The sequence below is a fragment of the Shewanella sp. cp20 genome (genome assembly GCF_000832025.1).
Lineage (GTDB): Bacteria > Pseudomonadota > Gammaproteobacteria > Enterobacterales > Shewanellaceae > Shewanella.
Map to the genome: position 1 here is coordinate 230,391 of NZ_JPII01000009.1, position 57,071 is coordinate 287,461.

At 55.5% G+C, this 57,071-nt stretch carries 53 protein-coding genes and 1 pseudogene (1 of these 54 only partly in view); 9 read left to right on the forward strand and 45 right to left on the reverse strand.

Annotated features, from left to right (window positions below; genetic code table 11):
- A protein-coding gene (locus DB48_RS03365; protein ID WP_041508910.1) for an efflux RND transporter permease subunit crosses the window boundary here: on the forward strand, positions 1-2,174 show its 3' portion. 970 nt of this gene lie to the left of the window's left edge; 2,174 of the gene's 3,144 nt are visible here — the last part of the coding sequence; its start codon lies off the left edge, out of view; its stop codon occupies positions 2,172-2,174.
- Between the two features lie 62 nt (positions 2,175-2,236).
- Here the strand turns inward: DB48_RS03365 and DB48_RS20190 are convergent, their stop codons facing one another.
- Together DB48_RS20190 and DB48_RS03370 are read right to left on the reverse strand one after the other, a co-directional pair.
- Positions 2,237-2,413: a hypothetical protein gene (locus DB48_RS20190; protein WP_160290138.1), complete on the reverse strand. Its 177-nt coding sequence runs from the start codon at positions 2,411-2,413 to the stop codon at positions 2,237-2,239.
- A 135-nt stretch (positions 2,414-2,548) separates the two neighbouring features.
- A complete protein-coding gene (locus DB48_RS03370) occupies positions 2,549-3,328 on the reverse strand; it encodes a VOC family protein (RefSeq protein WP_041508911.1) in 780 nt (259 codons plus the stop codon).
- A 160-nt stretch (positions 3,329-3,488) separates the two neighbouring features.
- Between DB48_RS03370 and DB48_RS03375 the strand changes: the two genes are divergently transcribed.
- Positions 3,489-3,902 (forward strand): globin family protein, encoded by a 414-nt coding sequence (locus tag DB48_RS03375; protein ID WP_041508912.1) that lies wholly within the window; start codon positions 3,489-3,491, stop codon positions 3,900-3,902.
- Positions 3,903-3,987: 85 nt separating this feature from the next.
- Here the strand turns inward: DB48_RS03375 and mtr are convergent, their stop codons facing one another.
- The 3 genes from mtr to DB48_RS03390 form a co-directional block, all read right to left on the reverse strand.
- Entirely contained in the window at positions 3,988-5,244 is a 1,257-nt protein-coding gene (gene mtr, locus DB48_RS03380; RefSeq protein ID WP_041508913.1) for a tryptophan permease, read from the reverse strand.
- A complete protein-coding gene (gene plsB / locus DB48_RS03385; RefSeq protein WP_041508914.1) occupies positions 5,244-7,667 on the reverse strand; it encodes a glycerol-3-phosphate 1-O-acyltransferase PlsB in 2,424 nt (807 codons plus the stop codon). Before plsB ends, mtr begins: the two co-directional genes overlap by 1 nt.
- Before the next feature lie 261 nt (positions 7,668-7,928).
- Positions 7,929-9,302 carry a DUF4397 domain-containing protein gene (locus DB48_RS03390; RefSeq protein ID WP_041508915.1) on the reverse strand — a complete coding sequence of 458 codons (1,374 nt, stop codon included), beginning with the start codon at positions 9,300-9,302 and terminating at the stop codon, positions 7,929-7,931.
- 304 nt (positions 9,303-9,606) lie between these two features.
- Between DB48_RS03390 and DB48_RS03395 the strand changes: the two genes are divergently transcribed.
- Entirely contained in the window at positions 9,607-10,200 is a 594-nt protein-coding gene (locus DB48_RS03395) for an FMN-dependent NADH-azoreductase (RefSeq protein WP_041508916.1), read from the forward strand.
- 375 nt (positions 10,201-10,575) lie between these two features.
- Here the strand turns inward: DB48_RS03395 and DB48_RS20040 are convergent, their stop codons facing one another.
- The 30 genes and pseudogenes from DB48_RS20040 to gmk all read right to left on the reverse strand — a co-directional run bounded on the left by DB48_RS20040 (position 10,576) and on the right by gmk (position 39,767).
- The gene (locus DB48_RS20040; RefSeq protein ID WP_152619084.1) at positions 10,576-10,839 is read right to left on the reverse strand and encodes a hypothetical protein; all 264 of its coding nucleotides are present in this window, start codon (positions 10,837-10,839) and stop codon (positions 10,576-10,578) included.
- Positions 10,832-11,170 carry a rhodanese-like domain-containing protein gene (locus tag DB48_RS03400; RefSeq protein WP_041508917.1) on the reverse strand — a complete coding sequence of 113 codons (339 nt, stop codon included), beginning with the start codon at positions 11,168-11,170 and terminating at the stop codon, positions 10,832-10,834. The genes DB48_RS20040 and DB48_RS03400 overlap by 8 nt, the downstream gene beginning before the upstream one ends.
- An 87-nt stretch (positions 11,171-11,257) precedes the next feature.
- Entirely contained in the window at positions 11,258-11,713 is a 456-nt protein-coding gene (locus DB48_RS03405) for a GNAT family N-acetyltransferase (RefSeq protein WP_041508918.1), read from the reverse strand.
- 136 nt (positions 11,714-11,849) lie between these two features.
- Positions 11,850-13,091, reverse strand: coding sequence for a beta-ketoacyl-ACP synthase (locus tag DB48_RS03410; RefSeq protein WP_041508919.1), 1,242 nt, complete (start codon positions 13,089-13,091; stop codon positions 11,850-11,852).
- Entirely contained in the window at positions 13,091-13,816 is a 726-nt protein-coding gene (locus DB48_RS03415; protein ID WP_041508920.1) for a 3-ketoacyl-ACP reductase FabG2, read from the reverse strand. Before DB48_RS03415 ends, DB48_RS03410 begins: the two co-directional genes overlap by 1 nt.
- A complete protein-coding gene (locus DB48_RS03420) occupies positions 13,813-14,355 on the reverse strand; it encodes a hotdog family protein (protein ID WP_082035574.1) in 543 nt (180 codons plus the stop codon). The genes DB48_RS03415 and DB48_RS03420 overlap by 4 nt, the downstream gene beginning before the upstream one ends.
- Positions 14,355-15,545, reverse strand: a complete 1,191-nt coding sequence (locus DB48_RS03425; protein WP_041508921.1) for a beta-ketoacyl-[acyl-carrier-protein] synthase family protein — start codon at positions 15,543-15,545, stop codon at positions 14,355-14,357. The genes DB48_RS03420 and DB48_RS03425 overlap by 1 nt, the downstream gene beginning before the upstream one ends.
- Positions 15,546-15,577: 32 nt before the next feature.
- On the reverse strand, positions 15,578-16,150 hold the full coding sequence (locus tag DB48_RS03430; RefSeq protein WP_041508922.1) for a DUF3261 domain-containing protein: 573 nt from the start codon (positions 16,148-16,150) through the stop codon (positions 15,578-15,580).
- Positions 16,141-17,415: an NAD(P)/FAD-dependent oxidoreductase gene (locus tag DB48_RS03435; RefSeq protein WP_041508923.1), complete on the reverse strand. Its 1,275-nt coding sequence runs from the start codon at positions 17,413-17,415 to the stop codon at positions 16,141-16,143. Before DB48_RS03435 ends, DB48_RS03430 begins: the two co-directional genes overlap by 10 nt.
- Entirely contained in the window at positions 17,412-19,970 is a 2,559-nt protein-coding gene (locus DB48_RS03440) for an MMPL family transporter (protein ID WP_041508924.1), read from the reverse strand. Before DB48_RS03440 ends, DB48_RS03435 begins: the two co-directional genes overlap by 4 nt.
- Complete coding sequence (locus tag DB48_RS03445) at positions 19,967-20,746, reverse strand: outer membrane lipoprotein carrier protein LolA (RefSeq protein WP_082035575.1); 780 nt, start codon at positions 20,744-20,746, stop codon at positions 19,967-19,969. The genes DB48_RS03440 and DB48_RS03445 overlap by 4 nt, the downstream gene beginning before the upstream one ends.
- The gene (locus tag DB48_RS03450) at positions 20,743-21,180 is read right to left on the reverse strand and encodes an acyl-CoA thioesterase (protein WP_041508925.1); all 438 of its coding nucleotides are present in this window, start codon (positions 21,178-21,180) and stop codon (positions 20,743-20,745) included. Before DB48_RS03450 ends, DB48_RS03445 begins: the two co-directional genes overlap by 4 nt.
- A 10-nt stretch (positions 21,181-21,190) precedes the next feature.
- On the reverse strand, positions 21,191-22,753 hold the full coding sequence (locus DB48_RS03455) for an HAL/PAL/TAL family ammonia-lyase (protein ID WP_041508926.1): 1,563 nt from the start codon (positions 22,751-22,753) through the stop codon (positions 21,191-21,193).
- On the reverse strand, positions 22,754-24,472 hold the full coding sequence (locus DB48_RS03460; protein ID WP_041508927.1) for a glycosyltransferase family 2 protein: 1,719 nt from the start codon (positions 24,470-24,472) through the stop codon (positions 22,754-22,756).
- Complete coding sequence (locus tag DB48_RS03465) at positions 24,472-24,843, reverse strand: ApeI family dehydratase (RefSeq protein WP_041508928.1); 372 nt, start codon at positions 24,841-24,843, stop codon at positions 24,472-24,474. Before DB48_RS03465 ends, DB48_RS03460 begins: the two co-directional genes overlap by 1 nt.
- Positions 24,836-26,197 carry an AMP-binding protein gene (locus DB48_RS03470; RefSeq protein ID WP_041508929.1) on the reverse strand — a complete coding sequence of 454 codons (1,362 nt, stop codon included), beginning with the start codon at positions 26,195-26,197 and terminating at the stop codon, positions 24,836-24,838. The genes DB48_RS03465 and DB48_RS03470 overlap by 8 nt, the downstream gene beginning before the upstream one ends.
- Positions 26,194-26,742, reverse strand: a complete 549-nt coding sequence (locus DB48_RS03475; RefSeq protein ID WP_041508930.1) for a hypothetical protein — start codon at positions 26,740-26,742, stop codon at positions 26,194-26,196. The genes DB48_RS03470 and DB48_RS03475 overlap by 4 nt, the downstream gene beginning before the upstream one ends.
- Entirely contained in the window at positions 26,742-26,990 is a 249-nt protein-coding gene (locus DB48_RS03480) for an acyl carrier protein (protein WP_011867307.1), read from the reverse strand. Before DB48_RS03480 ends, DB48_RS03475 begins: the two co-directional genes overlap by 1 nt.
- Before the next feature lie 8 nt (positions 26,991-26,998).
- The gene (locus DB48_RS03485) at positions 26,999-27,253 is read right to left on the reverse strand and encodes a phosphopantetheine-binding protein (protein WP_041508931.1); all 255 of its coding nucleotides are present in this window, start codon (positions 27,251-27,253) and stop codon (positions 26,999-27,001) included.
- Positions 27,231-28,052, reverse strand: a complete 822-nt coding sequence (locus DB48_RS03490; protein WP_041508932.1) for a lysophospholipid acyltransferase family protein — start codon at positions 28,050-28,052, stop codon at positions 27,231-27,233. Before DB48_RS03490 ends, DB48_RS03485 begins: the two co-directional genes overlap by 23 nt.
- Positions 28,045-28,779, reverse strand: a complete 735-nt coding sequence (locus DB48_RS03495; RefSeq protein ID WP_041508933.1) for a beta-ketoacyl synthase chain length factor — start codon at positions 28,777-28,779, stop codon at positions 28,045-28,047. Before DB48_RS03495 ends, DB48_RS03490 begins: the two co-directional genes overlap by 8 nt.
- A gap of 186 nt (positions 28,780-28,965) precedes the next feature.
- Entirely contained in the window at positions 28,966-29,838 is an 873-nt protein-coding gene (locus DB48_RS03500; RefSeq protein WP_041508934.1) for a DUF3014 domain-containing protein, read from the reverse strand.
- A 134-nt stretch (positions 29,839-29,972) separates the two neighbouring features.
- Positions 29,973-32,047 (reverse strand): annotated as a pseudogene (gene recG, locus DB48_RS03505) (ATP-dependent DNA helicase RecG).
- 135 nt (positions 32,048-32,182) lie between these two features.
- Positions 32,183-33,112, reverse strand: coding sequence for a calcium/sodium antiporter (locus DB48_RS03510; protein ID WP_041508935.1), 930 nt, complete (start codon positions 33,110-33,112; stop codon positions 32,183-32,185).
- 429 nt (positions 33,113-33,541) lie between these two features.
- Positions 33,542-35,197, reverse strand: coding sequence for an AMP-binding protein (locus tag DB48_RS03515; protein ID WP_041508936.1), 1,656 nt, complete (start codon positions 35,195-35,197; stop codon positions 33,542-33,544).
- Between the two features lie 292 nt (positions 35,198-35,489).
- Positions 35,490-36,194 (reverse strand): tRNA (guanosine(18)-2'-O)-methyltransferase TrmH, encoded by a 705-nt coding sequence (gene trmH / locus DB48_RS03520; protein WP_041508937.1) that lies wholly within the window; start codon positions 36,192-36,194, stop codon positions 35,490-35,492.
- Between the two features lie 71 nt (positions 36,195-36,265).
- On the reverse strand, positions 36,266-36,649 hold the full coding sequence (locus tag DB48_RS03525; protein WP_011867295.1) for a RidA family protein: 384 nt from the start codon (positions 36,647-36,649) through the stop codon (positions 36,266-36,268).
- Between the two features lie 34 nt (positions 36,650-36,683).
- Complete coding sequence (gene spoT, locus DB48_RS03530) at positions 36,684-38,789, reverse strand: bifunctional GTP diphosphokinase/guanosine-3',5'-bis pyrophosphate 3'-pyrophosphohydrolase (protein ID WP_041508938.1); 2,106 nt, start codon at positions 38,787-38,789, stop codon at positions 36,684-36,686.
- Positions 38,790-38,802: 13 nt separating this feature from the next.
- Positions 38,803-39,084 carry a DNA-directed RNA polymerase subunit omega gene (gene rpoZ, locus DB48_RS03535; RefSeq protein WP_011867293.1) on the reverse strand — a complete coding sequence of 94 codons (282 nt, stop codon included), beginning with the start codon at positions 39,082-39,084 and terminating at the stop codon, positions 38,803-38,805.
- A 59-nt stretch (positions 39,085-39,143) separates the two neighbouring features.
- Positions 39,144-39,767, reverse strand: coding sequence for a guanylate kinase (gene gmk, locus DB48_RS03540; RefSeq protein WP_041508939.1), 624 nt, complete (start codon positions 39,765-39,767; stop codon positions 39,144-39,146).
- Positions 39,768-40,012: 245 nt separating this feature from the next.
- On the opposite strand from gmk, the gene DB48_RS19630 reads away from it, so the two are divergent.
- The 3 genes from DB48_RS19630 to DB48_RS03555 all read left to right on the forward strand — a co-directional run bounded on the left by DB48_RS19630 (position 40,013) and on the right by DB48_RS03555 (position 43,275).
- Positions 40,013-41,200, forward strand: coding sequence for a hypothetical protein (locus DB48_RS19630; RefSeq protein ID WP_052813640.1), 1,188 nt, complete (start codon positions 40,013-40,015; stop codon positions 41,198-41,200).
- An 85-nt stretch (positions 41,201-41,285) separates the two neighbouring features.
- A complete protein-coding gene (locus tag DB48_RS03550; RefSeq protein ID WP_052813641.1) occupies positions 41,286-42,221 on the forward strand; it encodes an NTP transferase domain-containing protein in 936 nt (311 codons plus the stop codon).
- On the forward strand, positions 42,214-43,275 hold the full coding sequence (locus DB48_RS03555; protein ID WP_041508940.1) for a phosphotransferase enzyme family protein: 1,062 nt from the start codon (positions 42,214-42,216) through the stop codon (positions 43,273-43,275). The genes DB48_RS03550 and DB48_RS03555 overlap by 8 nt, the downstream gene beginning before the upstream one ends.
- Before the next feature lie 40 nt (positions 43,276-43,315).
- Here the strand turns inward: DB48_RS03555 and DB48_RS03560 are convergent, their stop codons facing one another.
- The 6 genes from DB48_RS03560 to DB48_RS03585 form a co-directional block, all read right to left on the reverse strand.
- On the reverse strand, positions 43,316-43,762 hold the full coding sequence (locus DB48_RS03560; RefSeq protein ID WP_041508941.1) for a hypothetical protein: 447 nt from the start codon (positions 43,760-43,762) through the stop codon (positions 43,316-43,318).
- A 27-nt stretch (positions 43,763-43,789) separates the two neighbouring features.
- Positions 43,790-44,449: a TorD/DmsD family molecular chaperone gene (locus DB48_RS03565; RefSeq protein ID WP_041508942.1), complete on the reverse strand. Its 660-nt coding sequence runs from the start codon at positions 44,447-44,449 to the stop codon at positions 43,790-43,792.
- An 80-nt stretch (positions 44,450-44,529) separates the two neighbouring features.
- Positions 44,530-45,165, reverse strand: coding sequence for a DMSO/selenate family reductase complex B subunit (locus DB48_RS03570; protein ID WP_041508943.1), 636 nt, complete (start codon positions 45,163-45,165; stop codon positions 44,530-44,532).
- Between the two features lie 12 nt (positions 45,166-45,177).
- Positions 45,178-47,607 carry a DMSO/selenate family reductase complex A subunit gene (locus tag DB48_RS03575; RefSeq protein ID WP_041508944.1) on the reverse strand — a complete coding sequence of 810 codons (2,430 nt, stop codon included), beginning with the start codon at positions 47,605-47,607 and terminating at the stop codon, positions 45,178-45,180.
- A gap of 40 nt (positions 47,608-47,647) precedes the next feature.
- Positions 47,648-49,654: an MtrB/PioB family decaheme-associated outer membrane protein gene (locus tag DB48_RS03580; protein WP_041508945.1), complete on the reverse strand. Its 2,007-nt coding sequence runs from the start codon at positions 49,652-49,654 to the stop codon at positions 47,648-47,650.
- Between the two features lie 16 nt (positions 49,655-49,670).
- Positions 49,671-50,624, reverse strand: a complete 954-nt coding sequence (locus DB48_RS03585; RefSeq protein WP_041508946.1) for a DmsE family decaheme c-type cytochrome — start codon at positions 50,622-50,624, stop codon at positions 49,671-49,673.
- A gap of 686 nt (positions 50,625-51,310) precedes the next feature.
- Here DB48_RS03585 and DB48_RS03590 point away from each other — a divergent pair.
- On the forward strand, positions 51,311-52,597 hold the full coding sequence (locus DB48_RS03590; RefSeq protein WP_041508947.1) for an acetyl-CoA hydrolase/transferase family protein: 1,287 nt from the start codon (positions 51,311-51,313) through the stop codon (positions 52,595-52,597).
- Between the two features lie 210 nt (positions 52,598-52,807).
- Here DB48_RS03590 and DB48_RS03595 read toward each other — a convergent pair whose 3' ends face one another.
- The 3 genes from DB48_RS03595 to DB48_RS03600 form a co-directional block, all read right to left on the reverse strand.
- Positions 52,808-53,419, reverse strand: a complete 612-nt coding sequence (locus tag DB48_RS03595; RefSeq protein ID WP_041508948.1) for a paraquat-inducible protein A — start codon at positions 53,417-53,419, stop codon at positions 52,808-52,810.
- A 43-nt stretch (positions 53,420-53,462) separates the two neighbouring features.
- Positions 53,463-53,585, reverse strand: a complete 123-nt coding sequence (locus DB48_RS20485) for a hypothetical protein (protein ID WP_268747949.1) — start codon at positions 53,583-53,585, stop codon at positions 53,463-53,465.
- Between the two features lie 131 nt (positions 53,586-53,716).
- Positions 53,717-54,580 carry a YicC/YloC family endoribonuclease gene (locus tag DB48_RS03600; RefSeq protein WP_041508949.1) on the reverse strand — a complete coding sequence of 288 codons (864 nt, stop codon included), beginning with the start codon at positions 54,578-54,580 and terminating at the stop codon, positions 53,717-53,719.
- A 181-nt stretch (positions 54,581-54,761) separates the two neighbouring features.
- On the opposite strand from DB48_RS03600, the gene rph reads away from it, so the two are divergent.
- Entirely contained in the window at positions 54,762-55,475 is a 714-nt protein-coding gene (rph, locus tag DB48_RS03605; RefSeq protein WP_033539356.1) for a ribonuclease PH, read from the forward strand.
- Positions 55,476-55,559: 84 nt separating this feature from the next.
- Positions 55,560-56,201 (forward strand): orotate phosphoribosyltransferase, encoded by a 642-nt coding sequence (gene pyrE / locus DB48_RS03610; RefSeq protein ID WP_041508950.1) that lies wholly within the window; start codon positions 55,560-55,562, stop codon positions 56,199-56,201.
- A gap of 82 nt (positions 56,202-56,283) precedes the next feature.
- On the opposite strand, the gene folE is transcribed toward pyrE, so the two are convergent.
- Positions 56,284-56,928 carry a GTP cyclohydrolase I FolE gene (gene folE / locus DB48_RS03615; RefSeq protein WP_041508989.1) on the reverse strand — a complete coding sequence of 215 codons (645 nt, stop codon included), beginning with the start codon at positions 56,926-56,928 and terminating at the stop codon, positions 56,284-56,286.
- Between the last annotated feature and the right edge of the window lie 143 nt (positions 56,929-57,071).

Below are 57,071 nucleotides of genomic sequence, written 5' to 3' on the forward strand. Positions count from 1 at the left end.
CCACCTACGACAGATCTGAGCTGATCAACAAGTCGGTAGAAAACCTGTTCCACAAGGTGATCGAAGAGATGCTGGTAGTGGGCCTGGTGTGTCTGCTGTTCCTACTGCACGCTCGCTCGACCCTGGTGGCGGTGATCACCCTGCCGCTGTCGATTCTGATCGCCTTTATCGTGATGAATAAGATGGGGGTTAACGCCAACATCATGAGTCTCGGCGGTATCGCCATCGCCATCGGCGCCGTGGTGGATGGTGCCATCGTGATGATCGAGAACATGCATAAGCACCTGGAGCACTTCAAGGACGAGTATCGCCGCGACCCGGACAACAAGGAGCATTGGCATATCGTCGCCAAGGCCTCCATCGAGGTGGGGCCGGCGCTGTTTTTCTCGCTGCTGATCATTACCCTCAGCTTCGTGCCCGTGTTTGCCCTCGAGGCTCAGGAGGGACGCCTGTTTAGCCCGCTGGCCTACACCAAGACCTTTGCCATGGCCGCGGCGGCGATCCTGTCGATCACCTTAGTGCCCATCCTGATGGGTTACTTTATTCGCGGCAAGATCCCCAAGGAGACCAGCAACCCCATCAGCCGGGTGTTGATCGCTCTCTACAAACCGTCGCTCAAGCTGGTGCTGCGTTTCCCTAAGATCACTCTGCTTTTGGCGGTTGTCGCACTGGGCAGCGCCTGGTATCCGGTGACTAACATGGGCAGCGAGTTTATGCCTGAGCTGGAGGAGGGGGATCTTCTTTATATGCCGACGGCGCTGCCTGGCATCAGTGCCAGTAAGGCGGCCGAGGTGCTGCAACAGACCGACAGGTTGATCAAGACGGTACCCGAGGTGAAGCGGGTGTTTGGTAAGGTAGGACGCGCCGAGACGGCGACCGACCCCGCGCCGCTCACCATGCTGGAAACCACCATAATGCTGAAGCCCAGGGAGGAGTGGCGTGAGGGCGTCGAGCTGCAGGATGTGATCGACCAGCTGCAGAAGACGGTCAAGGTGCCAGGTCTCACCAACGCCTGGGTGCAGCCGATCAAGACCCGTATCGATATGCTTTCGACCGGTATCAAGACCCCTGTGGGGATCAAGATCACCGGCGCCGACGTCAATGAGCTGCAGAAGGTGGGGGCCGACATCGAGGCGATCCTCAGCCAGCTACCTAACACTAAATCGGCCTACGCCGAACGTGTGGGCGGCGGTCGTTATGTGGACATCACGCCTAAGCTGGATGTGGCCTCGCGCTATGGCATGACTCTTACGGATATTCAGGATGTGGTGCGTTACGCCATCGGCGGCATGGACATAGGCGAGTCGGTTCAGGGCGCCGAGCGTTACCCGATCAACCTGCGTTATCCGCGGGCGTTGAGAGACAACATAGAGAAGCTCAGGGAGCTGCCGGTGATCACTAAGTCGGGCCACTATTTGCCGCTGCGCAACCTGGCCGATATCGAGATCACCGACGGGGCACCTATGCTCAAGAGTGAGAACGGTCGCCTGATCTCCTGGGTGTTTGTGGACATTCAAGACACCTCAATAGGTGAGTACATCAAGGAGGCCAAATCGGCGCTGGATCAGGAGCTCAGGGTGCCACCGAGATACAGTTATAGCTTCGCCGGCCAGTATGAGTACATGCAGCGGGTTGATGCCAAGCTGAAGAAGGTGATCCCTATGGCCCTCGGGGTGATCTTCATCCTGCTGATGATGACCTTTGGCTCGCCACTGCAGGCCTCTATCATCATGCTGAGCCTGCCGTTTGCCCTGGTGGGCAGCACCTGGTTGCTGTTTGCGCTGGACTTCAACATGTCGGTGGCCGTGGCGGTGGGGATGATCGCGCTGGCCGGGGTGGCAGCCGAATTTGGGGTGGTGATGCTGGTCTATCTCAACAATGCCATCAAGCATAGGCAAGAGACCGGCGGCTACGAGTTTGTGGCGGACCTCAAGGAGGCCCTTATTGAGGGCGCCGTGATGCGCATTCGTCCCAAGGCGATGACGGTAGCCACCATCTTCTTCGGCTTATTGCCTATCATGTGGGGGGCAGGTTCGGGTAACGATGTGATGCAGAAGATCGCCGCGCCTATGGTGGGCGGCATGATCACCGCGCCGCTACTGTCGCTGTTTGTGCTGCCGGCCCTCTATCTGCTCATCTATGGTCGTCGCCTGAAGCATTCGGCCGAAGGCTAGGTGTTTGCAGCGGATACAAAAAAGCACTGCTAAGGCAGTGCTTTTTTTCTATCGGAATAAGGTTATTTCTGACAGCGGCCGATATTAGAGCCTGTCGAGCGAACTCGTTTGCATTGCTGGCTAGCCTTGTTACTGCCGTTATCGGCGGTAGTTTCTGTCTCAGACTCTTGGGTTGACGCACAACCGCTAAGGCCGATAACGAGAGTCGTCGCCATGATAGGCATCCATTTTTTAAGCATGGTTTACATCCCTGATTAGTGGTTAACAACATTGCCAAAATACATTCGCAATGTTTAGAAACTAACCAAAACAAAGAGTTAAAACAATGCCTGATCCCCATCCCGACTCAAGATTAGCGCTTTTCTACTAGACATTTAAGTCATGGTGAGTCTTATGACTGACAGTGTGCCACCTTGGGGATCGTTAATCACAGAGAAGCGTCCCACCTCGGGAATATCCGTCGGCGGCACGCATACCTGGCCGCCTATCTCCGTAGCCTTGGCGACCGTGGCATCGCAGTTGTCTACCATGATATAGGGCATCCAGTGTGGCGGTGTATCGCCCCATTCCTCAGTCATGGCCATCATGCCGCCGACGGCGCGATCGCCCTGTAACCACTCATAATAGGTGAAGTTTTCCATCTGAGACTCCCGCACCTGCCAGCCCATTACCTGGGTGTAGAAGGCCTGTGCCTTATTGATATCGCGACAGCAGAGTTCGGCCCAGCAGAGGGTATTAGGCTCACCCATACGCATGGAGCCAATATGCGCCCCCGCCTGCCACAGAGAGAAGCTGGCGCCTTCGGGATCCACGCATTGGGCCATCTTGCCCGCATCGCCCACGCTGTGGGGCCCGAGAATCACCTGGCCACCGTTTGCCTTAACGGCCTCCAGGCTGGCGTCGAGATCGTCGACGGCGAAATAGATACTCCAGTGGGTGGGCACCTTGTCGTCGATCATGTTTTGCGGCAGCTGGTACATGGCCCCTATGTCGTCATCATCGATGGCAAACATGGTATAGACGCCGTCGGGGATCGGCATATCCTTGAGCTGCCAGTCAAACAGCGCGCTGTAGAAATGTTTACCCGAGGCAGCCTCGTGACTGGCCAGTTCGATCCAGCAGGGGTCGCCATGTTGATAGCTAGTAATCTTCATCTTTGAGTCCTTTGCAAAGGAAGGTGCGACGACTTGTTCGCACCTTCCCTAATGAAAAATCTGTCGTGATATCAATTTAGTTAAGCCTGTTTTGCCATTTATGTCTATGCTGTGGGGAGAGTTATTGAGAAGAGATAGCTATTGAGAAGAGGGAGCTTCGATGAGCCTGACGTCCACCCAGATAGATCTTGTACAAACCTCATTTAAACAGGTCGAGCCGATCAGCGAGCAGGCAGCGGCAATTTTTTACGACGCCCTGTTTCAGATAGACCCGAATCTGCGGCCGCTGTTTAAGCAGGATATTCGTCACCAGGGGCGTAAGCTGATGGCCATGTTGAAGGCGGCGGTAGAAGGGCTTAAAGATCTCGATGCCTTGGTGCCTCAGCTGCATGAGCTGGCCCGTCGGCACAAGGAATATGGTGTCAGGCAGTCTCACTTTACCCCAGTGGGCAATGCGCTTCTCTATACGTTGAAGACAGGGCTGGGCGAGGCCTATACCCGGGAGGTACGAGAGGCCTGGGTGGCGGTGATCCATCTTGTGGCCGATACCATGAAGCCGGCTCTGGAAAGATAAGTTAGCACGGTTAGCACTAAGGTGTTTATCAATAGAAAAGGCGCTCAATGAGCGCCTTTTTTGGGACTTGTACAGGACATCCGGGCTAACCGTATACCGGCAGCAGCTCGGCCATGGCCAACAGGTGGCAGGCCGCAGTGAGCAGGCCGTAGAAGATCACTATGGCGATAACCACAGTGCCGCCAGGCACCCTGAAACTCTGGCTGTCAGGGAACATCTGCCTGGCGCGATAGGCCATGAGGGCCGGGACTATGGCGGCCCAAATCGTGGCGGCAAGCGCAGCAAAGCCGATGGCTACCAAAAAACCATTGGGGAACAGCAGGCCTAATAGCGTCGGCGGCAAAAAGGTTACCGCCGCCGTCTTGAGGCGGCCGCTGCGCGACTCATCGAAGCCAAACAGGTCGGCAAGATAGTCGAATAGCCCCAGGGTTACCCCCAGGAAGGAGGAGGCTACCGCCAGGTTGGCAAACAGGGTCAGCATAGTGGTCAGCCAGTCGCTGGCCATCACATCAGACAGTGCCGCCACCAACACGCCCATGTTACCCCCCTGAGCGATCACCTCGACGAAGCCGCTGCGGCTGATGTTGCCCATGGTTGCGACCAGCCAACATAGATAGATCACGAAGGCGATAAGGGTGCCCAGGGTGATCGCCTTGACGATAGTCGCTGGATCCTTGCCATAGTATTTCACCAGGCTGGGGACGTTGCCGTGATAGCCGAAACTCACCAGTCCGAAGGGGATGGCGGCCAGCATATAGGGCAGATAGCTGGCTTCACCGTCGGGCACAAACAGCTTGGCGGGCTCCACCTCGATAAGCAGATTCCCAATGGCGAGGAAGAAGGTGATGATCATTCCCCCCAGCATTATGGTGGTGATGCGATCCACCGCCTTGGTGCTGATGAAGACGATGATCGCCAGGCCCACTGCAAACACCAGACCGGCGAGACTCTGGGGCAGCTCGACACCTAGGCTGCTCAGGCTGTGGTTGACGATAGAGCCGCCGCCACTGATATAGGCATAGGCCAGAATATAGAGCACGAAGGCGATTGAGAGGCCGTTGACGATACGCCAGAAGTTACCCAGGGTATCCCGGGTGAGGGTATCGAAGCTGGCGCCAGGCTCGTAGTGCAGGTTAGTTTCCAGTAGCAGCAGGCCTGAGATCAGCATGCAGAACCAGACGCCCAGCATCATGAGCAGCGAATAGCTAAACCACATGCCGGCGCCGACTACAGGCAGCGAGAACATGCCCGCGCCTACGGCTGTGCCGGCGATGATCATGGCGCCGCCCAGCAGCGACTTATCCGAGGCCTTATGTTTGGCCGCGTTCATATGATTGGCCATTAGGCTTTATGCTCCGCGGCGACGCTGTCGACTATGGTTTGTCTGACCGAGGTACGCAGCAGGCTGTTGGCCCGGCTGCGGATACGCTGTACATCCTCGCTGTGGCTATCATCGGCCAGGTAGCCCAGCTCCTTGAGCTTGACGCTCAGGGTGCCGTAGAGCTTCTTGTCGTAGAACTCTGGCGCCGTGATGCCATGCAGTGCTCCCAGACGCTGAGCCAGCTGGTGGCTGTCGCTCTCCAGCTCCGAACGCTCAATTTTAGGCGAGGCCGCCAGCAGGTTGAAGATGATGGCGTAGCGCTGCATGGTCTCGCTGATGGTGCCGGCCAGCAGCAACAGCTGGTTGAGGCCCTCTGGCTTGACGCTGAAATGCTTATCTTCGCCGATAAGACCTTCCGCAAGCAGCTGATCCAGCAGCTGATTCACATAGGTCTCGAGGTTGTCGATCCCCATAAACAGCTCGGCCTGCAGCAGTGGGTAGAAATCTTTCACCGTGGCGATGATCTCTTCGCGACTGCACTCATCCTGGCGCGTCAGGCAGCTGGCGATCAAGGACGGGATCACCAACAGGTGGATGATGTTGTTGCGATAGTAGGTCATGGCAACCGCAAGGTCTTCATCGATGGAGATGATGTCACCCAGCGGATCGCTGTCGAGTTTGAGCTTCTTCAGCTCTAGGCCCTGGGCGATCAGCTTGGCGCCATCGCCTTCGACCACAGAGGTATAGCCTGTGTAGGGCACGCTCTTGAGCAGCGACAGGTAGAGATCCAGCTGCTTTTCCAGCTGGCTGCGTTGCAGGGCATTCTGCTCAGAGGCAAGCAGCACTAGGCTGGTCAGGGTGATCGAGCTGACGGCGGCGGCATCGTTGATGCGGGTCATGACGCGATTGGCCAGGGTATTGACCACAGGGGTCAGCCAGCTTGGCTTCTGCTCGGGATCCTTGGCCAGCTCCTCGCGCCACTCTGGTATCTGCTCGTTGAGGTAGGTATGCAGGGTGATCGGCTCACCGAAGTTGACATAGCCCTGACCGAAGTTGCCCAGCTTGCGAATGGCACCAAACACCTGCCAGACAGACTCTTTCTGTTTCTTCTTACCGCTCAGCTCCTTGTGGTAGGTGGCCACTTCCATCACATGGTCGTATCCCAGGTAGACGGGCACCAGGGTGACCGGGCGCTCGACGCCACGCAGCACGCTGTTCAGCGTCATGGCGATCATCCCTGTCTTAGGCGCCAGCAGGCGACCCGTGCGGGAACGGCCGCCCTCGGTGAAGTACTCGACCGAATAGCCCTTGGCAAAGAGCTGATCCAGGTACTCACGGAATACCGCGGTATAGAGCTTGTTGCCGCGGAAACTGCGACGAATAAAGAAGGCGCCACCGCGGCGGAACATGGGGCCGGCGGGCCAGAAGTTAAGGTTGATACCGGCGGCAATATGCGGCGGTACCATGCCCTGATAGTAGAGGATGTAAGAGAGCAGCAGGTAGTCCATGTGGCTACGATGACAAGGTACGTAGACGATCTCGTGGCCGTCGTGGTGCAGCTGACGGATCTGCTCGGCGCCCTTGATGTTGATCCCCTTGTAGAGCTTGTTCCACAGCCAAGTGAGGAAACGCTCGGCGATACGCACCAGGCTGTCCGAGTAGTCGGCGGCGATCTCATCGAGATATTCCATGGCGGTCTCGCGGGCCTTGGCCTCGGAGATCTTCTTGCTCTGGGCCTCTTCCAGAATCGCCTTCTTCATCGACTCGGATTTCAGCAGGGCGTGGAACAGGTTCTGGCGGTTAGGCAATACCGGCCCTGTCATCACCTTGCGTTGACGGCTGAAGTGCACCCTAGCCACGCGCGCCAGCTTCTGGGCGATGCGCTTGTCGGTGCCATGCTCGTCCGCCATGTAGCGTAGCGACATGGCATTGGAAAATTGCACAAAGTTGTGGCGGCCGAGGAAGAGGATCATCAGGCATTTACGCAGCCAGGTGGGGCTTTCACGCTCCAGCACCGCGGCCTTCATGCTGTCATCTTCCTTGCCAGGGGTGCGACCCCAGTAGAGACTGACTGGCACCAGCTGGATATCCAGCTCAGGGTGTTTCTTGTGGGCGCTCAGCAGGCGAGAGAAGCTGTCGAGGTAAAACTCGTTGCCTTCGCGCTGGCCAAACAAGGGCTTGGCGCCTTCGACGCATACCACTCGCGGAGCAGACTCGCCCTCGACATCCAGGCTTTGATAGGGGCTGGGCAGGCCAAGTCGCTCAGTCACCTCGCTCAGGGCGGCGATGTCACTGATCGATTCTGTCTTCATCACATAGACCAGGGGTCTGTCTGAATCCAGGTTGAGATCGGCAAAGGGATCCTGAGGCACTACTATGGTGTGCACGAGTTTCTTTTGGATCCAACGTAAGGATTTAAACCAAAGAGAGTCTTGTTTGGACATTATTCTTTATGCATAGGAGTCATGTTTAATAACGTCATAGAATACCAGAAAAGGAAGATGAATCCCTAATTTGTCTGCTTGGATGCGACATCAGCGGCAGAGGCGATCTGGCTGGTGCGGATAAGCCGTAAAAAGAGCCCTAAAAAGGGCGCTTGGCTTGGTCTTGGTCATTGTATTGGTCTTAGCCCTATCCTTAGCCTTAGCCTTAGCCTTAGCCTTAGCCTTAGCCTTAGCCTTAGTCGCGAGAAGCGAATCGCTAAACTACATAGCGGTGACAAAATCATCCATGAGGATCACGCCAAGTGGAGTGCCGCCGCCCACTGCATCGACAGCGACCACGCCATAGATGCCACCTGCGGCGAGATTAATATCGAGTGGACCTATGGCCACCGTCTTGCTCCCGGTTGGGGTAACACTGACGACATAGTTTCCTGGGTCCACCGACAAGCTGCCCGATGCCGCCATGAAGGGAACATCGCTCAAGGCGGGTGTAGCGGACGAGATATCGGCATCCTGGGTGAGATAAATATCCACATTACCAGCGGAATAACTGGCATGGGCAATGTTGAGCTTAGCCTCGGTCGCGACGCGGCGACTATCTTCCATGATCACCCAAGGCTTGATATCCATGTCGGCCAGCGAGCCTATTGCCAATACGCTGTAACCTTGTCCCTGATCCAGGCTAAGGGCGGCCTCATCGATGACCACCACGCTATTATCCGCATCGGCTGCGACGGTTACCGTATGGGCGCCATCGGCAACATTAAGATAGCCGGTCACCGCGGCAAAACTCAGCATGTCGACAGCCGGCGTATTGGCACCATCGAGAAAGAGATCGACCGCAGGTGCGTCTGCGACCGCATGAATTACCCGCACATCGCTGCCACTCATCTTATCGAGCAGCAGTGCCTGTTGGTCAGCGAGGGCCACCAACAAGGCAACGGGAGCATCCCCGCTCCAGGCATTGGCAATTGCGGTGATGAAATAGTCAGTATCGGCCATCAGGGGCACAGTGCCCGAGTCGAAGACGGGAGTCTTCTGTCCGGATGCGGTGATACGGATCTGATAGTCGCTGGCGGGGACCTCCAGCTGGGTGCTGGCATCGAGGTAGTTAGCCGAGAGCGTAGGGGCAGTATTGCTGATATCAGCGCCGGGCGCGGTGACATACACATCGACCAGGCCTACGTCAGATGCACCATGCAATACCTGAACGCGGGCATAACCTGCGGCGATATCAGCACTGGCATTGGCCACGAGCTTAAGTTGCAATGTGTCGTCGCTAACCTTACCAAGGGCGACGGCCGTATATTCCATGTTGGCGGATAGATCTAGGTCGGCGCTGAGTACTTCGAGTAAGGAACCGTCGGCTATCTGCGCATCGACATCTATGTCATACAGACCAGCAGGGACGGTTAAGAAACCACTCGATATGCCATAGTCGACATCACCCAGGAGCTGGGTATCGTTGGCCATCACGTTGACCTTGGGGGCGTCGATGCCAGCATGAATGACACGAACATGTGCTTCGGCGACAGGCGCGGGCGCCATGTTGATTACCTCATCCGAATCATCACTGTCACAGGCTGTGATACCCAGCATGGCGCCTAGCATGAGCGCCGGATAGATCTTATTCATCAGCTTCTCCTTAACGAGGGTTGAGTTCCATTGCGTTACGAACAGAGAAGACTAAGGGATCATAACGACAGCCTAATACGAGAGACTTGCTCTTTGAATATGATGGCAATCCTTTATTAATCAGCGGATTATATTTTCTGTCGCCTGTAGCGATCGCCACCTGAGCCGAGGGTTAGCACTTTTTAAGTGCCTACCTTTCGTTTATTTAGAATGCTTTTGCGTATTTTATGCGCTTATCTTTCGTTTAAATGCCGGATAAACTGGCCTCAATTGGTTGTAACAGAGATTCGAATTGGAGCAGATTATGGCAAAAGTACTGGTATTGAAATCAAGCATCTTAGGGGATTATTCACAATCGGCTAAGCTGATCGACCACCTGCAACAGCATTGGCAGGGTCAGGGCGCCGAGGTGACGGTAAGGGATCTGGCGGCGCAGCCACTGCCGGTACTCGATGGCGAGATCGCCATGGGGCTACGTGGTGGTGATGAGCTGACGGCGCGTCAACAAGAGGTGCTGGCACTGTCTGACGAGCTGGTGGCCGAGTTGAAGGCCCATGACACACTCGTGATTGCCGCCCCTATGTATAACTTCAGCATCCCAACTCAGCTGAAAAACTGGATCGATCTGGTCGCCCGTGCCGGCGTGACCTTCACCTACACAGAGAACGGCCCTAAAGGCCTGGTAGAAGGCAAGCGTGCCGTGTTGGTGACTACTCGCGGCGGTGTGCACAAGAATGGCGCGAGCGATCACGTGGTGCCTTACCTCAAGACTGTGCTTGGTTTCATCGGTATCGATGAGGTAGAAACCGTTTACGGCGAAGCCCTCAACATGGGGCCCGAGGCGAATGAGCAGGGGATCAGCGAGGCCAAGCAGAGCATAGAGCAGCTGGTAGCTTAAGGTACTGCCTGTTAACAGTTTTCATTGTCGACCACATTTAAACCATCTCTAGGTTAAGGCGCTCAGGTATATGAGCGCCTTTTTTTATGGTTGATTTTGGATGGGCCTGACTAGGGCCTGTTGATCTTTGCCGTTTGTTTTTGCAGCAGTTTGAAGGTGATTTATACAAGGCAGAGCCTGTGTCGTGTAGTCTTCTACACAAACTGGCGATAACACCGTAGAAATGGCCTACAAACGCTGCCCAACGGGTTCATCTAAACGCGCGCTGCACTTTGTTGTTCGCCATTCACATAGAGTAACTATGCTTCATGGCTCTCGCCTCGCGCAAAACGCGTTTAGATTGAACAAAAATTAAACTTGAAAGATAAACAGGCCCTAGTGCTGCGCGAGTTCGCAGAGGGTGCATTGCTCGCTGGCCTGACTGGTTTCGACATAGCGAACCCTGTGGCGCCCTTGAGTACGATTGGCGCTAAAGCTGTACCTGGGCCTAGGCGTCTGCGGTTTGTTGATTGACTCTGGCTTAGTTAACTTTGGCTCGGATGACTTTAGCTCGATTGAATTTGGCTCGGTAAGCCGTTCGGGCCCGTCGACACTAGGGCCTGAGCATTCGGCTTGTGGCCAAGTTTGGGAGTTAGCCATTGACGGCGCCTTGTGGCTGATAACAGAGCAGATCTTTGAGGGAGCCGCCATTGATGGCGCAATTGAACCCATTGGCTCTGAGGATGTCGCAGCCTTTCTGGGCACGGATCCCCGCACCGCAGTAGAGCACGAAAGGGGTCTGTTTATCGCTGTGTTGAGTCAGCCACTGGGCCAGTTGATCCAGCGGCACGTTGAGCGCATTTGGCAGGTGACCACCGGCATATTCTTGGGGAGAGCGCACATCGATGACCTGTACGCCCTGTTCGATCAGTTGCCAGCATTGTTCGGCAGGATGGCTGCCAGAGAGCTTGGCTAAGAGTGATTGAAACATAATCTGCCCTTACAATTAGAATATATCTATAAGATTTATTTTAATAAGATTATTCTAATTAAACTGTAAGTGCAAGTCGGACTTATGCTAGAGGCGCTTGCTCATGAAGACGCTGTTGGGATCCTCCTGATAACCGCCGAAGGGGGCGCACTCCAAGAAGCCAAACTTCTGATACAGGCGCCGGGCCGGGAGAAAGAAGCTCATGCTGCCGGTCTCCAGGCTAAGGCGCGTCATCCCATTTTGGGTGGCGTCTGCCTGAAGATGGTGCAAGAGCTGCGCACCTATGCCCCGCTGGCGATAGTAGTTGGCCACACGCATCGACTTGAGCTCGCCATGCTCGGGCGAGAGGCGCTTGATGGCGCCGCAGCCACAGATTCTGTCGCCCTCCCATAGGGTCCAGAATCTAATATCATCTTGTTTTAATTCGTTTAAATCTAAGGCGTGCACGCTCTCAGGCGGCGAGGTGGCATACATGTCTTCCAGGTGTTGTTCTAGCATCTTGACGACGCTGGCGTGGCTGACGACACCGAGCACAAATTGCATCTTAAGCTCCATCTTCTAATTAAGGACTCAGAGCCTCAGCAAAGCCTGTGCCAGCAGATGGTGACCGCCACGGGTGTGATTGCCAAATGGCGGTCATTTCGCGGCGGTCATCTTGCGGCGGTCAGGTCTGGGGGCCTTAGTCTTGCCAGCGCTTGAAGATCAGTGAGGTGTTGATGCCGCCAAAGGCGAAGTTGTTGCTCATCACGTAGTCTGTGTCGAGCTGGCGAACCTCATCCTTGATGTAGTCCAGTTGGCCACAGGCAGGATCGACATTATTAAGGTTGAGGGTGGGGGCAAACCAGCCGGCATTCATCATCTCAATGCTGACCCAGGCCTCTAAAGCCCCGCATGCGCCCAGGGTATGGCCTGTGTAGCTCTTGAGGGAGGAGATGGGCATCTGCTCGCCAAAGACCGCCTGAGTGGCTTGGGTCTCGGCGATGTCGCCGCGATCCGTGGCGGTACCGTGGGCGTTGACATAGCCTATCTTGTCGGCGTCTAGGTTGGCATCCTTGAGGGCCAGGCGGATCGCCACCTCCATGGTCTCGGCGTTAGGCTGAGTGACATGCAGGCCATCGGAATTAGTACCGAAGCCGACTAGCTCGGCGTAGATCTTGGCGCCGCGCGCCTTGGCGTGTTCCAGCTCTTCCAGCACCAGGGTGCAGGCACCTTCACCGATCACCAAACCGTCTCTGTCGCGATCGAAGGGGCTGGGGGTTTCGCTTGGGGTGTCATTCTTGGTGCTGGTGGCAAACAGGGTGTCGAAGACTACGGCCTCGGTGGGACAGAGCTCCTCGGCGCCGCCCGCCAGCATGAGATCCTGCTGACCATATTTGATCGCCTCATAGGCATAGCCTATGCCTTGGCTGCCCGAGGTACAGGCGCTGCTGGTGGTGTGCACTCGGCCCTTGAGGCCGAAGAAGACGCCGACGTTGACTGCGGTGGTGTGGGCCATCATACGGATATAGCTGGTGGCCGTGACCCCCGACATGTCGCCCTCTTTGAGCATGTCGCCGAAGGCGATGATGGGGTCTGTACTTCCTGTTGAGGAGCCGTAGGCGATGCCCATGGCTCCGGAGGTCACCAGGGGATCGTTTAGCAGGCCGGCATCCATCAGGGCCTTTTCGCTGGCCCAGGCCGCCATGACGGAGACGCGCCCCATGGAGCGTATCTTCTTGCGTGAATAGTGGGCCGGTTTTTCAAAATCTGTGACAGGCGCAGCTAGGCGGGTGTTGAGACCGTCGAACCTGTCCCATTCATCCATGCGCTGCACGCAGTTTTGCATCGTCTGCAGGCGCTGGGCGATGCTGGGCCAGTCGTGGCCCAGGGCGGTGACGCCGCCAGCGCCGGTGATCACTACGCGTCGAGTCTTGTTATTCATCAGATCATGCCACCGTTTACCGAGATCACCTGACGGGTGATATAGGCCGCATCCTCAGACATGAGGAAGTTTGCCAGGCCGGCAATTTCAGCGGCCTTGCCCATGCGACGCATGGGGACCAGCTCCTTGACCATCTCCTGAGGGAATTCGCTCACCATATCGGTTTCGATAAGGCCTGGGGCGATGCAGTTAACGGTGATCTTACGCTTGGCCAGTTCCAGGCTCAGGGCCTTGGTGGCGCCTATGATGCCGGCCTTGGAGGCGCTGTAGTTGACCTGACCACGGTTACCCGCGATACCGGAGACCGAGGCCATGGTGATGATGCGTCCGCCTTGGCGTGACTGGATCATCGGCATGGTGCAGGGATGGATAACGTTGTAGAAACCATCCAGGTTGGTATGGATCACCCCGTCCCATTCCTCGTCGCTCATGGCGGGGAAGGCGGTATCCCGAGTGATCCCGGCGTTCAGCACCACGCCGTAGTAGGCGCCGTGTGCGGCGATATCGGCCTCAATGGCAGCCTTGACTCCGGCGCGATCGGCCACGTCGAACTGCAGTCGGCTCACCTTGGCGCCGAGCGCCTCGAGTTCGACCTGAGTCGCATCGGCCGCCGCCTGATTACTGTGGAAATGCAGGGCAATATCATAGCCTGCCCCGGCCAGCTTGAGGGCGATGGCCTTGCCTATGCCGCGACTGGCACCTGTGATCAATACACGTTTGTTCATCTTGCTTTCTCTTCTTCTTTACCCGCCTGGCTCTCTAAGATATAGGCCTGGGTGTCCTGAGGCTGGAATACATTGACATTAGCCTCAGCCACAAGTTGATTGTTGTGGAATATTTTACAATCAAACACCGCCAAACCGTTATCTTCCTGATAGAGGCGGCTGACCCGGGTCTGGTAACGTTCACCGAGTCGGTAGGCGGGGATCGCGAATGTTAATTTGCGCGTGCCGAGCAGGAAGCCGACACGAATAGGCTCGCCCCTGGCGCTGGCCTCTAGACCGGCGAGGGCGGCGATGCTCTGCGCCATATATTCTATGCCCACATAGTTGGGCACAGACTGGCTGGCATCATCGAAATAGGCACTTTCTGCGCTTATGTTCACCTCGGTCAGCAGGGTATCTGGTGCCTGCTCGAGCAGCTTGTCGATCAAGATCATCGGTGCGCGGTGGGGCAGCACGGCATCCAGCGGGATCTCTGCCAGGGGAGTATTTAGCTGTGACATTGGCTGTGACTCAGATTCTGGTGTTAGTGGTGTAGACATTAGCCCTTGGCTCCTTTGCTGAAGATCACGCTGGCATTGCTGCCGCCGAAGGCGAAGGAGTTACTCATCACATAGTCGAGCGCTTGAGTCTGCCCCTGTGATACGAAGGGCAGCGCCGGATTGTCGTCATCCCACAGCCCGTCGCCCACCTGAGGGGGGAGCCCCTGGTGTTGATTTAACGCTGATAAGAGCAGCAGGCTGAAGGCCGCCTCCAGGGCACCGGCAGCGCCGAGGGCATGGCCTGTCAGCGGCTTGGTAGAGCTTACCGGCGGCAGTTGGTCGCCAAATACCTTAAGCAGGGCGCGGCTCTCCATGGCATCGTTTTTCATGGTCGCCGTACCGTGAAGGTTGATGTAGCCCACCTGAGATGGTGCTATCTCTGCGTCCTTGAGGGCCATCTCTATGGCCGCTACTGCGCCCTGTCCCTCGGGATGGGGCGATGATATATGGTGGGCATCGCTGGATTCGCCCACGCCCGCCAACATCCAATCGGCCTCGCCTAGGGTGAGGGTAAAGAGCGCGGCGCCTTCGCCGATATTGATGCCATCGCGGTTTCGGCTAAAGGGTTGGCAGTGGGTCTTGGAGACAGATTCCAGCGAATGGAAGCCGTTCAGGGTCAACTTACACAGGCTGTCGGCGCCGCCGACGATCACCATGTCGCAGACGTTGGCCTCTAGCAGGCGTTTGGCGCTGGCGAACACCTTGGCGCTGGAGGAGCAGGCGGTAGAAACCGTGTAGCAGGGGCCTGAGAGCTCGAAATAATGCTGCAGAAAGTCGCAGCTGTTACCCAGCTCCTGCTTGGAATAGAGGTAATCGCCTGGCAGCACCCCGTGTTCGGCGCGGTAGGCCAGCGCCTTCTCGCCCTTGGCGATGCCCGAGGTGCTGGTGCCCAATACGATGCCGATACGATCGGCGCCATATTGTGTCTTGGCAGCCTCTACGGCGGGGGCGATCTGCTCCGCGGCGCGCTGTAGCAACTGGTTGTTACGACAGTCGAATCTCTGTAGGTCAGGCGCTATCTCTGGCAACTCTGTGGTGACCATGCCCACCAGTACCCGGCTGTCAGGGATCAGATCGTCACGCCACCGCATGCCCTGGGTATCGCCATCGAGCAGGTGGCGCAAGACTGTGTGGGGATCGTCTCCCAGCGGGGTACACAATCCTAGGTGGGTGATAGCTATCTTTGTCATAGTGTCCGTTCTTATGGCTATTAAACGCTTGTTTACTCTAGCGGCTGGATGTTCAGCGTCAGTTGGGCCTGATGAAACTCCAGCGTTACCTCGGCTGCCCAGGGCTGTGCTTGGCTATAGCGGATATCCATTATGGTCTCGCCATCGCTAGCATATAATCTTCTGCAATAGGCTGCATCACAGGTGTGGTCGGTCAGTGTCGCCCCCTGTAAATGGCGATTTACATCGCCCGGTTGCCAGTATATCAATTGCAGCAACCCAAGGAGATACTCGGCCTTAAATTGCTCCCCCAATAAGACGCTCTGCTCGCTGGTGAGTTGCTGGCCGTCATAGGTGAGGGTAAACAGTGGCTGGCCCAGTGGTGCCAGCCCCACCAAGGTAAGTGAGTCTGGTGTCAGATCCAGCTGGCTGAGCAGCTGATGCCTGGACTGTTTCACCTTGAGCTTCACCAGCTGACTCTGACTGACCGGCGTCGATGCTGGCAGGGGGGCCAGACAATAGTCGACTCCCTGAGCCAGGGCCATACAGGTCTGCCTGTCTAGCTTTTGGGCGCAGGCACTCAGCATGAGCGTCATGCAGATGAAGAGACTCGCCCTTAACGGCATAGCTCGACCACCATGTTGAGGCGACGCTCAGACTCGGCGACAAACGGGTTGCTCTCGTCCCAGGCGTAGCCCGCCAGGATAGAACAGATCATCTGTTTAATCTTAGGGTTAGGATCCTGATAGAAGATCACATCCTGGAAGCGGCCATCATACCAGGCCTGCACATAGGTTCTGAAGGTATCGACGCCGCGCATCAGCGGCTGGGCATATTCCGTCTGCCAGTCGACCGCCTGACCATTGAGTTGTTTCACGACACATTTAGCCGCAATCGAGGCTGATTGCATCGCGATAGTCACGCCAGAGGAGAACACTGGGTCGAGAAACTCGCCGGCGTTGCCCAGCAGGGCAAATTTATCGTTGGCCAGGGTGCTGACATTGGCCGAGTAGCCCTCGAGCTTGGCGGGAGTGCGCACTATCTCTGCGCGACTGAGCAGCTGCTTGAGACGCGGTTCTTCGCGTACCAGACGCATTAATATGGTTTCGAGATTTGTGGTCTCGAGATCGCTATCTTCGCCCAGTAGGTGAGGCTCTCCCACTACCCCTAACGAGCAACGGCCATTGCTGAAGGGGATCAGCCAGTACCAGATGTCGCGGTTATCCGGGTGGACGCTGATCAGGATCTTGTTGCGGTCGATCTGATAGTCGCCCATGTCGACGCTGTCGATATTGTCCTGGATATGGGTAAATATCGCGGTGCGGCTGGGCAGGTTAGAGGGACGCTCAAGGTCCAGTAGCCTGGGGAGTACCCTACCGAAGCCGCTGGCGTCCAGCAGGTAGTCGGCGCTCAGCGCATAGCTTTGCCCCTGCTCATCGCTGATGGTTAGCCTGGGCTGTTGGCTCAGATCGACCGCGTCGACACGCTGGCCATAACGGATCTCGACACCCTGGCTCTCGGCGGTGTCGGCCAGCAGCTTGTCGAAGTCGCCACGTTCGACCTGAAAGGTGGTACCCGGCCCAGGGGTGAACTTGTCGGTAAAGTCGAAGTAGGTAGAGCGCCCATTGGCGTTGAACGCAGCGCCATTCTTGAATTGATACCCCGCCTGATTAACGGCCTCGAGCATGTTGGCCTCCTCAATCACCTGCATACAGCAGGGGAGTAGGCTCTCGCCGATAGAGAAGCGTGGGAAGTGCTGCTTCTCTATGACTAAAACACGCTTACCCTGTTGATGCAGCAAGCTGGCGGCGACACTCCCCGAGGGACCGGCACCTATCACTATCACATCATAATGGTCCGTCTGAGCGGCTGTTTGCGCGAATGGGGTCACTTATCAATCCTTGTTAATGTGTGAATAAAGGGGGAGAGCAAGAAGGTGAGCCCTATCCCCAGGAGTAATGTCAGGCCGAAATAATGGATGGCCGGCGTCTGGCTGAAGGCCAGCAGGCCGAAGGCAATCAGGGTCGAGCAGGCGGACATGAATACCGCCATCATAACGCCTTCGCCTCTATGGCTCTCGGCGAAAAACAGGCTGTAGTCGACGCCTATGCCGAACACCAAGATCAGTGCCAGGGCATGAAACAGGGTGAGTGGTGAGCCGGCTAATCCCAGGCCTGCCAGGGTGAGCAGCGCCGCCAAGGCGGGGACTGCCGTTATCCATAGGGCCATCTTGAGGCCGAAGCGCAGCGAGAAGATGAGTCCGGCAATCAGGAGTGCCAGCGCCAGCAGGCTCAGGGTCAGGCTGCGATACTTGGCCATCACATCCGAGATATCCTGCACCTTGTCCACTAAATTCACACCATCTAAGGGGGTGATTGCCTGGGTTAAGGAGCCAAGGTCCTTGATGCCGCCCAATAAGACAATAGCGCCGTAGGCATCTGAATCGGGTGTCTTTATCTGGGCTTGAGTATCAGTTTCACGCGATAGCCCATGTGATAGCCCATGTGATAGCCCAAGTGATAGCTTTGGTGACAACTTGGACGACAACTCGGGTGCCAACCATAGCGGTGCGAACAGCTCGCCCGCCTTATCGGCGAAGAAATTGTCTGGGGTGATGGTCTCATTGGCGCTGGCCTCGAAGCTCGCCATCAAGGCGGGCGCCAGCTCGTTGTCCAGCCCCAGACGCGCTAACACCTCGGGCAGCTTTTGGTAGATCTGTCCCTGTAGTGCGTAGGCGGCTCCTTGACTCTGTTGGCTGGGCAGATAGTTGGCCAGATTGACTGAGTTACCCAGCACGCCCTGGTGTTGCAGTGAGTTGAGCGTCGGCGTAAGTGCCTCAAGTCTTGTCAGCAGCGCCTCCGGGGTCTCGGCTCTTACCAGGATAAATTGGTTATCTGTGCCGCCGCTCATCACCTGGCGCAGCCTCTCCTCACCCTGGGTGACGCTCAACGGGCTCTGCTGCAGGTCGCGAATATCATCGTTTACCCCAAGCTTATTCAGGCCCATCACGGTCACAAGCAGCAGGCCAAGGGTGATGACTCCACCCTTGATGCCGCGCATGGGCCGCGCGATGATCTGCATGGCATTGAGGTAACGCGCCGCTAAGCCTAGTGCGCGCTCGCCCGGCGTCATAGAGCTGTTGGCAAGCTTGGGATAGGCGAAGATCAGCGTCAGATAGGCACCCAGGAGGCCGGCGGCGCAAAATACCGCGACCTGCTGCATGCCGGGAAACGGCGTCAAGCCTATGGCCAGGTAGGCGATGACAGTGGTCAGCAGCGCCAGGCTGGCCGCCGGAAAGACCCGGGCGACGGCCGTAGTCGCGGTATTAGTCGCGGTATTAGTGGCGGTATTGGTCTCGGCCTGCCTATCTTTATTGGCATCGTTTTTCTGTGTCTGTAGCCGCTCGCAGTAGAAGTGAAAGCTGTAGTCGATGGCGATGCCGATCAGGCTGGTGCCGAATACCAGGGTGAGCAGATGAACCTGGGTGAAGATCCACAGGGTAGCGCCTAGGGCAAACAGCAGGCTGGTGGCTATGGTCAGGGCGGCGATGGTGAGCGGCATGATAGAGCGAAATGCCAGCCATACCAGCAGGATAACGCCGATCAGCGAGGCAAGCCCCAGGCTGGACACCTCTTGTTTCGCCTGTTTGGTTGCCGCCGCGGCATGAAACAGGGCGCCGCCGCGCAGCACGTCCACGTTTTGTTTTGTCCCGAGATCTTGCTGCATCTGGGCTATTGCCTCTTCAAGCCGTGCGAGCTGAAGTTCCTGCGCCTTAGGGTTGAAGGCGCTGCCGACTCCTTGGGCCATGACGATGGCAACACTGCGCTTCTGCCCATCAGGACCTGGTGTCGTTTCCTGGCCGACCAGAATGCCGTCGACGACCTTGAGACGACGCTGGGGCGAGAGCTGTTTCAGCAGATCTGGGTAGAGTAGCAAGGGGTCCTGGCTCAGCAACTGGCTGTTGGCGTAGCCGAAGGCATTGTAGAGTTGAGCTAGCGTATTAGCCTCTAATTTGGCTAATTGTCCACTCTCTAACAGGGCTCGCTGCTGTGCGGTGAGCAGATGAAAGCGATAGGGGAAATAGAAGCGGTTGAGGGCCTGTGCGCCCTGCATGTCGGCGCTTTGAACCTGGGTAAAGGCCTCGGGCGCGGCCTGTAGCGAGGCGAGTAACGCCTTAGCCCCGGAGACGGCGCTGGCCTGATCTGGGCTGACGACGCCAAGATAGATACGATTGGCCAGCTGCTGCTCGACCCTGTCTATTGCCCTCTGTGTCAGGGGATCTTCCTGGATCTTGGGAAGCATGGCCAGGATGTCGCTCTGCACGGTGGCGCCGCGGCTCAGGGCCTGGACGGCCAACAGCGTCATGGCGGCCAGCAGCGCCAGCCAGATAAGGAGGCGGGTATTGGCAGAGAGGCGACCTAGGCAGTCGCTGAGTCTGAGGATCATCTCGCCTCTGTCGCGGGGCGAGGGTCTGAGTCGAGCCTGAAGTAGGCTAACTCATCTGCCGTCAGTGGCCGCTGCGCTAGGCTGTTAAACTCGATCACGCTGAGATCGCCGCGGCTATCCAACAGGCTGAGGGACTCAAGCTGTTCGCCGCCTTTGAGCACGATACGCGGCATCGCCTGTTTTATCAGCGGCTCTATAGGCTCGAGGCCGAGCTGCCAGCAGTCGGCTTGCTGCATCAGGTGAAGGGTAAATTGCGCCTGTAGGGGGGCGAGGTCGCCACTTAGCAGGGCGCTCATCAGGTTCGGCATCATCTGTGCCATGGCCCCGGCCTGAGGGTTCTCATCGGCGTGGCTGATCTGGCGGTTACCGTCGGCGTCGATCTGCACCAGCGTGTCTTGTGTCAGTACCAGGCCTGATGGGAAGGGCTTGGTTTGCAGCCAGGCGATGCCAAGCTTGTCCTGATAGAGAAACTCGCCATGGCTCACCAGAGGTTTCTTCAGCACCTTGAGGTAGCGCGACTGGGTAAATTCGCCCTTAGCGGCTTCCCCACCGCCCAGGCGCGTCACCAGCGCCGAGAGGCCTGCATTGTCCGCTGGCGCGTTAAAAAGTGCCTCATAATTGGTTGATTGATGCGCATGAGTTACGAAGCTAGCTAAGCTGAGGGAAATCACTAGGCTCAGAGAACTCACTAGGCTCAGGGAACTCATCAGGCTGAGGCAAAACATCAGCCGGCAGAGCCCTGTCTTAGCCATGCGGATGAGCCGATGCGCCATCATGCCTTTAACTCCGCGTCTGGCAGCAGGTGAGCTATCTTGTCTCTAAAGCAGTCAGGGGTAACTAGGCAGAGCTCCTTGTTGTCCATCTCGACCGCCGCCTGAACCGTGTAGCCCTTAGTCAGTCGCTGGTTGGTCTCGGCATCGCGCACCTGGTAGGTGATCTTGAGGCGATTTTCCCATTCCACCAGGCTGGCTATTACTTTGACCCTCTGCTCGAAGGTGCTGGCCTGCACATATTTTATCTGCAGATCGATAATAGGCCAGGCGTAGCCGGAGGCCTGCATCTTGCGATAGCCATAGTCAATCTCGTCCAGCAGCTGACAGCGGGCGATCTCGAAATACCTCAGATAGTTACCATGCCAGGTGATCCCCATTGAATCGACATCATGAAAGGGGATGACCATCTCCATCTCTGTGGTGAGCAGTGCCTTCATCTCGCGCCTCCTAGTGACACACTTCCCACTGACCCTGCTGGATCTTGTCGACCGTCTGTCTAAGTACTGTCTCCAGGGGTCTGTCTTCGGTGAGCAGTTCGAAGTCGGCGCTGACCTGATCGAGTGTCTTAGCCACAGAGCTGGTGAGCGAGGCATGACACAGCTCGCCCTGGGCGATGCGTAGGTGAATGCCCTGGCTCATAGCCAGCAGCGCCGCGGCGGCCACCTGCTCGGTGAGCTGCAACACGCGCATACAGTCGCGGGCGGCTATGGTGCCCATGCTCACCTTGTCCTGGTTGTGGCATTCGGTTGAGCGTGAGAAGACGCTGGCAGGCATGGTGTTTTTCAGCGCCTCGGCCGTCCAGGCCGATACGCCTATCTGCACCGCCTTGAAGCCGTGATTGATCGCCTTGCGGCTGCCCTGAGCACCCGAGAGGTTGGCGGGCAGGCCGTTGTTAAATTTAGGGTCCATCACCAATGCCATCTGGCGATCGATAAGATCGGCGATATTGGCGATGGCGTTTTTCATCGAGTCCATCACGAAGCCGATGTGACCACCGTAGAAGTGGCCGCCATGGAGCACGTGTTCACCCTCGCCGTCGACGATAGGGTTGTCGTTGGCGCTATTGAGTTCGGTCTCGATAAACTGGCGCATGAAGGGCAGTGCATCTTGCAGCACACCTATGATGTGCGGCGCGCAGCGGATCGAGTATCTGTCCTGCAGGCGGTCTGAGTTGCGTGGGTGCTCGTGGTGGTTGAGATCTTCCCGTATCCAGGCCGCTACCTGGTTTTGGCCAGGATGTGGCTTGGCCGCAAACAGGATATCGTCGAAATGGTTTGAGTTACCCTTGAGAGTCAGGGACGCCATGGCGGTGATGCGACTGGCCAGACGATTCAGGTATTGAGCCCTGTCATAGGCCAGGCAGGCCAGCGCCGTCATCACGGCGGTACCGTTCATCAGTGCCAGCCCCTCCTTGGGGCGCAGGGTCAGCGGCGTGATGTCTAGCTCACCGTATACCTCTGCGGTGGCGCGGCGCTCGCCTTGGTAGATCACCTCGCGCTCGCCCACTAACATGGCGGCCAGATAGGAGAGGGGAGTGAGATCGCCGCTGGCGCCCACTGAGCCTTCTTCCGGGATCACCGGGGTGATGCCCAGGTTAAGCAGGGTCTCGATACGCTTGAGCAACTCATAGCTGACCCCAGACTTACCCACGGCCAGCGAGCTTAAGCGACAGGCCATCACTGCCCTGGCCTGTATGACCGAGAGTATGTTACCCATGCCGCAGCCGTGAAAGCGCGACAGGTGCAACGGCAGCTCGTGGACCAGATCCAGTCCCACGGTGACGGTACAGGAGTCGCCATAGCCTGTGGTGACACCATAGACAACGCCTTCTTCGGCCAACAGGCTGTCGATAAAGCGGGCGCCTTTCTGGATATATTCCTGATAGTCGGCGCTCTCTTTCAGCTTGGCCTTAGCGCCCTTGGCGATGGCAACGACCTCCTCTAGGTTGAGGTTACGCTGGCCAAATTCGACCAGGGTGTCTAAAGCGGGGGATTGAGTCGTCTGTGTCATCTATTTCTCTGTCCTATTGGGCGTGTGAGGCTTGGCCTCGCGCAGGAGTTCATCGTCCTTGCGCCAAAAATCGAAAAAGTTAAACCATTGCAGCGGTGTGCGGCGGGCGTAGTGTTCCAGCCGCTCGGCGTAGCGATTCACCGCCTCTTGCAGTCTCTCCATGCGACCGGCACGCGGCCCCTTGAGGGTGTCGGCAAAGTGTTCTACATGGACGCGGTAGCGGCCGTTTTCTCTGAGGCAGAACATCAAATAAACCGGACAATCCAGCAGGCTGGCGAGGATGAAGGGGCCTTGTGGGAAAGGCGCTTCCTTACCCATGAAGGGGGCGTACAGTACCCGCCCCTCGCTGCTGGTGGAGGTGCGATCGCCGGCGATCACCACGAGCTCCCCCTGCTCTATCTTCTGCTGCAGTAACATAGAGGTGCTGGGGCCCAGTTCGGTCACCTGAATCAGGTTCAGCGCGCTATTGGGGTTGAGCTGTTTGAGCACCCGGTTGAAGTTCTCTGCGTTCTGGGTCAGCACCATCACATTGACCTTCACCTTGCGTTGGTGAATCGAGATGGCGCGGCACAGCTCAAGGTTGCCCAGGTGAGAGACCAGCAGCACGGCGCCCTGGCCCTGTGCCAGCGGCTTGGCCAGTACCTCGCGGTCGGGGAAGTCGACCTGGCTGAGTTTGATGCGATCGCACCAGGCGTCGATACGATCCAGCGCCGCATTACCGAAGGCGATAAAGTGCTTCAGACTATGACGCCAGTTTATCTCGCCCTGGAGATCGGGATGCTTGGGCTCGAGTCGCTGTACCTGGCGTAGGAAGCCCTGGCTGGCACGCCGCGCCGTGCTGCCTGTTGCGAAGAAATAGCAGATCACCGGATACATGATGGCGCGGCATAGCCAGTGGCCACCTAATTTATAACTGGTGGCCAACAACTTAATGCCCCAGTAACTGCCGCGCTCGCCCATGCGAGACCAGTGTTTCACCGCCTTGGGGCGGCTACGCTTGTGGCGCAGCAGCTGAGGAACACGTCTTAACATGCCGAAGAAGAGCTTGCTGTGCATGGCGGAAATGCGCACATTGTCCTTAAAGCCTTGGAAGTGGCTGGTGCCATCTTCTGGGTAGATCACCCGCGTCGGCAGGTGTCTAACCTCGACGCCCTGCCAGTAGAGTTTGACCAGGACCTCGATATCGAAATCCATGCGCTCGCCTAGTGGCTCGGTGAGAAATAACTGCTCAGTGGCGGCAAGGGGGTAGATGCGAAAACCGCACATGGAGTCTCGAATATCCAGGCTTAGGGTTTCGACCCAGACCCAAAAGTGGGTGAGGTAACGGCCATAGAGGCGTCCCTTGGGCACAGACTCATCGTATTGCGGCAGGCCGGAGATCAGCGCCTCTGGCTGGGTCTTGGCCGTCTCTATCATCTTAGGGATATCGTCGAGATCATGCTGACCGTCGGCGTCTACCTGTAAGGCATGACTAAAACCATCGGCATAGGCGGCCCTGAGCCCCGTCATCACCGCCGCGCCCTTGCCCCGGTTGAAGGGGTGATGCAGCAGGCGCACCCAGTCGTGCTGCGCCGCGAGTTGGCACAGCAGGTGGCGGGTCTCGTCGTCGCTGCCGTCGTTGATTAGATAACAGGTCAGTCCCAAGGGTTCCAGGCGTGCCAGGGTGGCCTTGATCGCCTGGCGATGGTTGTAGTTGGGGATGACCAATGCCAGTTGCATCAGCCTCTCTCCTCTGTATCGTTAGGCGTCAGGCAGATACGGCCCGATCCGAAGCGCTGCTCGCCCTGATAGTAGGCGAAGGTGAGCTTATGCTTGGCGCGGTTGAGGCTAACCTTTAGCTGCACCTCGCTACCCGGCAGGATCAGCTGTTGAAACTTAAGCACCTCCAGGCTCTGCACCTGGGGCGCGTAGCCGAACTCGGCCGCGCCTAGCTGCACCGCCCAATCCAGTTGAGTCACACCTGGGAGCACCGCCTGCTCGGGAAAGTGGCCCTCGAAATAGGGCAGATCGGCGTCGATGCGCAGTTGCCATTCGACACCATCTTCCAGGCTGCGCTTGGCCAAGATGGGGGGGAGGTTTGACTTAATCATGTGTAAACAACTCCAACAGATCCTTGTGGATACGCTTGCCCTGGGTGTTGAGTGGCAGCTCGGCAGGATAACGCCAGCGTCTGGGCAGGGTGACTCGTTCGAACTGACTCAACAGATGCTGTTTGAGGGCGTTGTTGACCGCTAACTTACCTTCCTGGGACAACAGGGCCATGCCCTCGTTGGACAGGCTGATGGCGGCGCCCAGGCTTACCCTAGGTTGTTCCAGTACCACGAGCGCGGCCTGCTCCACCAAGGGATGGCTCTCCAGCAGGGCTTCCATCTGCACCAGCGAGAGGCGCTTCTCCTCAATCTTGACGATGCGGTCCAGTCGTCCCTGCAACACAAACTCGCCGGGGGCGATAAGCTGTATCTTGTCGTCACACCTGAGCCAGTCTTGGCTTTCCAGGTAGGGGGATTTGAGCCAGAGCGCACCATCCTGGGGATCTTGCTTGATCTCGTGGGTGGCAAAGGCGCGCCAGCTCTGCTGATTGTCTTGCTGACGACGATAGGCGATGCCACCGGTTTCCGTGCTGCCAAAGACCTCGATGGGCGGCTTGCCATAGCAGTGGGCGATGGCATTGGCGGCCTCAAGGCTCAGTGGGCCGCCCGAGCTGAAGATCAGGCTGGGCGCGCGCAGCTGCGGCTGATGCTCCAGGGCATCGGGCAGACGCGACAGCTGCGCCGGGCTGCTGATCAGGCAGAGGTTAGGGAACAGGGTGGCGTAATAGGTCAGGGTCTCGGGGTACTCCACCAGATCGCTGAGGAAGGGGCGGCTGGCGGCCAGGGGCCAGAGCACCTTAAACAGCAGACCGTAGATGTGTTGATGGGAGACGGTGGCGATCACGCTGCATTGGGGCAGGTGATTGGCAAAGGTCTGTTCCAGTACCGTCACCTCGGCATCGAGCTGATCCAGCGTTTTAGTGATCGCCTTGGGCTGACCACTGGAGCCAGAGGTGTAGAGAATGAGCTCGCCAAAGGTCTGGCTGGTCGGCCAGGGCCCAGGATGTTTAAGATCCTTATGCAGGGCGATATAGTCTTTGGCCTCGCACAGAGGACGGTCTGCCAGCACGGCATCGAACTCATGGGTGAGCTCGCTCAGGGTGCCGCCCTGGGTGTTGGCGGGCAGGATAAGCTGCTTGCCCGCCAGCAGGCCGGCGCAGAGGCCCACCGCAAACAGATCACTGCTGTCGCAGGCCAATAACCAGCGCTTCGCCTCATGTTGGCTCAGGGCCTCGAAGATGGCGGCCACCTGGGCGGTAAAGGCCTCACCCGTCAGGATATCGTGGTGATTGAAGCTGATAAGCTGCTGGCTCGCCGGCCCATGCTTGAGCCAATGTTTGAGTAGGGCTGTCATGACTTTTTCAACCAGAAGGTGCGATATAACCATTCTCCGCCGAGCAAGATACCGATCAGCAGATAGGCGATAAATCCATTATAGAGGGTCCAGGTCGCCAGGCTAGTGGCGCTGGCGGTGTAGAGTGCCATGCTACCGTTGAAGATAAACAGTCCACACCAGATCTGGGTGACCTTACGCAGGTATGGGATCGCCTCATCGGGCAGATCCGGCTCCTTTAACCTGGCGAGACGCTCTATCATGGTGGGACCATGTTTGAGCGAGTAGGCAAACAGCGCCAACATGCTCAGGTTGATCACCACGGGATAGTAGAGCAGCCAGGCGTTCTGTTTCGCCAAATAGCTGCCTGCAGTCAGGAAGATGCCCACGACTATGGGCAGCATCATAGACCTTATCTGTTGCCTCTGTAGTGCCAGCCTCAGCAGCAGTATGCTGCACAGGGCGAGGGCTATTACGCCCGGCGGCAAATAGTTCAGGCCGAAATAGACGGCCAGGGGATACCCCAGCACGACCAAGCCGGTGACTAGTTGCAGGAACAGGCGCATTACTGCTTCACTAGGCCTTCGATGGCCGTGACTACATCGTCTACGGTACGTACGGCTTTAAACTCGTCGGGCTGGATCTTCTTGCCCGTGAGTTGTTGTAGTTTAATCACCAGATCCACCGCATCTATGCTGTCGAGATCCAGCTCTTGATACAGCGACGCCTCTGGGGTGATGTCGTCGGCATCGATTTCAAACTCATCCACCAGGATCTGAGTCAGCATCTGAAGAATTTGCTCACGATTTTGCATGCTGCCTCCTAACCGCGCTGAGATTCGATGAAGCTTGCCAGGCTGGCAACGCTGTAGAAGTGGGCCTTGGTGGCTTCTGAGTTCGCTTCGATCTTGACGTCGAACTGCTTCTTGATGGCCAGTCCCAGCTCTAGGGCATCGATAGAGTCAAGCCCAAGACCGTCGCCAAATAGCGGCGCATCGGTATCGATATCTCCGATACTGACGTCTTCGAGATCCAGGCAATCTATGATGAGTTGTTTAATTTCGTTTTGTAAGCTCATAATTTTTATCAAGTTGTTGTTTATAATATTCTTCGAGATCCCGCGTCAACTGACGGGCCATCTTGGCGTCTCCACCCGTTTGAGCATGATACCTGATATGCTCGATAGTTTCGCCTACTTCGACATTCATGCCTATGGTTTGGCGAGGTATCTCATACCAGGGTTCCTGCTTGGTTAGGCCGACGGCATTGGTTCTTAATACCACGGGGATTAGATCGGTATCGGTGCGCAGGGCGATATTGGCCGCGCCCCGGGCAAATTCGTTGACTATCTCGCCCTTAAGGGTACGGGTGCCCTCGGGGAAGATGATCATATTGGTACCCTGCGCCAGTACCTCACTGCAATCCTTGAGCAGGAGATCGGCGCCGCGATTGGGAATATAACCAGCCGCCGACACCACGCCGCGCAGAAAGGGGTTGCGCCACAAGCCTTGTTTGACGATACAGCCGACATTAGGCATCAGGCTGATCAAGACCACCACGTCGACCAGCGTCGGGTGGTTGGCGATAATCACCTTGCCCTGGGCGCTTGCCAGTCTTTCAAGATGTTGGGTGGTGACCCGAATCACTCCGGCCCAGGTGAGCATATGCACGAAGCCGCGAAACATCAGGTGCACCGCGCGCTGCACACGGGCGATGCGAACCTCTCTGGCGCCGGGCCAGAACCTCAGCAGGGGCAATATGGTCAGCGAGCTTAGCAGGCCGCCTAGTCCGAAGGCGATATAACAGCTCACCCCACCCAGCCAGCGAGGAATATAGGCGATGCCGGTCAGACGCTTGGCAACCACCTGGCTAGTCATGACAGATCCGCAGCAGATAGCGGTTGAGACGGCCTTCGAGCGGCTGCTTGGCGGCGATGGCGTGGATAAGCTGGCCAAAGCCTATGGCTTGTGCCTCGGCCAATTCGCTGGCCGAAGGGCTGGTCTCTATGAGTAGTTGCGTGCCTAAAGATGTTTCCTTGGCGAGCGACAGCTGCAGGGCCAGGGCGATTGGCAGCTCTGGCTCCTTGGTAAATTCTTTGTAGATGTCCGAGACGGGCTCGTCGCCGAAGACCAACAGCAGCGGCGCGTTATCTTCTGCCAGCTGGCCATAGGCCTCGATAAGCGCCTGAGAGAGCGTGAACTCACCGGCTGCTATCGATGTAGAGGGCGCGCGGTTGTCAGTCAGTATGCTGAAGATGCCGCTGGCGGTGTTGTGCACCGACTGGCTAAAGCCGATGGGCGAAATGGGTTGCTGGCGCACTATGTCCTGCAGCAGATCGACCGTGCGGTTAAGTTCGCCATGGCGGGAGGCAAAGATGGTACGGCTTTGGGGCGGCACATCGCATTGAAAGGCGACATCCAACAGCATCTTGGTGAGCTTACTAAAGCGTCGCCTTTGCATGGCGGGCACTTGCTTGAGTGCCGGGGCGGCCTGAGCGAGCTGCTCGGCATCCGTCGGCGGCGTTGGCCATGTCTGCCAATCCCGCAGCTGCTGGTATAGGGGAGACCAAGCGCCCGCAGAATGAATGTGAAAGTGTAACCGCACTACTTTGCCTCTAAATACAGCGCTTTGCTGATGTTTTCCATAACCAGAAACTGAGCCACAAGAGAGATTTGTGGGGCGGCTATTGTACACCCTTTGACGGGTGACATAAATATGTGATTGTTCTGTTAGTGATTACTGAAAAGATAGAGGAGGAAGTCGCCCGCCATGAGGCGGGCGATCTTGGGCTTAAGACTGTTTAAGCTGCTTCTTGAGCTTACGCAGGGCGGCTTTGACCTTCTTGCTGTTTTCCGGTCCCATGCGGATCATCAGCTTCTGGGCATTGGGCAGGCTCTCGAGCTTAGGGTCGACAAATTTATAGTTTACGCTGACGCTGTCCAGCTCAATCGGTGCGTCGATAACCGGGGCAGACAGCATGACGTCGATCGCCTCTATCATGCGGTCATCGAAATTCATGTCGGGATAACCTAACTCGGCAAAGGCCTCGCCTAGCAGAGGCTTCACCTTTTTATAGGTGCTGAAAAGCTGTTCCTCGTCCAGGTTATCGACAAAGTTCGCATAGAGATCATACCTATGGTAGCTGTCGGGATTGAGGTAGGTCTTATCTGTCACCTCGGAGACGGTAAACTTGCTGTTAGGCGCCTTGAGCGGGCTCACCTTGCGGGCCAGCTCGCCCTGGGCCAGGTTGTCGACGAACACCACGAAGTGCCTGACGATATCTTTCTCGACCAGCAGTGGCTCAATCTTCATGCCGTTGGCGACTTCGACCGTCTTGTCGTGGACAAATTGATCGCTCTCGGCCAGTGTCGGCAGGGCCTCCACCGTCTCGACTGGAGCCTCTTCAACCTGAGGTTCAGGCTCGGGCGCAAGGTTTTCGGGTTCTGGCAGCGCCGCATCCGTCGGTAAGGGCTGCTCTGGCTCGGGTTCCGGCAGGGTCACTGGGGCGGGCATCTCTGGCTCGGGTGCGGGCTCATCGCCACCGAGGAAGTAGTAGGCGCCACCGGCGAGCAGCAGCAATATGACGACCACGGCAATGCTGAGCGCATTGATCCCGCTGCGCGATTCCTGTGGGGCAATTCTATCTTCTTGACTGACTTGCATGAGAGTTCCTTGAATTGTGGCTGGAGTGAGCCCTGTGACCACAGAGGCCTCTTTCCATTCTGCAAAATTCACCGGGCTTGTCTAGGGGCGGTCGGTGAAATAAAAAATATTTAATTGTTAGCAGTCGTTATGAGTTAAGCCTGCACGTATTGCTGGCGCTCCCCTAACCAACGCAGCACTATGGCGTCAACATTTTCCGGCACCTGTTGCATCACATGCTGCGCCAATTTCTGGATGTGAGGGATGAGGGCCTGATCCCTGACCAGGTCGGCAATCTTCATGTCGGCGATGCCCGTCTGCTTGGTGCCTAAAACCTCGCCCGGACCGCGGATCTCGAGATCTTTCTGGGCGATCACGAAGCCGTCGTTGCTGTCTCTGAGCACACCCAGGCGTTGGGTGGCGGTGTGGGAAAGTGGCGCCTTGTAGAGCAGTACACAGTGGCTGGCCACGGCGCCACGACCGACACGTCCGCGTAGCTGATGCAGCTGTGCCAGCCCCAGACGCTCGGGGTTTTCGATGATCATCAGGCTGGCGTTGGGCACATCGACCCCCACCTCGATAACTGTGGTGGCCACCAGTAGCTGTATGCTGCCGGCCTTGAAGGCGTCCATGATCGCCTGTTTCTCGGCGGGTTTCATGCGGCCATGCACCAAGCCGATGGAAAGCTCGGGCAGTAGCTGCTTAAGCTCCTGCGCCGTGTCTTCGGCGGCTTGGCATTCGAGCACCTCAGATTCTTCGATCAGGGTACAGACCCAGTAGGCCTGACGCCCATCTTGCAGGGCGGCCTGGCGCACGCGATCGATCACCTGGTTGCGGCGGTTGTCTGAGATGGCGACCGTGGTCACCGGCGTGCGTCCCGGTGGCAACTCGTCGATGATGGAGGTATCGAGATCCGCATAGGCGGTCATGGCCAATGTGCGGGGAATTGGGGTTGCCGTCATGATCAGCTGGTGCGGATGGAAGCCCTGGCTGATCCCTTTCTCTCGCAGGCCCAGGCGTTGGTGCACCCCAAACCTGTGTTGCTCGTCTATGATGATCAGCGCCAGGCGATTGAACTCGACCTGCTCCTGAAAGATGGCGTGGGTGCCTATGACGATATGGGCCTCGCCGCTCTTGATCTGCGCCAGCGACTGGGTACGGGCCTTGCCCTTGAGCTTACCCGCCAGCCAGCCAACGGTGAGGCCCAGAGGCTCAAACCAGGCGCTAAAGTTGTTGGCGTGCTGCTCGGCGAGCAATTCGGTGGGCGCCATCATGGCCACCTGATAGCCGCTCTCTATCGCCTGCAGGGCGGCCAGCGCCGCCACCAGTGTCTTACCCGAGCCCACATCCCCCTGCACCAGGCGCATCATGGGATGCGCTTTACCGAGATCGTCAGTGATATCGGCCACCACCCGCTGCTGGGCGCCCGTGGGCTTGAAGGGCAAGAAGGCGAGGAAGGGGTTGAGCAATTGCCCCGTGGGCTGCATCGCGATGGCCTTATCATGATTGCTGCGGGCCCTGAGCTGTAACATGCTGAGGTTGTGGGCCAGCAGCTCCTCCTGGATCAGCCTCTGCTGAGCAGGATGGGTACCTTGTTCCAGCGCGAAGGGGCTGACCTCGCTAGGCGGTCTGTGCAGTAGCTGCAGCGCCTCAACCAGGGAGAGCTGATTGGGCCTCAGTTGAGGCGGTAACAGTTCGGTCAGTGCGCCGTGGGCCAACAGTGCTAGGGCCTGATCCGTTAGGCGGAGCCAGCTGGCCTGCTTGAGCCCCTCCGTGGTCGGGTAGATGGGGGTCAGGGTGTCGCTGAGGCTAAAGTCACTCTCGCCATGGAGCATCTTGTACTCGGGGTGGATGATCTCTCGGTGATCTTGCCCCGGCGCACCTCGCCATAGGCACGAATGCGCTCGCCCTCTTCGAGGCCGTTGCGCATGGCGGCGGAGAAGTTAAAGAAGCGCAGCGTGATGGTGCCAGAGTCGTCACGCACCGTGCAGGTGAGCATACGCTTGCGGCCTTGAACGATCTGGGTCGACTGTATGATGCCTTCTATGGTGCCGTAGCTACCTGGATAGAGGGAGGCGATAGGATAGATCTGGGTACGATCTTCGTAGCGCAGCGGCAGGTGAAACAGCAGATCCTGGACTGTGTTGATGCCGAGCTTTTCCAGCCGCTGCGCCATCTTGGCGGCAACGCCCTTTAACTCTGTCACCGCCATGAGATCGAGTCTATCCACGCTTTGTACCCATTTGATTTACTGTTCTATTTAACCAGTAATCTAGCCAATCACTGTAAATATATACATATACTATCAGAGTTCGGCATGAACGCAATCTTGTCGCATGCTTTGCGGTAGCTGGGCGTTATTCGGCTAGCCACCCGAGGTGAGGATCAGGTAACCCAGGTAGACGAGGTAGCAGACTAGCAGCAAGGCGCCCTCGCGTCGGCCGATACGCAGGCCGCTCCACGCCAGGGGAAGCAGCAAGAGAGCCAGTGACACCATCACCAGCATGTCCAGTTTGGGCACGCTGGCCGTGATGGGATGAATGACCGCGGTGATCCCCAATATTCCTAAGATATTAAACAGGTTTGAGCCCACCAGATTGCCGATGGCGATGTCACTCTCGCCGCGTCTGGCCGCCACCAGAGAGGTGATAAGCTCTGGCATGCTGGTGCCTATGGCGATGATGGTCAGGCCGATGAGTAGCTCACTCATCCCCAGCTGTCTGGCAAGCGTCACGGCGCCGTCGACAAAGAGTATGCCGCCGCCGACCAACATGGCGATCCCCAGCAGCAGTAGCACCACGGCCAGTAACGGAGCGAGGGGCTTAAGCTCCATCGTCTCGGTGTCGTCTTGCTGCTTATCGAACAGGTAGTTCATGCCCAGATAGGCGAGCAGCATGGAGCAGAGCAGGGCGCCGTCGAGCTGACTTAGGCTGCCATCGCTGATCAGCCCCCAGAAGAGCAGGCTGGCGAAGAGCATCAAAGGGATGTCGCGCTTGACCATCATAGATTGCACGCCGATGGGACGCACCAGAGCGGTTAGGCCGAGGATCAGGCCTATGTTGGCGATGTTTGAGCCGACCACATTGCCCAGCGCTATGCCAGAATTTCCGGCCAGTGCCGACTTGAGGCTGACCGCCAGCTCGGGGGCGCTGGTGCCAAAGGCGACTATGGTGAGGCCGATGATCAGTGGGGTGACCCCGAGCCTGAGGGCGAGGGCGCTGGCGCCGCGAACCAGGGATTCGGCACCAAGAATAAGAATGAGCAGACCAGCGATAAGGGCTAGCGGGGTGAACATGATTGACTCTCAATAGTAGTGGGGCGCCAAGCATAGAGCTTGCACAGTTTTAGGCAACTCCTATTTTGCTTTTGCCGATTAAACTTTATTCACTCCGCCGTGGGCGAGAAAATAAAAAACACGCCAGATGGCGTGTTTTCTGTTAGCGAGATATCGACAGAGCCTAGGGCCTGTTGACCTTTTGAGAACAAATTTTGTTCTAATTGAGCACGTTCAAATCGCGGCAGGAGGCTTGGAGTATAGTTATTCTATATAAAAGCCGAGTAACAAAGAGTTGAACGTGCTCAAGACGAACCCTGCGGGCAGCGTCTGTATCATTTTTCTACTGCGTTATCGCTCATTGATGTAGCACACTACATTACAATCACTCTGCCTTGTATAAAATCGATACAGAATGCTGCAAAAATGAACGCGAAAGATAAACAGGCCCTAGAGCTCATCTTCCCAGCGAACCACGCCGCCACGTTGACCATCGACCTTGGCGCTGAATCTCTGCTCCAGCACGTGGCGCTTAATCTTCAGGGTCGGCGTCAACACGTCGTTATCCACATCCCAGGGCTCGCTCACTACTATGATGGCGTCGACCGTCTCGTGGGACTCCAGGTTAGGGTTGATGCTGTCCAGGGTCGCCTTGAGTGAGGTGCGAACCTCCTCCTTAGGTTGCAGGGCGGCGCCCTCGGAGAGCTGCACCAGCGCCACCGGGTGGGGCAGGCCAGAGCCTATGATGCAGATCAGTTCCACATGGGGATCCTGAGCCAGCTTACGCTCGATTGGCACGGGGGCGACATACTTGCCCTTGGCGGTCTTGAAGTTGTCTTTGACCCGGCCGGTGATGGTGACGCAGCCATCGGCGTCGATCGAACAGAGATCGCCGGTATGAAAATAGCCATCTTCGTCGAAGCTGGCCTGGGTGACTTCCGGCTGCTTGTAGTAGCCGCTCATCAGTCCAGGGCTCTTGACCATCAACTCGCCATTGTCGCCCTGCTTGACGCTACAGCCCTCGACGGCGCGCCCGACTGTGCCTATCTTGCTGGCGTCGAAGGGGTGATTGATGATGGAGTAGGCGCTGTTTTCCGTCATGCCCCAGGCTTCACAGATGTTGAGGCCAATCTTGTGATACCAGGTAATCAGCGAAGGCGGGATAGGCGCCGAGCCAGAACCGAGCAGATGACAGTGTTGCAGACCCAGTCCTTCATGAATTTTCTTCTTCACTATGCTGTTGAGAATGGGCACCTTGAGAAGGAAGTTGAGCTTAGTGTAGCCAATCTTGTCGATAATATTCTTCTGGAACAGGCTCCACAGACGCGGCACAGAGAAGAACACTGTCGGTCTTGCTCGTTGCACATCGGCGACGAAGCTGTCGAGGCTTTCGACGAAGGCGACGCTGCTGCCGGAGTAATAAGAGGAGCCCTCGATGGCGACCCGCTCGGTGATGTGAGCCAGTGGCAGATAGGAGAGCAGCCTGTCTTCGACATCTGTCTTGAGATCCCGCACCACGGCGCGGCAGGTCCACTCAAAGCTGGCGAAGGTCTGAATCGCCCCCTTAGGCTTGCCGGTCGATCCCGAGGTGTAGATGATGGTCATGATCTGCTCGGGCGTAGGCGCCTCGGCGTCGATCAAGGGGTGACCCAGTTTCAGTAGGGTGTCCCACTGGTATTGTGCCGGCATGGTGTCGTAAGGCATGGCGAGGCGCAGTATGTCGCCGCCAACCCCGGCTTCTTGATCGGCCCAGTAGTCCAGCTTGCCGATGAAGATCGCCTTGGATTCGCTGTGTTCCAGCACGTAGCGTATGGTGTCGGCATTGGCCGTTGGGTAGATGGGCACGCTGATATAACCGCCGTGCATCAGGGCCAGATCGGTAATAAACCATTCGGCGCAGTTCTTGGATAAAACCGCGACCTTATCGCCCGGCTCCAGGCCGAGATGGCGCAGTGCGCCGGCGATCTGTTGCATCTTCTGCTGCACTTCACGCCAGCTAAAATTGACATACTGGCCGTTTATGGGCTGTTTCAGGTAGGTGCTATCGCCATATTGCTCGACCCAGTGTTGCAACATGTCGACCGGTGATTTGAATAGTGAGTCCATCTTGCCATTCCATAGTTATTCTTAGTGTTAAAGGAGACGCAACTTGGTTCGCCCGGCCTGCGGCGGAGCGAGACTCAACAACCCCCATTATTGAGTGGGCCTATTGTCTGTGATGAGAGCGCCTGGCCACTTTTTATGCGCGTCTTTGAGTATGGCGAAGAATGTGATCTATGACAATTGTTTTACCGGAATAAAAGGCCAATTGTCATAGTCTTAGGAGGAATGGTCTGTTAGGCGAGTGCTGGAACTGTGTCGCAGGAGGCCGATTTTTGGCTTATCTCGCGTAGCGAGCTTAGGTTTCTGGCTCGGCGTCGGGATCCGGGGCACGCATTCGCTGCCACCAGGTCTCGTCGGCGACGATCTGCCCCTGGTCGTCGATGGCGGGATAGGGGATCTTCTTGCGTCGACAGGCCTTGGCGTACACAGGGTGGCCCTGCTCGAACAACATGGTCTGGCAGTAGGCATCATCTAAGGTGCGTGTGCCATACATTCCCGCCTGGGCACGTTGACGCTGAGCCTCATACATCACCAGAGCCGAGGCCACAGACACATTGAGCGACTGTACCATGCCTATCATGGGGATGATGATCTCCTGGTCGGCAATGGCCAGGCCTGCTTTGCTGACGCCGTCGCGTTCGTTACCCATGATCACCACAGTCGGCTTGGTGTAGTCGATGTCGCGAAAATCGACGGCATTTTCCGAGAAGTTGGTGGCTAGAATCTGCATGCCCGCCGCCTTGAACTGGGCCGCAGCTTCATCCATATGGTAATGCTTGATGGTCTTGACCCATTGCTGACTGCCCGAGGCGGTATTTCCCGACACACGCATCTCGATATCGGGCCAGACGGCATGGATTTGATGTATGCCGACGGCATCGGCGGTACGGATCACCGCGGCGATATTGTTGGTCTTATGTACCTTGTCGAGACAGAGAGTGAGGTCGGTCTGGCGGTTGTCCAGCATCTGGTTGATGCGTTTGAAGCGTTCTGGGCTCATGGTATGTCAATCAAGTAGCAAAAAATAACAAGGGCGCCGCAGCGCCCTCTGATATGGAGGTTGAGCTTACATTACAGCTCCATCACGCCGTCCATCTCGACCAGTGAGTCTTTCGGCAGCTGCTTAACGCCGATGGCGGCGCGGGCAGGGTATGGCTGCTCGAAGTAGCGACCCATGATCTCATTGACCGTGGCGAAGTTAGCCAGATCTGTCATGAAGATGTTCAGCTTAACGATATCCTTCAGGCTACCACCGGCGGCTTCACATACGGCTGTCAGGTTGTCGAACACCTGCACCACCTGGGCTTCAAACTCGTCGCTGACCATCTGCATGGTCTCAGGATTCAGCGGGATCTGGCCAGACAGATAGACTGTGCTGCCCACTTTAACAGCTTGAGAATAGGTGCCGATCGCCTGCGGGGCCTTGTCGGTTGCAATGATAATCTTCTCTGCCATAACGCTCTCTCTACTTAGGTTAATAGTGGTGGAACTAACGATTACGCGAGGTGCGCAGCACTTCCGGCAGTACCCTGATACGGCGCATCACGTTGGCTAAGTGGACCCGGTCGGTGACCGAGATCCGTAAGTTAATCAAGAATACCCGGCCGTCACGCTCTTCTGTGCTCAGGTTATGAATGTTCGAGCCCTCGGCCGCCACGATAGAGGTGATCTTGGCCAAAGCGCCCTGATGGTTGACGATCTCGATCCGCAGGTTAGCCTGGAATTCGACGCCCTCGGCGTTGTCCCAGTGCACAGGAATATACTTGTCAGGCTCGCCCTGATAGCCGCGGATGTTGGCGCAGCTCTCCATATGCACCACCAGGCCCTTACCCGGGCTCACGTGGGCAATTACCGCATCGCCTGGGATGGGGCGACAACAGTTGGCGAAGGAGACCAGCATGCCTTCGGCGCCGCGGATCGGCATCATGTTGGATTCTTTATGTTCGTGCTGCTCGACGCGATCGCCCTTGAGACGCTGGGCAATCACTATGCTCATGGCATTGCCAAGGCCGATGTCGGCCAGCAGGGAATCTAAGGTGCTGTGCTTGGTTTCGCTGACCACCTTGTCGATCTGCTCCTGAGGGATATCCTTGAGCTTGATGTCGCCCAGGGCATGGTTGAGCAGTCGTTTGCCGAGGAGTACGGCATCATCTTCTTTGAGGCTCTTGAGCAGCTGGCGGATCTTGGCGCGTGCCTTACCCGTCACCACAAAGTTGAGCCAGGCGGCATTGGGCCGTGCGCCCTTGGCGGTGATGATCTCGATAGTCTGGCCTGAGATGAGCGGCTGGCTCAGCGGATAGGCTTGGCGGTTGACCCGCGCGCCGACACAGGTGTTGCCCACGTCGGTATGCACCTCGTAGGCGAAGTCCACCGCGGTGGCGCCCACCGGCAGCTCGAGAATGCGTCCCTCGGGGGTGAAGACATAGATCTCTTCGGGGAACAGCTCGGTCTTAAAGTTCTCGACGAATTCGAAGGAGGTGCTGGCGCTCTGTTGTAGCTCAAGCAGGCTCTGCATCCATTTACGGGCACGAACCTGGGTTGTGGTGCCTTGCTGCGCAGAACCGGCCCCCTTGTAGAGCCAGTGCGCCGCGACCCCCTTGTCGGCCATCTGATCCATATCCTCGGTACGTATCTGGATCTCTACCGGCACGCCGTGAGGCCCAAATAGTGAGGTATGCAGCGACTGATAGCCGTTTGCCTTGGGGATAGCGATATAATCTTTGAAGCGGCCGGGACGTGGCTTATACAGGCCGTGCATGGCACCCATGACGCGATAACAGGTGTCGATGGAGTCGACGATCACCCGAAACGCGTAGATATCCATTACCTCTTGGAACTGGAGTTCCTTGTTGCGCATCTTGTTGTAGATGGAATAGAGGTTTTTCTCGCGGCCCTTGACCGTGCCCTGAAGACCAGTGTCCTCGAGACGTGTCTTGATGGCGCCTTCGATATTCTGGATCAGCTCTTTACGGTTGCCGCGGGCAGACTTGACTACCTCTTTGAGCACCCGGTAGCGCATGGGGTAATAGGCCTGAAAGCCCAGATCTTCCAGCTCAGTCTTGATATTGTGAATACCCAGACGGTTGGCGATGGGGGCGTAAATTTCCAGGGTTTCCCGGGCGATGCGACGACGCTTGTCGGGACGCAGGGCGCCTAGGGTGCGCATGTTATGGGTGCGGTCGGCCAGCTTGATGAGGATCACCCGGATATCCTGGGTCATGGCCATCATCATCTTGCGGAAGTTTTCCGCCTGCGCCTCTTTCTTGTCTCTGAACTTAAGCTTGTCTAGCTTGGAGACGCCCTCTACCAGCTCGCCCACCGACTCACCAAACAGCTCGGAAAGCTCTTCTTTGGTGACAGGGGTATCTTCTATGGTGTCGTGCAGCAGGGCAGCCATGAGCGTCTCGTGGTCGAGACGCATATCGGCCAGGATGCGGGCAACCGCAACCGGATGGGTAATATAGGGTTCGCCACTCGTGCGCATCTGCCCTTCATGAGCATCGCGCGCTACCTGATAGGCCTGCTTGAGTAATTCTACCTGCGTAGCTTCTAAGTAACTTGACGCAGACTCCTTGAGACCTTCAAACAGATACAAGTGGCTTCACTCCTTAGATAGTGTTGCGGCCTTCGGCGATGGCGGCAACGGCAGCAATCTCGGCTGCTTCACGTTCGCGGACGGTCTGACGCTCATCGGCGTCCAGTGTGTCGGCGGTAACCAGGCCAAGTTCGATTTCGCGCAGGGCGATAACCGTTGGCTTGTCGTTCTCTTCTTCAACCATAGGGTCTTTGCCCTGCACAGCGATTTGGCGAGCACGACGCGCTGCAACCAGGATCATATCAAAACGGTTGCCGATTTGGTTTACGGCGTCTTCTACAGTTACGCGAGCCATGTATTGAAACTCCAGTGTTTATGGGTGAAAAAATGACGCAAAATTGTACACGATGACAGTTAGTCTGCCAACAGATCATTAAGCATATCATTTTGAGCATGAATTTGACTAGCACGAGTGAGGCGTTGGCTGCGAATAATTGCCTTTAAATCCACCTGTGCCTGTTCGAAATCATCGTTCACAATGATGAAGTCGTATTCGTCGTAGTGGGAGATCTCCGACGTCGCCTGGGCCATGCGTCCGGCAATAACCTCGGCGCTGTCCTGGCCGCGTCCCGTAAGACGACGCTCAAGCTCGGCCTTCGAAGGCGGCAGGATGAATACGCCAATCGCCTCGGGCATCATCTCTTTAACTTGCTGTGCCCCCTGCCAGTCGATGTCGAGAAAGACATCTATGCCCTTTTCCAGCATCACCTCGATGGCCGCCTTAGAGGTACCATAATAGTTACCGAATACCTCGGCCCATTCGAAGAAGGCATTCTCTTCGATCAATGCCTTGAACTCGTCGACCGAGACGAAATGGTAGTGCTCGCCGTCGACTTCGCCGACTCTGGGTTGGCGTGTCGTGTGTGACACAGAGACCTTCATATCGGCGGGTTTATCCTGCAAAATGGCGCTAAGAAGTGAAGACTTGCCGGCGCCACTGGGCGCTGAAATGATAAAGAGGTTTCCGCGAGCGGTCATGTATTTGCTATCCAAAGGCTGTATGGTTTTAGGTAGCCAGACATTATACAGGCTTGAGGTAAATTTAGGCTAGTTAATCTTAGTCCCTCGCCGCGTGGCCGCATGGGCGTTAGCCGAGTAGGTGCATGGGGGGCGAATCATCACAGCTGGCTTAGGCGAGATAAGAAAATTAACCAAAATTAAGCGTCATCCAGGGCGAGATCCAGTAGACTCTCTGCTGAGATAGCCGTGAAGTGAGATTTTTTATGTTGTTAAATACCTTTTTCTGTCGCCAGGGCACAGATACCAGCCTGCGTTTTCTTGTCATCAGTGGCGCCTCACTCTGCCTCATCTCCCTCTTCTCCTTGTTGCTTGCCGGCCATGGCATACTGCTGTTGTTGGCCTTGCCGCTGATTGCCGCCACGGTACTGAGTGCGGCCAGGCGTCTGATACCTTCCCAGCGCTTGCAGGCATTGGCTGTGATCCCCGGCCCCCTGCTGCTGGCCGCGAGTCAGGTCTTTGCCGAGCAGGCTTGGCCCAGTTGGATAGCCGTCATGCTGAGTCTGTTGGCGACGGGTTATATCGTCTCTCGCCCGCAGCCTAAGGCATCCGCTCCCTTCGATAGTCTGGGCTATAGCGGCCCGCTGATGGCGAGTGCGCCTCGCCGCGCCCGGGTTGAGCCGACCCTGGCGGGAGGTTCACCGGCCTATGCTCATGTTGCAGATGTCCATGTTGTAGATGCCCATGGTGCAGATGCTCATGCTGCCGAGCAGAGCCAAGAAGTGGCGCGAGGGGATGAGCCAGCGTTCGAGCGGGCTCCTGAACCGCGAACGTACCATTATACAGATGAAGCCCAGGTAGACTATCAGGCTCACGACAAGCTGTCTCAGGGGATGCACTCACTCGGGGCGCAGCTGACTAAGCTGTTTGGCTTGAGCTTTACCGCCATCAAGCGTCATCCTCGTGGCGCCCTGTTAGGGTTTGGCTGTCTATCGCTCTTGCTCGGCAGCCTGTTTTGGCTTGGTGGCGATGAGGCCACAGAGCAGGTGGCGAGTGAGGCTGAACCCGAGGCGCCGATAGCCCAGGCGCCTGCTGCAGCGATCAAGCAGGTGGCCATGCCGGATGGCTTTAAGGTACAACTCGAGGGCAGGGTATTGATGCTCAGCTGGCTGGGGGAGCGGGGAGAACCTGGGACGCTATGGTCACTCGCCAGCGCCGAAGGAGACAGCAGCTGTCAAAACCTGACCTTTAATAATGGCGTGAGCTATCGGCCGATGACGGTTAGCCTGCTGGCCGATACCTCGACTCAGGCGCGCTTCTCTCCCTTAGATACACCCGCCATCATCAATGATATCGCCATGCGCGGTAGCCTGACCCTATGCGGCTACGAGTTTAGCCTCAAGGGGAGTCAGGCGGCGCTGGCCAAAGAGCCGGCCTTCAGGCCCTATCTCTAGTCAAATAATTTTGGGCATTGGCAGGCAGATGCCAGGATTTCCTATTTAGCGGTGATTGTGGTCACCACAGATGGTTTACATATAGATGAAGTTAGTCGAGCCTGATTCTCAGGCGCAGGGGGAAGCCCCGCTTACCCTAGTGATCATGGCGGCCGGTCTGGGGAGCCGTTTCGGCGGCGATAAGCAGCTCGCCGAGTTAGGGCCAAAGGGCGAGACCATGTTACAGCTCTCCATCGCCAGCGCGATCAAGGCGGGTTTCTCGGCGGCGGTGATAGTGACCCGCTCCGAACTTATCCCGAGCCTTGAGGCGCGCCTTGCCGATCTACCTGGTGATTTTGCGCTGCAGTTCTGTGTGCAGCAGATGACAGACTTGCCTGAGTCCTGCCGCGAGACCGTACAGGGCGATAAGCTTGCCGAGCTGATAAATGCCCGTAGTAAACCTTGGGGCACGGCCCATGCGCTGTGGAGTGCCCGCAAGCTTGTCTCTGGCCCCATGGCGGTGATTAATGCCGACGATTACTATGGCGATCAGGCCTTTGCACTGCTGGCCCAAGGTTTTCAGCAGCGGCCTGATAAATGGCGAATGGTGGCCTATCCCCTCAAAGAGACATTGTCAGATCATGGCGGCGTGAATCGCGGCATCTGCGTGACTCAGGATAATCTACTGATTTCTGTTGAAGAATGGCTGAATATTGCCTGGCAAGGTGATAATCTGGTGGGCTCGCATCAGGGAAGGCTGGGCCAACTGGCGCCCGAGGCGATGGCCTCGATGACCTGTTGGGGATTTACCCCGGATATTTTCGATCTCCTGGGGGAGGCATTGGCGGATTTTGTCGCTCAGCTTGGGCTGGCACCGAACAGCGAATGTTACCTTCCCGCCGTGGTACAAGCCGCCTTAAGCATTGAGGCGAATGCTAAACAGGTATTCGTGAGTCAAACCTTGGATACCTGGTTAGGTGTGACCTATCAGCAAGATATTGATTGGGTAAAACAAAAATTAATGGAGTTACTGGGTGATTGATTTTATAAGGCAGCAGGTGCTGCCGCGCTTTGGCGTAACCGCTTCGGCCAAAGTGAGTCCCCTTGGGAACGGTCATATCAATGATACATTTCTAGTGCGCTGGCCAGAGGGTGAATTTGTGCTGCAGCGTCTCAACACGGAAGTCTTTACTCAGCCTCACGCCCTGGTGCGCAACGCCCAGAAGGTGGCGCAGCACCTACAATCGAAACACGAGGCAGGCGAGTATCGCCTCAATGTGGTGCAGCCGGTGACAGACTCACAGGGTGAGCTGGCGCTGGAATTGAGCGAGCAGGGTTTCTGGCGCGCCATTACCTATCTGCCTTATAGCCACAGCATAGAGGTGGTGGAGGATGCGGCCCAGGCCGAGTCGGCGGCCAAGGCCTTTGGCCATTTCTCTCGCGCTTTAAGCGATCTCGATGCCAGCCAACTTGAAGATGTTATCCCGAATTTTCATCACCTGCCCGGGCGAATTGCCCAGCTGCAGCAGGCCGTTACCCAAGACAGCATGGGGCGTCTTAAAGCCTGTCAGGCTTGGGTGGACTTTGCTCTGTCCCAGGATGATCTGCTGAGTGAACTTAGTGAAATAGAGACCAAGCTGCCACTACGTGTCTGTCACAACGACACTAAGATCAATAACATGCTGTTCGATAAGCGCGACATGAGCAGCATGGCGATAATCGATCTTGATACCTGCATGCAGGGACACCTGATGTATGACTTCGGTGACATGGTGCGCACCTTTACCTCGCCAGAGGCCGAAGACTCGACCAACCTGGCTAAGGTCGAGGTACGCGAGACCATCTTTGCCGCCATCTGCCAGGGGTATCTCAGCGAGCTGGGCGAGGTGATGAGTGATATCGAGCGCCAGAGCCTGTGGCTAGGCGCCAGGGTGATCTGCCTGATGATTGGGGTGCGTTTCCTAACCGATCACCTCAATGGCGATGTGTATTTTCATATTCACCACGAAAATCATAATCTTGAGCGAGCGGCTAACCAATTCTCCTTGTATCAGAGCCTGCTGGCACAGCAAGCAAAGTTGTGCACTTATCTATGATAAATCGGGTCAACGTACCGTCCATGTTTCTTAGATTGCTTCACATGTTTCTACTACGTTGCTTTCGCTGTGCGTGGACGGTATCTAAATGAGCCGCGAGTCTGAGTAAACCTTGTTGCAGTGTTTGATAGTGACGAGTCTCGTCTGCAGTCATTGAGGGGGATAAGGGCTTATTCGCCCATACTTTGGTGATCTGCATGATTAAGGCCTCAGCCTGATTCAGTTCATCGTGGGCTAATTGCTTTGCCACCAGAAGCCGAAAGCAGTCAGACAAGAGGGTTAACAGCAAGGTATCGGGTATTTCCGTCTTGTGGCGAAGGTAGACCTCTTTGTATCCAAGGGCTGTGATGAGGTTGGCTACAGTCGTTACGCTTGTGGCACCGACAAACAGTGCCAGCACCTCGGGATCGCCCATGAGTTGTTGCTCGATTTTTTCGGCAAGTTTACCTTGCTGCCATTGCCTGCCTATAGCCTTGAGTAACGCCATTACAATGCCCTTTATGTGAGGTTGAAACTAGCGGTATAGCCGCGCCGAAATTGGGATAAGTTGTAAGCGCTGGCACAATCCATCCAGGTAGGCTTGGCTCAGTAGGGCAATACCAAGATAGAAATCGGTTCGGGCATGTTGTTGCATCAGGGTCAAGCAGCGACCTGACCAGGGCAACAGGTGTTGTTGCAATAAGAGAAAGCAGTTGTGTTTAATGATTTCATTTTCTTCCGCCTGGGCCCATTGACTCAGCAACTGATCCAGCACAGCAAAGAAGAGACCGATATGATCGACAGGTTGATTGTTATCTAGGTTGAAGCCAATCCCTTGCTCTTGATAAAAGGACTTAAGCGCCATAGTAGACTGGTCATTGAGCAGCTGTCTTTCGCTAAGATAAACAGATCCCCAAGGTGCGGCGCTGGGTTCACCCGGGCCATAAAATAGCTGGCCATAGTCCAGTTTGAGCGCCTGATGTTGTGTCGGTGCCCACTGAGTCAGATAGTCCGATAGCAAGGTTTTTCCCCGGTTCTCCAAATCAGAGCAAGTGAAGTTGGGCCAGCTCTGAATCACCCGATGATCGATCAGGTCTTGGATAAAGGCTGGGCTGGGGTCATAGAACAGCGCATGGTGGAGAATTCGGGCAATACCCTGGAATTCATGAATCTCTTGTTTGTTAAGGAGTTGCATCTTAACCTCAATCGTCAGGAAGAGTCGTTGAGTGAGACTGAAAAAGGGTGCCAGTCACATTGATTGGCACCCGATCAATCTTACACTTCTGAGTAGTTCAGCACTTCGCCATCGGTTGCGCCGCTTGGGCGAGAGTGACGGTTAGGTGTGATCAGCAGGTTGGGCGTCGTGATACTGCTTTCTGGCAGAGGTGCGACATCTGGCGAGATAGCGCCAGGATATTTCGCCTTCAACTGTTCCATTGGCCCAAAGTCGATGGCTCGCATAGGGCATGATTCGACGCATGATGGTTGCTTACCCTCGGCCAAGCGCTCAAAGCAACCGTCACACTTAGTCATTACCTTACGGTCTTTATCTATCTGAGGTGCGTCGTAAGGGCATGCTCTGGCACAGCTTTCACAACCGATACAGAGATCTGTGGCTACATGTACTAAACCATCTTCGCGTCGCTTATGCATGGCGCCGGTAGGGCAGGCCTTAACGCACACAGGTTCAGAGCAATGGTTGCAGCCGATAGACATGTAATAGGCGAATACATTTTGGGTGACAGTACCATCACCGTTTTCTGTCCATTGGCCACCGCCATACTCATAGACGCGGCGCCAGTTAATGCCAACAGGCAGATCTTTGCGGTCTTTACAGGCGACCTGACAGGTCTTACAACCAGTGCATTTACTCGCGTCGACATGAAAGCCGTATTGGATATTGTTGTTCATTGTTAACTCCTATCAAGCCTTACGGATTTCAACCAGGTTGGTGTGTTGCGGGTTACCTTTGGTTATTGGGGTAGTCCGCTGCGTCGTGAGTACGTTGAGGCAGCCGCCCTTATCGACGTCACCGCCGCCTTGGAACCAGGCGCCCTGACCCAATGCTGTGACACCGACCATGATGCGAGGAGTCACTTTGACTTCGACTTCGATGGTGCCGCGATCATTGAACACATGAACCCTGTCGCCGGTTTTTAAACCGCGCTGATTGGCATCCAGTGGATTCATCCAGATTGCATCCTGTACCACTTCACGCAGCCAGGGCACGTTATGGTAGCTAGAATGGGCACGGCCCTTGGTGTGGTAACCGGTTAGCTGTAGTGGATATTTCTTTTTCGTTTCAGCATCTTCATAGCCTTCCCAGGTGGGGACGTACTTAGGTAGGGCGGAGATGACATCGCCTTCCTTTAGCTTCCAGGTACGGGCTTTTTCGGCCAAACGTGAAGAGTAGATCTCAATCTTGCCCGATGGCGTGCCAAGTGGGTTGGCTTCAGGGTCTTTACGGAAATCTTCAAGCACGATATAGCTGCCGTTTGGCAGGTATTTACGATAGATGCCCTGCTTGAGCATGACCTCCTTGCTTGGCAGGCCAGGTGTTGCGGCTTGAGACTCGGCATAGAATTGATCTAGCCAGTCTTTACGGCTCTTGCCTTCGGTAAATTCTGCTTCGACCCCCATGCGCTTGGCGAGATCGACACAGACCTCATAGATTGGACGGCTTTCGAACATGGGGTCGACGCCACTACTCATCTGCACTAAGGTGGCTGTGTCACCGGCGGCATAGCTTTGGTAGATAAGGTCTTCCGATTCTAGCCAGGTCACATCGGGCAGGAGAATATCGGCAAACTTGGCACTCGGTGTCATCCAGTTGTCGACTACAAGAATGAATTCGCACTTGGATTCATCCTGCAATAGCTTCTCGGTTTTACGGACTTCAGAGTGCTGGTTAATCAGCGCGTTACCGCCATAGTTGATGATCGCTTTGATGTCTGTACCGAGTTTTCCATCGCCGTTTTCATCCAGGTCTACCCCTTGTACGCCATCGGCCAGTACCGTCATGTTTTTACCGTCTTCAATGGCTTGAGTGAAGGTAAAGAAAGAGATGGCTTTTTTGACCGGGTTTGACCCAGTAGGCATGAAGGGGGCATGCAAGAATGAGCCTTTACACAGGCCGCCACAGTTGGTCCCAGGTAGGCCTAGCTGGCCGAGTAAGATAGGGAGCATGTAGCCGGCGCGAGTGTTGTTTTCACCAGCCGCCTGACGGTTGAGTGATGCGGCAATTTGGATAAAGGGCGCGCGTGCTGCGGCTAACTTGCGGGCGAGTTCTTTGATCACATGGGCTTCGATCCCTGTGATCGATGCCGCCCACTCAGGGGTTTTCGCCTTAATACCAGGGGTAAGATCGCCAACTGTGGCGTTGTCGAGAATATAAGCTTTGTAGCTTTCTTCATAGCCGATACCGTCTGGCATGCTATTTTCGTCGTAGCCGACACAGTACTTGTCGAGGAAGGCCTGGTTAACCTTATTGGTGGTGATCCATTCAAAGGCCAGTGCTTCAAATAGCGCGGCGTCAGTGCCGGGGCGAATCGGTATCCATTGATCTTCTTTACCCACAGCCGAGTCTGTATAACGGGGATCGATTAGGATGGTTTTAAAGTTGTTTTTCTTCTTCTGCATCAAGAAGTCGTAGGCTTCACCCGAACCACTCATGCGGATCTCTGAGGGGTTATACCCCACCATCAGCACCAGATCCGAGTTCTGCATCTCTGACACACTACTGCCTTGCCAACCAGGGCCGGCAGAACCATAGGTTTGTCCCGCTGCCTCATAAATTTGTGACCAACTGTAGTCGCCGTAAGCGTTGAGGTAGCCACCTTTGAGATTCATCAAGCGGTAAAGGCATTGCTTGCCCGAGAAATGGTAGCGGGCGCCAGAATTATAGGTAAAGTGAATCGACTCGTTACCATATTGATCTATGGTGCCTTGTAGTCTTTCCGCCACGATATCCAGTGCCTCATCCCAGCTGATACGTTCGAACTGACCACTGCCACGTGGGCCAACGCGTTTCATTGGATATTTGAGGCGATCGGGGGCGTAGACGCGTTTTCTTAGTGAGCGGCCGCGCAAGCAGGCACGTACGTCATGGTCACCATATTTGTCTGTGGTGGTAAATTCAGATTCGACGCGGGTGATCACGCCATCCTGAGAGTAGACCTTGACCGGGCAGTTTGAACCACAGTTAACCAGGCAAGCTGACCAGTTAAGGTTTTCGCTGGCAACAGGCGGTTTAGGTGGGGTGACCTCGACCTCTTTAGAGCCAGAGTTACAGCCTGAAACTGTTGCTGCACAACTGAGTGCCGCACTCATTTTTAAGAAACTTCTGCGTTCCATTATTTTATCCTCATTGCAGTTATGATTAGCACTGGTTGCATTAACGCAGTTGGTAGCTAAACGACAACATCACTTGGTGCGCGTTATAGTTATGGTTCAGGTTGCCTAAGGTAGTCAGTCCCGGAACGGTATCGACATCAATTTGCGCGTAATCGGTGTCGTAGTAGCGCTCATACTGGTAAGCCAGCGACAGCGCCATCTCATCTGTTAATACGTAGTCGGCATGCAGCTTCAGGCTGTGGTTAAACGCGTAGTAATCTCCCTGAGGTATGCTGGTAGCATGAGTCACCATGGTGTTGCTATCTGAGTTTGCAAACAGGTAGTCTCCGCCTATGCTGAGCTTGTCTTGCAATAAGCCTGAATAGTTAAAGCCCATGCCCAGGTTGATGAACTCATCTTCGATATCGGCTTGCCAATCGGCAGTCGAGAAAGCCTGACTGCCGTTTTGTTTGCTGCTAATCCATTGTTGGCCGACGAAGGCATAGCCAGATAACGATGGGTTCATCTGCAGGCTCAGGTTGATGTCGTAGCCATAATCTTCCGATTCGGTAAGGCCGATCTGGGTGTTCTTGTAATCGTCGAAGGCATAACGGCCAGTTATGTTTAGATTTAGCCATGAGGCTGGATTGTGATTGAGCTGGGTTTCAAAAGCGGTGCGAGACCTATCGGCAAGGTAGTATTTGCGTAGTAACGGATTGGTCTGCGATGAAGTCAGCGCCTGGGTTTGATATTCGCTGCCGCCGCGATTGTCCAAGCTAGCTTTAAACCTAATCTTAAGGTTGTCTAAGGCGCGAACATTAAGCTTGGTCCAAAGGGTGTCATCATGGGTCTGTTCCCGCTCGCTGTGGCTGCGTTCCATCTCTTTGCGGTCATAGCCTGCTTGCAGGCGATAGTTACCATTGAAACGGTAAGCGGCGTTGAGTTTTAGGCCACGACGCTCGGTGTCTAAAGGAGCATTTTGTTTAAATGCGCCGGTTAGTCCGTTGACTTTATATTGTGGGAACTCCCATACCGAGCCTTTGTTATCCCGCTTGGCGTAGTCGATACTGGCGCCCACTCTGAGTTTGCTGCTCAATAGCGAGGTAACTGAAAGCTTGCCATCTAAGGTGGCGATTTCACCATCCCAGCGTTGCAACGGGTTGCCAGACATCTGAATTAAGTCATCATTCTGAGTCATTTTTCCCGTCGCCAGGCGAGCACTCACCACGGTTCGGCCCAGCAGATATTGGCCCGACAGATTAAGTTGCTGCGCCTCATTGTCAGGCGATGCTGCATAGACGTCATAAAGGTAGGGCAGGCTTAAGTTGTCGATAGCGTTGTTGTAGTGACTGACAAAGTAATTGAGGTTGGTTGTCCAGTTATTACCTGATAACGACAAGCCCGCGTTGAGGTTATCTGTGTCGGCATCGACAGGGAGACCGAAATTGACCGGCCGCGGCGTCACCATGCTGGCGCTTTGGTAACCTGTCTTATTTTCATGCTCATATTGAACATATGCCTGATAAAAGCCTCGCCCAAAGTTCAAGCCTAGGCCTGCTTGGTTTCGCTGCAAAGAGAGGGTTTGGGTCTGCGTGTATTCACTGGGGGTGAGCATGCCGTCTTGGTACCACAGCTGGCTACGAGCATTATCAGACTGGTAGTGAGTAAGCTGCTGAAAATCGGCGACTAACTCATATTGATCTGGCTTGCCTGCTTCAAGGTGGGCGAAACCATTATCCAGTCCCAGACGGTGTGCCTGAAACCGGGCTTTATAGCCTGTTGCATTTTGATAGTTGAGGTCGGCATCAATACTGGCATTGGCACCGTCTTTATCGGTTGAAAATGCATTGCCAGCGTGAATATCGTCACTGTCGATATAGGCAGCATTGACCCTAACAGTACCTGTGTAACCGTCGACTTGAGGGCAACGCTTACACTGAAACATCTGTTGGTTGACCAGGCTGGTGTTGGCCTTGTTTACCCCAAAGTCAGCGGCAAATGCTGAGCCTGTCATACTGCCTGACATGGCCAGCAGTGATATGGTGATAAGGTTTAATTTACAGTTCATGTGAGTGACCCCCTAATTAGCGCTGCAGTTTGCTGCCGGCGGGATGATTGGAACCATGGATTTGGCTGTGGCAATTAAGACAGCTTTTGCCACCGCCAAAGGCATCGCTGCCACCTTGTTGAACGGCACGACTGGCATGGCCATCGTCCATGTGGCATTGCTGACACAGTTGAGGTGGTCTTTGGGTCAACATGGCTTCATTTACGCTGCCATGGGGGTTATGGCAGTTTCCGCAGTTTTCGGTAACGGGGGCGTGCTCCCACAGTACAGGTCCACGTTTTTCTGCGTGACAGCTATAGCAGGTGTCGTTCACTGTGGTGTGCTTTAGTGCGCTGTCATTCAGAGTGCCATGTGGGTTATGGCAATCGATGCAGGTCATCTGATCCCATTTTAGTGGATGTGATGAGCGCTTGTGCATGTCTGCACCTTGCTGTGAGTGGCAGCTTGCACAGCTGTCATTGACGCTCATGCGATCCTGCATAGGATCTTTGGCAGTGTGAATTTGATGGCAGTTGCTGCAGGTTATCTCGTCGAGATTATGGCTGCTGTTGTGCCACGCCAATTTTTTAGTGTCGTTATGGCAACCCAGGCAGACGCTGTTTTGGCTTTGAGCCGATAGTTTGCTCTGCTTGCCAAAGGCGATCATAGGTTCTTTACCGCCTTGGTTATGCTTGCCTAGCGGGCCATGACAAGCCTCGCATTGTAGGCCAGCCATTGGCGATTGAGAGGTGTTGGGGTTAGCGTGTGTGCCGGTGAAGAATGCCATGACTTTGTCATTTTTTTTATGGCACATCAGGCAGGTGTCAGCACCTTTCTTGGAATAGCTACCCTGTGCAAATTTCTCTGTCAGCTGCTGTTCCAATTGTTGTGCTGAGAGTTTGTTCCAGGGGCTTGCCTGAGTCGACAAGGGGAAGTGAGATAAACTTAATATCCCAACGATCAACCCAGCGATAATATATCTACTCATCATCTTGGCCTTAATGGTTAATTATTTATAATTGGTGTGGCGTTTGTTAAATATCTTTTAATTAAATTCTATGAGGGAATTAAAGCCCTTGGAAGTTATTACTAAAGAGGTATTTTTATAATTGTGATCATTATTTTAAAATGTGTCTTATCGTGACGTGATGCTTTTATGCATAAAAGCTTTTTTAACTTGTGTTAATTTAATTTTTTAATCAGCTTTGCGTTTGTATGTCTCTGATTGTTAACGGTTTATATTTCCGACCTGTCTGTGGTGAAACTTTGTTTCTTGTGTTTTCTTGTAATTGATAATCTGTTCTAAATATGTTTTTTGGTTAATTGTTATGTAAGTTTATTTTTGTTTATTCATATTGTTTCGATTTTTGTTTTTAATCTTTCTTAAGTTTTAATATTGATTCTTAATTTTTCATATCTTTTCATAATAATTTCATGGCTAAAAGTTAGTTGGTGTCTTGTTATTTTAAATTTTTGGTGTTTGTTTATTATTAATTGGTGAGCATGTGCACTTGATAGTTTATTGCGCCTCATCAAACATTGATGCTGAAAGGTGAAGGGGGTGATCGTGAGAGCTTGCTTGAGATCAATGAACCGCTAATTGACCTTGATAACCGCTGTCAAATCCTTAAGTTAGTTCGTACACTGCACTCAGTTTTCCGACTATAGGTGAGATAGATGCCACCCATTATCTGTAATACTGCGCGAGAAGCCGTTTCCCTGATCGAGAGCGGTGAAACCCTCTGGACCCACTCAATGGGCGCGACCCCCAAGTTGTTGCTCGATGCCTTGGCAGAGCATGCGCTGACCCGCCAAGATCTAACGCTACTACAGCTGCATACCGAGTGTGCCGAGTCCCTCAGCGATCCGCGCCTCAAAGGCCATCTGCGCCATCGCTGTTTCTTCGGTGGCCTGCCGACTCGTCTGCTGTTGCAGCAGGGGGATGCCGACTATGTGCCTATCTTCTTGTCCGAGGTGCCTAAGTTGTTCCGCTCGGGCGAGCAGCCCATAGATACCGCCATTGTTCAGGTGTCGCCGCCGGATAAGCACGGCATATGCTCGTTGGGGATCTCGGTAGAGGCCACGCTAGCGGCCTGTCAGGTGGCGGGTAAGATCATCGCCCATATCAACCCACAAATGCCGCGTACCCACGGTGATGGCTTCATCCATTACGACAAGTTTGCTGCCGTGTTCGAGCAGAGTACGCCGTTGCCGCAACATCCGCTGGCGGCCAGCGACGAGACCAGCCTGGCCATCGGCAGACATGTTGCCGAGCTGGTACGAGATGGCGATTGCCTGCAGATGGGGATTGGTGCCATACCCGATGCCGTGCTCTCCTGCCTCACGGACCATAAAGACCTTGGGGTGCATACCGAGCTGTTTTCCGATGGCGTACTGAATCTGGTTGAACAGGGGGTGATTAACAACAGCCGCAAGAAGGTGCATCCGGGTAAGTTGGTAACCGGGTTCGCCCTTGGCAGTCAGCGATTGTATGACTATGTCGACGACAATCCCTCTGTGGTCTTTATGGATATCGAGCAGGTCAATGACACCTCGATCATTCGCAAGAATCCTAATGTGATGGCGATTAACTCGGCCCTGCAGGTGGATATCTCGGGGCAGATCTGCGCCGACTCGCTCGGTACCCGCATCTATTCCGGGGTCGGTGGCCAGATGGACTTTATCCGCGGCGCCGGGCTTTCCGAAGGTGGCCGCTCGGTAATAGCCCTGCCCAGCACGGCGGCGGGCGGCAAGGTGTCGAGAATCGCCTCGGTACTATCTCCCGGAGCCGGTGTGGTCACCACCCGTGCCCATGTGCACTACATAGTCACAGAATATGGCGCCGCTAACCTGCGCGGCAAGTCGCTTAGAGAGCGAGCCCGGGCGCTTATTGATATCGCTCATCCCGACTTCAGGGAGCAGCTCTGTCAGGAGACCTTCGATATGTGGGGATTAAGGGTCTAGTCTGCACGGCTAACGATGAAAAAGCCCCGTCTTGCTCGATACCGCAGATGGGGCTTTTTTATCTCGATTGCTATCTCAACAACTATCTTAATTTCTATCTCAACTTAACTACTATCTCAACTTAACTTCTGTCTCAACACCTATTACAACACCTATCTTAATCAATCGGAGCCTGTATCGGGAGGGAAGCGGAAGCTGAGAAGTACAGCGTTAAGCGGCAGTCTGTTTAGGCCTCGTCATCAGCATATTGGAGGCGATGGCGAACAGGCAGTAACCGGTGAAAAACCAGAAACCGATCTCCAATTTGGCGTGCATCACTATCAGTTCACCCATCTGCCCTTTGGCATTACCGGCTAAGTAACTGACGATGATGGCGACCACAAACACATCGGCCATGCTCCATTTGCCTATGGCGTTGATAAGCCGTATCAGCGTGGCTGCCGTGTTGCCACGCGCGAAAACCAGCACGGCCTGCGCCAGCAGCTTGAGGGTCGGCACTATCACCGAGAAGGTGGCGATCAAGATGCCGACCAGCAGGTTACCGCTCTGCATCAGGTCTTCTACCGTCCCCAGGATACTGCGGTGTTTGCGATAGATCTCCACCTGGCCCTCAAGTTCGTTAAAGCCGAGGAAGGCCGATACGGATCCCAGCAGGCCGCGCACTTCGCTGTCTTCCGTCATCAGCTCTATGCTGGTCTGGGCAAACTTGGATTTTTCCGCCTGGCCGTCCAGGCTCAGCATAGGCAGGCTGAGTCCGGGGATCAGCAGGGCCAAGGCGATAACAATCACTAGTAACTGTGGCCATTTACTCCGTTGTGACATGAGGTCTCCAATTTTACGATGTTACTTATGGTTTGGCGTTTGGTTATAGGTCAGTCGGCATGAACGCCGGCTGAATGTCGCCCCCCATCGGGAAGGTATCTTTTACCACGCCAGGCGTCACCTTTGAAGCCTGCTTAATGCCAATGGCGCTGCATGAGACAGCCATGACACTCGTCGAGATTATTTATCCAGATGCCAGAAAGCAGCTTAGTTGAGCCGCTCGAGATATATCGCATATGAGTTTATTCAGATACAAAAAAGCCTCAGAGTTGAGGCTTTTTGCTAAGTGCGAGGTGATTACTCCACGTTCTGGATCTGCTCTCGCATCTGCTCGATAAGTACTTTCAATTCGACCGCGGCTGCGGTGACTTCTGAGCTGATGGACTTAGAGGCCAGGGTGTTGGACTCGCGGTTGAACTCCTGCATCATGAAGTCGAGTCGTCGGCCCTGGGCGCCGCCTTTCTTGAGGATGCGGCGGGTCTCGGCGACGTGGGCGTCGAGTCTGTCCATCTCTTCGGCGACGTCCATCTTTTGGGCCAGCAGTACCATCTCCTGCTCCAGACGGGCGGGATCCAGTTCGCCCTGAATCTCGGCTAAACGATTGGTGAGCTTGTCGCGCTGCCATTGCATCACGGTCGGCATGTGCTCGCGAACGATGGCTACTTGTTCCTCGATCGCCTGCAGGCGGGTTTCCAGCATTGCCTTGATCGCTTCCCCCTCACGGCCACGGGCCTCGATGAACTGATCGACTGCGCTGTCGAAGGCGGTGAGTAGCTCTTTGCCTATGGCATCCATGTCCTGCTCGCTGCCGGACATGACTCCAGGCCAGCGCAGCACGTCGACAATGTTGAGCTCGCCCTGACCAGCTTCCTGCTTGACCCAGTTGGCCGCCTGGATGATCTGGCTGGCGAGCGCCTGATTAAGTTGCAGCTCGCTGTTTTTATCTTCGCCAAGATCGTAGCGCAGGTTGACCTCAATCTTGCCGCGATTTAAACGTTTACGCAGACGGTCTCTGAGGACGGGCTCCAGGCTGCGCAGTTGCTCGGGAAGACGCAGATAGGTTTCCAGGTAACGCTGATTGACCGAGCGGATCTCCCAGGAGGCGCTGCCCCATTGTGCTTTATGCTCGATGCGGGCGTAGGCTGTCATGCTTTGGATCATGGGTAATTCCAATAGTTTAAATCGATTCAGTGACCTTGGATTATAGTCTGATGAGGTGTGGGATTAAAGCAAACTCTCCCCGCTTTACGCTTTGGGTCATGATTAACATGGCATCGAAGCGCGCAAGCCCCTATAATATGCAGCCAAATCTGCTTATCTCTATTTCAAACAGGAAATGCCAATGCGCCCAAGTGACAGAACCCCAGCTCAATCTCGTCCGGTAACCATTACGCGACAGTTCACAGCCCATGCAGAAGGTTCTGTATTAATCGAATTTGGCGAGACCAAGGTATTGTGTACCGCCAGCTTCACCGAAGGGGTGCCGCGTTTCCTTAAGGGCCAGGGCCAGGGTTGGGTAACCGCCGAATATGGCATGCTGCCACGTTCGACTCACAGCCGTATGGATCGTGAGGCTGCCCGTGGTAAGCAGTCTGGTCGTACCCAGGAGATCCAGCGTCTTATCGGTCGTGCCCTACGCGCCGCGGTAGATATGAAGGCCCTTGGCGAAAACACTATCGTGATCGATTGTGACGTTATTCAGGCCGATGGCGGTACTCGCACCGCGGCGATTACCGGCGCCTGTGTGGCGTTGGTGGATGCGCTGAACTGGGCGCGTGGAAAGGGCTTGATTAAGACCAACCCCCTTAAGTTTTTGATTGCCGCTGTTAGCGTGGGTATCTACAAGGGCGAGCCTATCTGCGATCTCGAGTATATCGAAGACAGCGCCGCCGAAACCGATATGAACGTGGTGATGACAGAGACAGGTAAGATCATCGAGATCCAGGGCACCGCCGAGGGCGAACCCTTTAGCCATGAAGAGCTGCTGAGTCTGCTGGATCTGGCCAAGCATGGCATTCGTGAGATCGTCGATGTGCAGAAGGCGGCATTAAGTTAATTATTATTTTGTTAATTAGGACCCTACGGGGTCCTTTTTTTAAATCGAATTGAGCGTACCCCTACATTTTAAAAAGGAGAGATTGTGAAAGCCTATCAACGTGAGTTTATTGAGTTTGCCCTTGAGCGTCAGGTATTACGTTTCGGCGAATTTACGTTAAAGTCAGGCCGCACTAGCCCTTACTTCTTTAATGCCGGCCTGTTTAATACCGGGCGCGATCTGGCGCGTCTGGGTCGCTTCTATGCGGCGGCGCTGGTGGATTCGGGTATCGAATATGATCTGCTGTTTGGCCCTGCCTACAAGGGGATCCCTATTGCGACGACCACAGCCGTGGCGCTGTGCGATCACCATGATATCGATATGCCTTACTGCTTTAACCGTAAGGAGAAGAAGGATCATGGTGAGGGCGGCAGCCTGGTGGGTAGCGAGCTTAAAGGCCGCGTGATGCTGGTGGACGATGTGATCACCGCTGGCACGGCGATTCGCGAATCGATGGAGATCATCGAGGCCCATAATGCCGAGCTGGCGGGCGTGTTGATCGCGCTAGACAGACAAGAGAAGGGCAAGGGTGAGCTGTCGGCGATTCAGGAAGTCGAGCGTGATTTTGGTTGTCGCATAGTTTCTATCATTAAGCTGGAAGATCTGATCAACTACCTGTCGGAAAAACCGGGCATGGAAGCGCAGTTGGCAGCGGTGAGCGCTTATCGCGACCAATACGGTATCTAATTGGTATCAATTGTTGAGAAACAAAAAAACGCTGCAGAGGCAGCGTTTTTTATTGCGACAAGTAAGTTACAAGCAATAGATATTAATTGCTGAGAAACTCGGCGCGGGTGGCTGGGTTAGACTTAAAGATACCGCCCAGAGCCGTGGTGGTCGTGGTGCTGGTAGAGTCCATTACGCCGCGAGACTTAACACAGTAGTGCACCGCATCCATCTTCACCGCCACATCTTTGGTCTCGAGCAGAGTCTGCAGTGCCACCAGAACCTGTTGGGTTAGTCGCTCCTGCACCTGGGGACGCTGGGCAAAGAAACGTACGATACGGTTGATCTTAGACAGGCCTATGATGTTTTTACGCGGCAGGTAGGCCACGGTAGCCACGCCGTCTATGGTCACCAGGTGGTGTTCACAGGTGCTGGTAAGGCTGATGTCGTTGACCTTGACCATCTCATCGAAGCCCATCTTGTTCTCGATGACGGTGATCTTAGGGAAGTTTTCATAGTCCAGGCCCGAGAAGATCTCATCGACATACATCTTGGCGATGCGCTTAGGCGTCTCCACCAGGCTATCGTCGCGTAGATCCAGTGACATCAAGGTTAAGATCTCGCGCATATGGTGCTCAATCTTCTCTTTGCGCGCCTCGCTGCTCAGTCCGCATGGAACCATAGGCGTTTCGAGACCACGCTCTAATAATGCGGTTTGCACCTGCTGTGCTGCTTCACTCAATGCCATCGTGTCCTCCACCATCAGATAGTGGTCTATTCAGTAAGGTTAATTTACTAATGTTTTTAACAAATTAACCTTTAAGATATTCATTATAGCCTGTCCGGCGCCACTAAACATAGGGCGGCGGGTCAGGGAGGATAACCTGAATT

What these genes read in the sequence shown, in the direction of transcription:
- DB48_RS20190 (WP_160290138.1), bottom strand. Translation starts at nt 2,413, where the DNA reads ATGCTTAAAAAATGGATGCCTATCATGGCGACGACTCTCGTTATCGGC.
- DB48_RS03370 (WP_041508911.1), bottom strand. Translation starts at nt 3,328, where the DNA reads ATGAAGATTACTAGCTATCAACATGGCGACCCCTGCTGGATCGAACTG.
- DB48_RS03375 (WP_041508912.1), top strand. Translation starts at nt 3,489, where the DNA reads ATGAGCCTGACGTCCACCCAGATAGATCTTGTACAAACCTCATTTAAA.
- mtr (WP_041508913.1), bottom strand. Translation starts at nt 5,244, where the DNA reads ATGGCCAATCATATGAACGCGGCCAAACATAAGGCCTCGGATAAGTCG.
- plsB (WP_041508914.1), bottom strand. Translation starts at nt 7,667, where the DNA reads ATGTCCAAACAAGACTCTCTTTGGTTTAAATCCTTACGTTGGATCCAA.
- DB48_RS03390 (WP_041508915.1), bottom strand. Translation starts at nt 9,302, where the DNA reads ATGAATAAGATCTATCCGGCGCTCATGCTAGGCGCCATGCTGGGTATC.
- DB48_RS03395 (WP_041508916.1), top strand. Translation starts at nt 9,607, where the DNA reads ATGGCAAAAGTACTGGTATTGAAATCAAGCATCTTAGGGGATTATTCA.
- DB48_RS20040 (WP_152619084.1), bottom strand. Translation starts at nt 10,839, where the DNA reads ATGGCTAACTCCCAAACTTGGCCACAAGCCGAATGCTCAGGCCCTAGT.
- DB48_RS03400 (WP_041508917.1), bottom strand. Translation starts at nt 11,170, where the DNA reads ATGTTTCAATCACTCTTAGCCAAGCTCTCTGGCAGCCATCCTGCCGAA.
- DB48_RS03405 (WP_041508918.1), bottom strand. Translation starts at nt 11,713, where the DNA reads ATGCAATTTGTGCTCGGTGTCGTCAGCCACGCCAGCGTCGTCAAGATG.
- DB48_RS03410 (WP_041508919.1), bottom strand. Translation starts at nt 13,091, where the DNA reads ATGAATAACAAGACTCGACGCGTAGTGATCACCGGCGCTGGCGGCGTC.
- DB48_RS03415 (WP_041508920.1), bottom strand. Translation starts at nt 13,816, where the DNA reads ATGAACAAACGTGTATTGATCACAGGTGCCAGTCGCGGCATAGGCAAG.
- DB48_RS03420 (WP_082035574.1), bottom strand. Translation starts at nt 14,355, where the DNA reads ATGTCTACACCACTAACACCAGAATCTGAGTCACAGCCAATGTCACAG.
- DB48_RS03425 (WP_041508921.1), bottom strand. Translation starts at nt 15,545, where the DNA reads ATGACAAAGATAGCTATCACCCACCTAGGATTGTGTACCCCGCTGGGA.
- DB48_RS03430 (WP_041508922.1), bottom strand. Translation starts at nt 16,150, where the DNA reads ATGCCGTTAAGGGCGAGTCTCTTCATCTGCATGACGCTCATGCTGAGT.
- DB48_RS03440 (WP_041508924.1), bottom strand. Translation starts at nt 19,970, where the DNA reads ATGATCCTCAGACTCAGCGACTGCCTAGGTCGCCTCTCTGCCAATACC.
- DB48_RS03445 (WP_082035575.1), bottom strand. Translation starts at nt 20,746, where the DNA reads ATGATGGCGCATCGGCTCATCCGCATGGCTAAGACAGGGCTCTGCCGG.
- DB48_RS03450 (WP_041508925.1), bottom strand. Translation starts at nt 21,180, where the DNA reads ATGAAGGCACTGCTCACCACAGAGATGGAGATGGTCATCCCCTTTCAT.
- DB48_RS03455 (WP_041508926.1), bottom strand. Translation starts at nt 22,753, where the DNA reads ATGACACAGACGACTCAATCCCCCGCTTTAGACACCCTGGTCGAATTT.
- DB48_RS03460 (WP_041508927.1), bottom strand. Translation starts at nt 24,472, where the DNA reads ATGCAACTGGCATTGGTCATCCCCAACTACAACCATCGCCAGGCGATC.
- DB48_RS03465 (WP_041508928.1), bottom strand. Translation starts at nt 24,843, where the DNA reads ATGATTAAGTCAAACCTCCCCCCCATCTTGGCCAAGCGCAGCCTGGAA.
- DB48_RS03470 (WP_041508929.1), bottom strand. Translation starts at nt 26,197, where the DNA reads ATGACAGCCCTACTCAAACATTGGCTCAAGCATGGGCCGGCGAGCCAG.
- DB48_RS03475 (WP_041508930.1), bottom strand. Translation starts at nt 26,742, where the DNA reads ATGCGCCTGTTCCTGCAACTAGTCACCGGCTTGGTCGTGCTGGGGTAT.
- DB48_RS03480 (WP_011867307.1), bottom strand. Translation starts at nt 26,990, where the DNA reads ATGCAAAATCGTGAGCAAATTCTTCAGATGCTGACTCAGATCCTGGTG.
- DB48_RS03485 (WP_041508931.1), bottom strand. Translation starts at nt 27,253, where the DNA reads ATGAGCTTACAAAACGAAATTAAACAACTCATCATAGATTGCCTGGAT.
- DB48_RS03490 (WP_041508932.1), bottom strand. Translation starts at nt 28,052, where the DNA reads ATGACTAGCCAGGTGGTTGCCAAGCGTCTGACCGGCATCGCCTATATT.
- DB48_RS03500 (WP_041508934.1), bottom strand. Translation starts at nt 29,838, where the DNA reads ATGCAAGTCAGTCAAGAAGATAGAATTGCCCCACAGGAATCGCGCAGC.
- DB48_RS03510 (WP_041508935.1), bottom strand. Translation starts at nt 33,112, where the DNA reads ATGTTCACCCCGCTAGCCCTTATCGCTGGTCTGCTCATTCTTATTCTT.
- DB48_RS03515 (WP_041508936.1), bottom strand. Translation starts at nt 35,197, where the DNA reads ATGGACTCACTATTCAAATCACCGGTCGACATGTTGCAACACTGGGTC.
- trmH (WP_041508937.1), bottom strand. Translation starts at nt 36,194, where the DNA reads ATGAGCCCAGAACGCTTCAAACGCATCAACCAGATGCTGGACAACCGC.
- DB48_RS03525 (WP_011867295.1), bottom strand. Translation starts at nt 36,649, where the DNA reads ATGGCAGAGAAGATTATCATTGCAACCGACAAGGCCCCGCAGGCGATC.
- rpoZ (WP_011867293.1), bottom strand. Translation starts at nt 39,084, where the DNA reads ATGGCTCGCGTAACTGTAGAAGACGCCGTAAACCAAATCGGCAACCGT.
- gmk (WP_041508939.1), bottom strand. Translation starts at nt 39,767, where the DNA reads ATGACCGCTCGCGGAAACCTCTTTATCATTTCAGCGCCCAGTGGCGCC.
- DB48_RS19630 (WP_052813640.1), top strand. Translation starts at nt 40,013, where the DNA reads ATGTTGTTAAATACCTTTTTCTGTCGCCAGGGCACAGATACCAGCCTG.
- DB48_RS03550 (WP_052813641.1), top strand. Translation starts at nt 41,286, where the DNA reads ATGAAGTTAGTCGAGCCTGATTCTCAGGCGCAGGGGGAAGCCCCGCTT.
- DB48_RS03560 (WP_041508941.1), bottom strand. Translation starts at nt 43,762, where the DNA reads ATGGCGTTACTCAAGGCTATAGGCAGGCAATGGCAGCAAGGTAAACTT.
- DB48_RS03565 (WP_041508942.1), bottom strand. Translation starts at nt 44,449, where the DNA reads ATGCAACTCCTTAACAAACAAGAGATTCATGAATTCCAGGGTATTGCC.
- DB48_RS03570 (WP_041508943.1), bottom strand. Translation starts at nt 45,165, where the DNA reads ATGAACAACAATATCCAATACGGCTTTCATGTCGACGCGAGTAAATGC.
- DB48_RS03575 (WP_041508944.1), bottom strand. Translation starts at nt 47,607, where the DNA reads ATGGAACGCAGAAGTTTCTTAAAAATGAGTGCGGCACTCAGTTGTGCA.
- DB48_RS03580 (WP_041508945.1), bottom strand. Translation starts at nt 49,654, where the DNA reads ATGAACTGTAAATTAAACCTTATCACCATATCACTGCTGGCCATGTCA.
- DB48_RS03585 (WP_041508946.1), bottom strand. Translation starts at nt 50,624, where the DNA reads ATGATGAGTAGATATATTATCGCTGGGTTGATCGTTGGGATATTAAGT.
- DB48_RS03590 (WP_041508947.1), top strand. Translation starts at nt 51,311, where the DNA reads ATGCCACCCATTATCTGTAATACTGCGCGAGAAGCCGTTTCCCTGATC.
- DB48_RS03595 (WP_041508948.1), bottom strand. Translation starts at nt 53,419, where the DNA reads ATGTCACAACGGAGTAAATGGCCACAGTTACTAGTGATTGTTATCGCC.
- DB48_RS20485 (WP_268747949.1), bottom strand. Translation starts at nt 53,585, where the DNA reads ATGGCTGTCTCATGCAGCGCCATTGGCATTAAGCAGGCTTCAAAGGTG.
- DB48_RS03600 (WP_041508949.1), bottom strand. Translation starts at nt 54,580, where the DNA reads ATGATCCAAAGCATGACAGCCTACGCCCGCATCGAGCATAAAGCACAA.
- rph (WP_033539356.1), top strand. Translation starts at nt 54,762, where the DNA reads ATGCGCCCAAGTGACAGAACCCCAGCTCAATCTCGTCCGGTAACCATT.
- folE (WP_041508989.1), bottom strand. Translation starts at nt 56,928, where the DNA reads ATGGCATTGAGTGAAGCAGCACAGCAGGTGCAAACCGCATTATTAGAG.